Origin of the sequence: Glaciecola sp. KUL10, from assembly GCF_003203515.1 — a bacterium.
Lineage (GTDB): Bacteria > Pseudomonadota > Gammaproteobacteria > Enterobacterales > Alteromonadaceae > Glaciecola.
Genome location: NZ_BGNG01000012.1, coordinates 1 through 57671, shown reverse-complemented (window position 1 = coordinate 57671; position 57671 = coordinate 1). Strand labels below are relative to the sequence as shown.

Genomic DNA, 57671 nt, shown 5'->3' with positions numbered 1-57671 from the left:
CACAATTAATATTTTTTCGACAGGCGTGCGTTTTTCAAGCAGTAGCTTTAGAAAAATACGCGTAATATTGTAGGTTTTACCCGTGCCTGCACTTGCTTCGATAATTTGCTGCCCGTGCAAGGGCATGTGGCTAATATTTAGGGGTTTTACCTCAGTTTTGTTCACTTTACGCTCGGCTTGATAAGATGTTTGTTGTGCTTCATTACTCTGCATCTACGTCACTCATTATTTCTCTTTTAATCATTAACAACACGATTAAGAAAATGCCACGGGAAAATAGTCATAAAATACACGTGCTATCTGATCGATTTCACGCCTTGTCAACGCCACTCCACTTGGGAACATGTAAGATAAATATTCATTTTGTTCTGTTGATTCAATCAGGGTAGCTGTGATTTTTTCTGCGAGCTCTATTTTTACTTCGTCCTGTGCTCGCTCAGTCACAAAAGCTTTAGTCAAAGTTTTATTGACCAACGCTCCATGATGCGTATGGGCAACTATAGGCACTTTCATGCCTTGAATATAGGTTGATATTGTTTGTTCTATTTGATGATAACAACAGTCGTAGCTAAAGTTTTCATCATTTAAAGAGACAGTAATGACCTTAGCTTTCGGTTCTGTTTTGCGTTTTCCTGTAATGAACTTTTGATATTCACTGCGTAAGTTTACAATGTCGATGTATGAAAAATCACTCTGCCCATTACTAATGCAATCTTTACCCATTTGCAGCCTTTTTATAGCGTGCTGTAATACAAACTCAAGCACCATAGATGGTTTATACGGTCGAGTTAAAAAAACCTTACTATTTTGATATTCATCCACTGGCATCGCAGCATGAATGATTAGCTTATGTGAAGTTTTTTCGCATGCATGCTTGTTCTGTTCTAAATTTATCTCAAACTTGAAATCTTTGATTGTGTAACTTGTATTTACGCTCGTTATATCCTCTGGAATACACTGCTGAACTATTTGATAAAGGCGCTTATCAATTAATTGTCCGCGAGTTAACGCAGGCAGATCTCCTGTCTGAAATAGCCGCTCATAATTTTCTTCAAATGACTGAGGCTCCATTCCGACGGCAGACTCTAAAATAGACTTATTGATTTCATAGCGCGTCAACCCTGATATATCAAAAGGTTCGACATCTCCTTGGGCATCAACATAGTGCTCAAATGATAAATGCAGATGCTGATTCGCAAAGGCGGCAAGCGGGTCATCATAAAATCTAACCAGCTCCTCTACTGAAATGCGTAAGGGTAAATTAAACTCACAATCATCTAGTGGTTCATATTCAGCATTTTGATTAGCAACCTTTAGCCAAGCGTTAGCAAATGACGGGCGATTTGCCCAAACGGGTGAGTCGAGCGCAGACGCATTAAATGCTTTGTGGCTAAAAGGTTGGAGAGGATGTTGGTAAACTGGTCTGCAATCGAATGCTTGCGACAAGTAATCCATAAATTCGCGCAGCACTAAGCTCGGCTCTCTATCAGTATTGTTCTTTAAGCTTTTTCCTTGATAACTCAAATACAAATACTGACGTGCAGAAATGATAGCTTCTAAAAACATATAACGGTCTTCGTTTCTGCGTGAACGGTCGGTTTCCAGCTTGTTGTCTTGGGACATTAAATCAACACTTAAAGCTTGACTCGTGCGGGGAAATACACCGTCGTTCAAGCCCAAGATACAAACTACTTTAAAGGGAACACTGCGCATCGGTATCATTGAACAAAACGTTACTTGGCCCGTGTTAAATTGGTTAAGAGGATCGGGTTTAGACAAAACACTATTGATTGCTTCTCGGGCGACACTCAAGCTCACCACTTCATTATAAAGAGCCTTGTGCACGTTAGCGTTGATTTGCTCAATTGCACGTTTTATTGCAGCGACAGCTATTTGGTCATTATCATCATCAAACAGCTTATCTAAAATTTCAATTTGCATAAATTCAAGCCACTCAGGCATGCTTTTATCTAAAGTTAAACCATTATGTATATTTTGAAGACTCTCGATAAATAAGATGAGCTTTCCTAGTACCTGTATACTTTGGCCTTCTACGCAATCAAGCATCGCGAAGGGGAGTTCATTACCTTGTGAATCAGAAAACAGAGCTGATTTCAATAAACGCGCTAACCCCCAGTCCCACGTGTATATATCATCGGTATTTTCGGTATTAATAATTGTTGCTTTATGCCTGCCATCTCTTCCCCAATAGATATTTGCACTTGCTATCCACAACTCGCAGAGTGCAACCTCCTCTATATCTAAAGCGAAACGTTTTTGTACGCTTTCAATATGCAAATAATCAATCAACGACGTCACACTAAATCGACTATCGGGTAACTTCAGCATATCCATAAACATACTAACGAGCGGATTTGCATCAAGTGGAGAACGATCAGCAATTGAGCATACTAACTGTGGGTTATCAGAACGTTGATCGTCATGTACATCCCTAAACACACTCTTAACATAGGGTGCGTAATCTTCTACTGCCGGACACAATACGATAATGTCGTGCGCATAAATGCATGCTTGACTGTCATTCTTCATCATATGAAGTAATTGGTCATGTAAGACTTGAATCTCGCGTAAATGGCTATGGCAACTATGAATACTAACTGAGTTGTCTTCAGATAACGTTCCGGCTACTCCAGTTTTTGCATGCAGTAAATCTTGCTGAATCGCTTGTAAGAGATTTGTTGGTTGTGTGCTAAATTCATTCTCAAAGTCTTGAAAGAGCGCATTGTCAGTGAAATCAGGATAGTCTATTTGTTGGAGTTGCTTAAAAAGCACTCTACCTTGCGTTCCTAAGTTGGCCAGTAAGCTATTTGCTGAGTCCTCGTCTAATAAATTATTCATGCCTGCTTTAAGCATGTTGTGAAGCTTGGCTTTCTCTGATATCAAATCACCCCAAAATTCGACACAAGGATTAAGGTGAAAAAAGTAAATTTCGATTTCCTCGGCGATTTTGTTGAGTAAGCTTAGTTGCTGAGGACTGAGTGCATTTACAACAAAGATATAAAGTACTTTAGGCAAGTCATGAGTACCCGCAGTATACTGCTCAATAGCTTGTTCGATAATGCTCGCCGGGTGATTGGCATTTCCTTTTTGTGCAGCTTGATCAACTTGAAGCCTTTGCCATAATAGCTTTTGCCAGGGTTCTAAAACGTCTGCTATTGAGTTTTCATTGGTAAAAACACGCTGGTTTTGTTCCCATGCTTTAAACCAATGCGGTCGAAACTGCATATATTGCTCAAACACATCTGCGGTGTTTTGAGCGAGCAAAAAGCGAGCGCGTTTTGTGTCATTTGCTGATTGCCAGTATTGGTTTGCGGCTGCTGCATCTTGATGTTCAATAAAGCTCGGTGATTGTAATATTTGTTCGATTCGCCAGACTAAAATTTCGCGTTTATAAAGTGATTCCTTGGGCACGGCTTCATCACCCAGAATAAGGCGACAAATTGAGTATATGCCGCGAGAGACAAGTGGAAAGTCAATATTCATGGATACGCCAAGCTTTTTGGCAATCCCCATGTTGACATAGTGCTTCATACCCTGGCTATCAACCATTACTTGAATAGGCGTGAACAATGCTGAAACCGAGTCTGTTTTTTGATGTCTTATTAATTCAGCAATGACGGTAAGTAAGTGCTCTTGGCGGTTTGATGGCACGATATTGAACATTAATTAGCCTGTAGTGTTTTTCTTATTATTAAAATGTCACAGCGATCTTAAAATCTTGAAATAGTTTTGCAAGTTGTCCTCCATACTCAAGAGTTTTAAGTTAGACTGCAAGCTTAATTTCTGATAACAAGCACCTTTTAAAGGCAGACATACAAGCTATGAAGTTAATTGAAATTGATAAGGCTAGATATCGCAAGCATCTCAATGTTGTTATTGTGGTTTGTATTGTCGTATTTGCTTCTTCCAGTTTAGGTCTTTCTCAATTGTTAATTGCACTTTACCCCGATCCTTCAGGCAGTCATTTTCATTGGAATTTAACCGGCGTCATCGTGTCTGCTATTGCGATTGGTTTCACACTCAATAAATACCGTACACACCCGTTTATGAAAGAAGTGACTTATGTTTGGGAACTCAAACAAACACTTAATAAACTCACCCGTAAAATGCGTAAATTAAAAGAGGCGGCTGCAAAAGGTGACGTTAATGCAATGGTTGCAATTAACTATAGCTATGCAGGTTCAAGGCTTTTATGGGAATTAGATGACAATACGATCATTATGGACCAACTAGCTATTGATCAAGCAGAGCTTGATAGATTAGCCGTAAAGTTCAACGTAAGGCTCGATCACAATGACTATGAAGAAACTATTTTGAATGGGTTTTGAATTTTAAAATTGCATTGGGCCGCAATTACGTTATTGCGCCCACAGTCTTTTGCCTGATAGAGCGCTTTATCTGCTCTTGCTATCCATTGGGCGATCGTTTCGGATTCATTTAGCTGTGCTATACCGCCTGACGCAGTGATGACTTTGTCGTTAATATGCGGCCAATTAGACGCTTCAATATCTTTTAGTAAATTTTGAGAGATGGTTACGCCATTTAAAAGCTCTGTTTTTTCAAGAATGATTACAAATTCTTCGCCACCGTAACGAAAGGCTTCATCTTTACCTCGAATGCCCAGCTTCAATACATTTGCAAATGCGCTTAATACTTGATCACCCGTTACATGACCAAATTCATCGTTTATAGATTTAAAAAAATCAATGTCGATGACTAACAAACAGTATTCAATCGGCTGTTTTTTTCGAGTCTCTTCGATAACCTGTAATCGTTCATCGAGCGCTCTTCTATTGCCAAGTGAAGTTAATGAGTCAGTAAATGCACTATTTCTAAGTTGATGGTTTTTACGTTGCATTTTTACTGAAAATGCATAAGCGAAGGCATAGGTGAGAATAAGCGTGGCAATTGCAGTGCTCAAATGTATGGGAGCCAACACTGAATAGACGAAGACAATCACTACTGCCAATATAATACCAGCAACCAGTGCTGCAATATGAGCACTTAGCATATAAAAGATTGTGGCCAGAGTTGGATAAGCCCAAAACAATTGGTCCGCACCCTTTAGGTAAATCGTTCCCAACAGCGTCATCGCACTCAAAACTGAAAGCATCCAACGCGCAAAACTGGTTTTTTTCGTTAAAAAGACTTGAACAAATACGGTTAGTGTCACGAGGGTAGCGGTAATGTTAAGCAATGCTATTGGGTAGTCTTGCTGCATAAGCCTTAATATGCAAAAAGGTATTAGGCATGCGCTAATTGTGCCGCTTATCAGCAGTATAATTAAGGTATCAAACGAATAGTTGGTTTTCATGATGGATGCCCGAGCTTAGCTCTGTTGTTTTTATATCACATCGTTGTGTTTATCCGTTCTTAGCACGCTCCTTTAGGCTGTTTAAAAAACAACCAGCAACAGCAGGATAGCTCCAATTGTATTTCGATGCAAGGCATTGATACAAACACGAGAAGCAAATTTAACTACGCCTCAATTTTTGTCGCAAGTTTTCACCCAACATTAACAGTGCTGGCGTTAACAAAAGAGTTAAAATAGTTGCGAATGTTAACCCTCCTGCGATAGTGCTGGCTAAGGCGGTCCACCATTGAGCTGAAGGTGCGCCAACAGTAATATTTCTATCTACAATATCTATCGTCAATGCAAATACCATGGGAATCAAACCTAATATGGTGGTAACTGAAGTTAGCAGCACAGGTCTAATACGCTGAGCAGCCGTTCTTAATATTGCTTCTTTGATGGTTTGTGACCGAGACTTTAGATCGTTGAACGTATCAATTAACACGATATTGTTATTGACAACAATGCCTGCTAAAGCAATCACGCCAAGGCCGCTCATCACGACCCCGAAAGCCTCATTAGAAACCAGTAGTCCAAGGAGTACACCAGCAGTAGAAAATACGATTGCACTGAGCACGACAAACGCTTGATAGAAGCTATTAAACTGAGTGAGTAAAATAATTAACATGAAGAATATCGAGCCAATAAAGGCTGTACTTAAAAATACAATCGCTTGTTGGGTGTCCTCATCCTGTCCTTTGAAGTTCAAAAAGATACCTTGCGGCAATGGGTTTTCTGACAAGGCTTGTTTAACTTGCTTCACTAAGTCGTCTGCCAGCATGCCTTCTTTGATATTAGCTTTTATCGATAGGGAACGCGTGCCATCTGTGCGCTTGAGTACACCCACTTTTGCAGCGGGTTCTATTGTCACAAAGTTAGAAATAGGTACCGCTCCATTTGCAGATGGAATCCTCAGTTTATAAAGCTGTTCAATATTGCGATACTCAGGCGGGAACCTTAGTCTAATTTCAACTTCTTCTTCTGCGTCATCTGGCCTGTATTCGGCCAGCAAGGCGCCATTGGTAATTAGGGTAACAGTATTTCCAAGCAAGGTTACGTCGACGCCAAAAACAGCTGCTCGTTCTCGGTTGACAATGAGTCGCCATTCTATACTTGGCAAGGGGCGGCTATCTTCAATATCAACAAAGCCATCAATTGAACTCATTATCCCCAACATATGCTCAACACCTTCAACAATATTACTAGTGCCTTGCGAACTCACGTTCAGTTGGATAGGTTTACCAGTGGAAGGCCCTGAATCAGGTTCTCTAATTTGTATCTTGATACCTGGGATGTGTGCTGTTTTATCCCTGATTACTTTGCTTAGCTCTTTTGCAGTAGGGCGAACCTGCCAGTCAGTCAATTCTAACTGAATAATGCCAATTACATCTTCGGGAATGTCATCTTGAGATTGAGAACCTCCGCCTAAGGTGCGTGTGTACACAGATTTGAGGTGGTCTAAGTTCAACAAAGTGTGCTCAACCTCTGCCACTAATGCATCGCGTTCGTGTATTGAAAGGTCGCCTCTCGCTTGAACTTGTACCTGTAAAAATTCAGGTTCAACACTGGGGAAAAACTCCAAACCTTTTCCGAAAAATATATAAGAAGTGTAGGCAACAAACAACGCAGCAAGTGCCCCCATCGCCGTTTTTGCAGGGTGATTTAATACGGTATTTAACACGGATAAGTAATGCGCAACCCACCCAGAAATGTCCTCAAGATTGCCATCTTCTGCTGCCTTGATGGATTTTGATTCATTTGTTTGTTTGTTGGCTTTCCTTTTTACAATTAGGCTGCCTAAAACGGGAATAAATATAAGAGCCATTAGTAGTGAGGCTAGCAGCGTAATAATCACGGTTAAGGGCATGAATTTCATAAATTCACCAACTAAACCGGGCCATACCAATAGAGGAAAAAATACAGCAAGTGTTGTTGCTGTGGAAGCAATTATCGGCCATGCCATGCGTTTTGATGCGCTGGCGAATGCTGTTTTAGCCGACTCTCCTTCATCCAGCTTTCGGTCTGCGAGTTCAATCGTCACAATTGCACCATCAACCAGCATACCAACTACTAAGATTAGGCTAAATAAGACAACGATGTTAAGCGTCATACCAAAAAAGTAAATGACCACCATTGCCGCTAAAAACGAGCCTGGGATCGCAGCGCCGATTAACAGGCTAGGGCGAAAGCCTAAAACAGCAATGATCACAATCATCACTAGCACAATTGCACTGATCACATTGTTTTCAAGGTCGCCCAGCATCGTTTTGATTTGTTCAGATTTATCCTGCAAATAACGCACTTCTAAAGTACTTGGAAATTCTGCTTTTGCTTGTTCTACGATTGCGCGAACTTGAGCGATCGTCTCGATAATATTGGCACCTGTGCGCTTGGATACTTCAAGTGCTAATGCGTTTTCTCCTTGAATGCGCGCCAAGCTATTAGGGTCCTTGAAGCTTCTTCTAATTGACGCAACATCGTCAAAGGTTACGATGATATTACCGACCTTTTTTACAGGTAATGATGCTAGGTCTTGCAGGTTTTCAATAACGCCCGGCACTTTGAATACCATTCGTCCTGCTTGGTCATCAATGGCGCCCGCAGCAACGAGTCTATTGTTTGCGCTAACGAAGTTTAGGACTTCAGTAAATGATAAGTTATACGTCTCTAGCGCTTGCGGATCGATGAGTACTTCAAGTAACTCTTCTCTATCGCCGCCGATATCTACTTCAAGCACACCCGATAAAGATTCAATTTCTAATTTAAGTCTTTGCGCAATGTTTAAGAGTGTGCGCTCGGGAACGGGACCTGAGAGCACAACAGTGAGCACGGGAAACAAAGAAACGTTAACCTCGGTGACTCTTGGCTCGTCGCTACCTGGTGGAAGCTCAGCTTTTGCAAGGTCGACTTTTTCTCGTACATCTAATAAGGCTTTATCAGCATCAAATCCGGCGTCAAATTCCAACGTAACTGAGCCAAAGCCTTGTGCAGCCGTCGACCGCATTTCCTTTAAGCCTTCGATACTTTTGAGTTCTTTTTCCAATGGTCTTACAAGCAATCTTTCAGCATCTTGAGGTGCAATACCTTCATAATTCACTGAAGCATAGATGATGGGAATAGCGATATCAGGTTCAGCTTCTTTGGGGATATTTATGTAGGCGCCAAACCCAGCCACTACCAATACCAAAAACACTAAAGCAACAGAGCGTTGTCGTGCAAATGCGGCGTCAATTATTTGATTCATTGGCTATTTCGCAACTTGAGTATCGGATAAAATGGCTTTTACTTTTACGCCGGCTTTTACAAAACCTTGTCCAGACACAATCAATCTTAAGTCTTCGGGCAGCCCGACAACATACGCGCCTTTACTATCAGATTGCACAATGTCTACTGGGTAAAATTCGACTATGTCTTGTTCAGAAACGGCTCGCACACCAATTTCACCATTTCCACCTAAAACAAATAGGGAAGGGGTCAAATAATGCGTTGTTTTTTGTGAAGCTAAAAGTTTTACCGTGGCACTGACGCCAGCCCGAAGTGCTTGTTCACGATTATTCACAGCAACTTCAACTTTAAATGTCCTAGTTTGCGGATCGGCTTTTGGCGCAATATAGCGTACTTTCCCGACTACATTTTCGCCTGATGCTAGTTCAATTTGTGCATCCATACCAAGCATAAGGTCATTCACTTGTTGTTGGGCAACTTGGGCTTCAATAATCAATGTTTGGGTGTCGATCAGCGAAGCAATAGTATCCCCAGACTTAACAAAATCGCCAAGTTCAAGATTGATTGACTGAATAAACCCTGAAAAAGGCGCATTTACTTGTGTATGTGATATTGCAAGCTTTATTCGTGCAATCGAGGCCTTTGATGATTGTACACTTGCATAAGCTTGCTCTAGTGCGCTTTGAGCTTGGTATTGTTGCTTGGATAATTTATTTAGTCTTTCATATTCTAGTTCACGTGCAGCGAGCAAGGCATTTTGTTCGTCAAGTTGCGCTTGAAAATCTTGTAAATCAAGTCTAGCAATGGTTTGATCTATACTGACAAATGTTCCTTCTTTGATAGGGAGTTCTGTTACTTCTCCTTCAATTTGGGCCTTTAAGGATATTTCCCGATTAGCAACGGACTGTCCTTGGACATGAATAAAAAATGGCGTCAATTGCGCTCGTCGATTTTCAACTTTGACAGCAAATAGCTCATTACTGACTTCTTCGGCGCTGCTCGCAGTTGATGAATCGCCAAACACACCACTCAGCATCCAAACAAATAAGACAAATACGCAAGTAAATGCGATGATATAAGAGCGGTTCATATAGTTTTTGGGTACCTTAAAAAATGCTGTTCAACAAGGGGACATTAATTACTCACGAACATATGTTTGTATTCGTCATGAGCAAACTGGTCGGTCATGCCGCTGATATTATCCTGAATCAAACGACATCGGAAATAAAACTCTAACTCATCGCTAGTTTGAGCGGTAATTGCTTTTTGATATGCCTTAACGTGCTTGTTTGGCAGTTTTTTAAACATTCGACTAGCAATTAAAGGAGCACCTTTTTGTTTTTTCTGCACTGCTTCAAATTTGCTACGTGAAAGCTGCAATATTGGCTTGTAGCAGTCGAGTAAGCCACTGATTATTCGGTAACCTTGTAACTCCATTGCTTCTACTTCTTTGTGACAAAACGCATGTTTTATCGCCACTCTTTTAAATGATTCTGAGAGCGCATGAGCGTGTGATCGATCTTCTAATAAGGCTTGATTCAAACTGCCTTCGTAGCACCTTTCTAAATTGTCGATAAACCTAGAAGCAGAGTGCTTGACCAAGGGATGTATGCACTTTACACGCATGACAATGAAAAATTGACTGCTGGCAGAAATTGTATCATTGGAGATTGAATTGAGTGCTTGCTCGGTAAAATTATTCATATTGATTGAACCATCTGCAAGCCCAAATTCTCTACAAACATCATTGAATTCTTGGTTTAGCGCTTCGACGAGTTGAGTGACGCTTATAATATCTTTTTCTACTGCATCTTCTAAATCCGCTAAGCAGTAACTGATATCATCAGCTGCTTCCATGATGTAAGAAAGCGGGTGGCGATGCCCCTCATTAATGTATAAATGATCGCACAGTTCTGACACATAGGCTTTTTCACTAAAGTAATAACCTACTTTCTTTTTGAGATAACTGAGTTCATCATCCTTATCGGGTTTCACTGAAGTGCCGCAGCGAGTGTATTTCATCACCCCTGCAACTTGAGTATAGGTAAGATTGAGTTGCAATAGGCTGTGAATAATTCTGATAGCTTGTGCATTGCCTTCAAAGCCACAAATATCGTTTCGTAACGCGCTGTCTTCAAAATGATGTAATTCGTCGATATTGTTTTCAAACCAGTCGTTAATAGCCTGTTCGCCAAAGTGTCCAAAAGGCGGGTTGCCAATATCATGCATTAAACACGACATCTCTACGAGGCTTTCAATGTGTCTGTCATAGCCATATAAACCAGATTCACGAAGTTTATCTTGCTGTCGAAGCATCTTAAATATAGTTTGTACAATAAATCGACCCGTTTGTTGTACTTCCAAAGAGTGTGTCAGACGACTTCTAACTGCAGCATTGCGCTCAAGCGGAAAGACCTGAGTTTTTTGTTGAAGCCTTCTAACCGCAGCGCTGTTAATAATTCTTCCTCGGTCGCTTTCATAATCAAACGTAAGCGATTCAAGCGTTCTATCTTTAGTATTGAATTCTCGCTTACTGGTAATTTTTTTATCGAAAGACTGCATATACCTGTTTCTAATTAAATTTTTCTTAATCCTACAAGAATTAAATACCGAAACAAACCAGCAAAACAAAAGAAAGCCCCTAAGTTGGCTTTGTCCTAAAGCGTCTCAATTACAATAAAAAATAACTAAGATATTGAAAATTAAAACAAAAAGCATGTTTTTGTAAAATATTTGTAAAAAAACTGTTGACCAATATAACTGAAATCGTTTACATTTTTGTAAGCGCTTTCAGCAATCTTTTTATTTTGGGTTTTATGAAAGCGCTTTCATGCCAAAAGGTGCACACACAATTATTCGGGACATCAGTTGGCCACAAACTGAAACGAGGGAAACATGAAAAATACACGTCAAAACTTTAACAAAACCAAACTGGCGACTAGTTTATCGCTAGCGCTTGGTGCTGCCATGTTAGCGCCAACCGCAATGGCACAAACAAACGATGATTCAACTATTGAGGTCATTCAAGTTTCTGGGATTAGAGCAAGTATTCAAGAATCAATGGGCATCAAACGTGACTCACGTGGTGTAGTAGATGCTATTTCAGCAGAAGATATTGGTAAATTTCCAGATACAAATTTAGCTGAGTCACTGCAAAGAATAACAGGTGTTTCTATTGATAGAAGCAACGGAGAAGGCAGTAAAATTACAGTGCGTGGTCTTGGTCCTGGCTTCAACATGGTTACATTAAATGGACGAACCATGCCTGCAGCGTCTATTCCAGGTGGTGGTGGCACACCAAATTCGCGTGCGTTTGATTTTGCAGATCTAGCGTCTGAAAGCGTTCGCTCAGTTTCAGTTTTTAAGACGGGTAAAGCGAGTATTGCTTCAGGCGGTATTGGTGCGACAGTTGATATTCGTACTGCGCGACCTTTTGATGCAAATGAAACCGGTGTTGTTGCCTCAATAGGCGCAAAAGCATTACATGACACTACAAATCGAGTGGGTGATGATGTAACACCAGAGTTATCTGCATTCATTAACTTTTTAGATGAAGATCGTACATTTGGTGTCACATTTACCGGTTCGGTTCAAGAACGCAACAGTGGTTCTACTCGCGCATTTGTCAATCAGTGGCGTGTGAACCCATATGATGGCTCAATTCCTCAATCGCCAGATGTTGCAAATAACCCTGCTTCAGGACCCGCTGTTGTAGTAAACAACGCACCTGCTCTTGGCGCTTTATTTGCGATTCCCTCAGATCTTCGATATGCGCAATCAGATCATGAAAGAACGCGAACCAATGCCCAATTAACTGTTCAATTTGCTCCAAGTGATGACTTAGAAGCAACCTTAGACTATACATATTCGAAGCAAGATATCTTTCAAGCTCGGGCAGAACAATCGATTTGGATGGATGATTCATACTTCACTGAGTTAACATTTGATGATAATCCAAATGTTGCTGCGCCCGTGCTGATTCAACAAGAACGCCGTGATTTACTACCTCGTGATTTGGGCTTAGCGGTTCAAGAGCAAAACCAAATCAACGAAAACAAATCCATTGGTTTTAATGTTAAATATATAGCAAGCGATGATTTGTCGTTTGAGCTTGATGTGCATGATTCATCAGCTGAAGGGCGTCCAAATGCACCTTACGGTACTTGGGTTAATGCTGGGTTAGGCGCTAATATCTCAGCGGCACAAGGCGTTGACTTTAGAGGTGACTTCCCAATTATGACCGTGCAGTTTGACGATGAAGCTCGCGGTAATTTAAATCCGAATGGTGCGCTTGACCAAAACGATATTGGTACTTCAATCCTAGACATGAACTTTAATCAGCAAGAAACTGACATTACTCAAATTAGAGCTGAAGGTCGATACGAGCTAGAAGACGGTGGCATTAATTTTGGTATCGAATCGCGTTCAATGGAAAGCACATCATTACAGTCTTTGACACGTCAGACGATGGGTAACTGGGGGATAGAAAACCCGGGTGAATTACCCGCAGGCGTAACCGAACTCTTTAACTTTGCAAGTGCATTTGATGATTTTAATACATCAGGTATTTTTGCTCAGGGTATTACCGCGCGAGCTGCAGATATTGGTCGTTTTGCTGCGCAAGCCTATGGCTTTGCCTTTGAAGCTAATAATCCATTTGCTACTAACCGAACAATTAAAGAAGATATTACGGCGGCGTTCGTTGAATTAGACTGGCAAGGTGAGATAGGGGATATGCCATATAACCTACTTACAGGCTTCCGCTATGAAACAACAGACGTGACTTCTATCGCAAATATCTCGTTACCAAGCGGTATTGCATGGGAAGGTAACAATGACTTCAATGTTAGGTTCGGTGATCAGCTAGAAGATGTTTCAGTTGAAGCAGATTACGATCACTTCTTGCCGAGTTTAGACTTTGATATCGAGATCAAAGACAACTTGATTGCTCGTTTTTCTTACAGTAAAACTATCGCACGTGCTAGCTATAATAACCTAAGTGCCGCTGCATCTGTTGGTTCTCCGAGTGGCCCAACGTTAACAGCGGGTAATGCAACCGCGACGGCTAGTTCTGGTAACCCTGCATTAGTTCCGTTTGAGTCAGATAATTTTGATTTGTCACTAGAATATTACTTTGATGATACCAGTTATATTTCTGCTGGGTATTTCCAAAAGCGTGTTAAAAACTTTATCGGTAATGACCAAGTAATTGAAAATGTCTTTGGCCTACGTGATGCGACAGCTGGACCTCGTGCTCAAGCCGCACTTGCTGAATTAAATCGTTTAGGCATATCCGTGAATGATACAAACTTGTTCAACATGGTTGCTGCGATGGAAAATGGCATTGCATTTGATTCACTTTCGATTGAAGAATTTGAAGCTCGCTTTGATATTCTTCCGAACGCAGATGATCCTTTGCTAGAGTTTACCGTTGCAAAACCAGTTAACAACCAATCTGAAACAATTAAGGGTATCGAGATTGCTGCTCAGCATTTCTTTGCAGATACCGGCTTTGGTGTTCAGGCAAACTATACTGCTGTAGACAGTGGCGCTGAGTTTGATTTGGCTGCGGATCCTTCAGTGACTCAGTTTGCTTTAGTTGGGTTAAGTGATACTGCAAACCTTGTTTTGATGTACGAAAAAGAAGGTATTCAAGCGAGAATCGCATACAACTGGCGCGATAAATTCCTTGATACAGCGACTGCGTTTAGAAATGAACCAGGCTTTACTGAAGCAACGTCACAAATTGATTTCAACGTATCTTATGACGTTAATGAAGACCTAACTGTATTCTTCGAAGGTATAAACATCACCGAAGAAAACCAACGTCGCCATGGTCGTTCAGAGCGTTTATTATGGACGCTTGATCAGCTAGGTGCTCGATACGCTGTAGGTGCAAGATACCGTTTTTAAGAGGTTGTGTCCTAGTTGCCGCTTAGTTTATGTGTGAGCTGCGCGGCAACGCCCCTAAAGTAAAGCAGCGAGTGTGAACGTTGCTTTATAAAACAAAAAGCCTAGCTGAAAGCGTCAGTACTTGTTCCCGTATTGACGGTTTTACTGGGCTTTTTCTTTTATTTCTTTAATGCGTTTAGGGCTCTACACATCAGAATAAAGTGTTAGCATATCCAAATTAAATATAGGAGATTAGACTTGATTGAGCATGTCGTAATTGTGGGGGGTGGAACGGCTGGGTGGTTATCTGCTGGAATGATAGCCGCAAATAAGCATAAATACTCAAACTCAACACCCAAGATAACGCTTATTGAATCTCCTAATATTAAGACACTGGGGGTTGGAGAAGGAACTTGGCCTTCTATGCGTAACACTCTTCAGCAAATTGGTATCAACGAGCGTGAGTTTATTAAAAGCTGCAACGTCAGCCTTAAACAAGGGTCTCAATTTAAAGGTTGGCGTGATGGGAGTATTCAAGATAGCTATTATCATCCTTTTATCACGCCACCAGGTTATTACGAATGTGATTTACATACGCATTGGCAATCGCTAGCCCCTGAAATGCCTTTTGCAGACTTTGTGAGTGTACAAAGTTGTGTGTGTGATCATAAAAAAGCACCAAAACAATTCGCAACGCCAGATTATGCGGGGGTAACAAATTATGGGTATCATCTTGATGCGAGCAAATTTGCCGAATTACTTAAAGACCATTGTACCGATAAATTAAACGTCAACTATATTTGCGATGACGTTATCGGGGTTAATACTGACGACAATAACAATATTACTTCGCTAGTGCTGGCCAAGCATGATGAGCTTCATTTAGATCTTGTTATTGACTGCTCGGGCATGCATAGCTTGTTAATTGATAAGCATTATGGAGTAGAGTTTCAACGATGCGATGATGTTTTGTTCAATGACTCAGCGCTTGCGACTCACCTTCCTTATTCTGATGATAACGAGCAGATTGAATCTGCAACCGTGGCAACTGCTCAAGAGGCAGGGTGGACATGGGATATAGGTTTGCAAACTCGAAGAGGAGTAGGGTACACATACTCTAGTCGTCATAGCACTGACGAACAAGCTGAGCAGGTGCTAAGAGATTACATTCGAAAAACAAGTAACGATAGATTAGCCCAAAGTGTGGATGTTCGAAAAATCTCGTTTACGCCAGGGTATCGAAAGCAGTTTTGGGTGAAAAACTGTCTTGCAGTGGGGATGTCAGCGGGCTTTTTTGAACCGTTAGAGGCATCTGCCCTTGCTATGGTAGAGTTGTCGCTAACGATGTTAACCGAAGAATTTCCAGTTGATCATAATCACATGACAATGCTAAGTGAGCGTTTTAACAATAGATTTACTTACCGTTGGCAACGCGTCGTTGACTTTCTTAAGCTTCACTATTTGTTTAATACTCGTGATGAACCCTATTGGGTAGATGCAAGAGATGACCAAAGTACGCCAAACTCGCTTAAACAATTATTGCAAATCTGGCAATATCAAGCGCCAAATCGTCACGATTTAACTCAAAATGAGGAGGTGTTTCCGTCGGCGAGTTACCAATACGTGTTGTATGGCTTGGGTTTTATACCTAAAGTGAGCAAAACGCTAAGTTTAGCGCAACAACAACAAGCTCAACGTTTGTTTCAGCAAAACAGAGAAAATCAATCGCGGTTTATTCAAGCCTTGCCGGGTAATCGTGAATTAGTAACACACATTAAATCAAAGGTTGCGTAGTATGAATCAATATCAATCTAATCCTCAAAGTGTTAAGCGTGTCGTTATTGCCGGTGGTGGAACGGCAGGGTGGATGACCGCTGCGTGTTTATCAAAACTAATTGGTAAGAATATTGATGTCACACTGGTTGAATCTGACAATATAGCCACTGTGGGTGTGGGGGAAGCAACAATTCCACCGATTCGAACACTGCATAAACTGTTAGGTATTAACGAACAAGAATTTATCCGCGAAACAAACGCGACGTTTAAACTTGGGATTGAGTTTTCAAATTGGCGCGAGAATGAGCATAGTTACATTCATTCTTTTGGGATGACTGGCAAAGAGTGTTGGGCCGGTGAATTTCATCATTTTTGGCTGCGAGGCTTAGAAAAAGGAATTACTCATGATTTTGGCGATTACTGTTTTGAGTTACAAGCTGCAAAACAAAACAAGTTTGGTATTTCAAATCAGCAAGCGATAAATTTTGCATATCATTTAGATGCGACTGCCTATGCGAAATATTTGCGCAAGTTCAGTGAAGCACTGGGCGCTAAACGAGTCGAAGGCAAAATAAAGTATGTGCAAAAGCATCCACAAAACGGCTTTATTTCTGCTTTAGCCTTAGAAAGTGGCGCTATCATTGAAGGCGATTTATTTATTGACTGCACCGGGTTTAGAGGGCTGTTGATTGAACAGGCTCTGCATACTGGATATGACGATTGGTCACACTGGTTACCATGTAATACAGCAGTGACAGTACAAACCCAAAACACCAAACAACCAATACCCTATACAAAGTCTATTGCTCATGAGGCAGGTTGGCAATGGCGTATTCCGCTGCAACATCGCATGGGAAATGGTCTTGTGTTTTGCAATAGTTTTATGGATATTGATCAAGCGACAGAGAAATTAAGAACGTCTGTTACTGGTAAAATGATAAATGAACCTAGACAGATTAATTTTCTGACCGGTAGGCGTCGTAAAGGATGGAATAAAAACTGTGTAGCAATTGGTTTATCTTCAGGTTTTATCGAACCTCTTGAGTCAACGAGTATTCATTTGATCATGACCGCAGCGGTTCGTTTGATGAGGCTTTTCCCCTATTCGGGTATTACTCAATCGACTGTAGACGAATACAATAATAAGCTAGACAGTGAATTAAACAGCATTCGCGACTTTATTGTCATGCACTACAAAGTTACTAATCGCCAAGATACTGAGTTTTGGCGTCACTGCAATGCAATGGAAATCCCTGATACTCTGCGACATAAGCTTGATTTGTTTAAAGAAACAGGCCGTGTCTTTTTGGATGATGGCGATATTTTTCGTGTTGATTCTTGGACCCAAGTACTGATGGGGCAGGGAATGTACCCTCAACAATATCATCATATTGCAGCGGAAATGGATGACAATGAACTGGTTCGTTTTTTGAATGCAATTCGAACACAAGTGATGCAGTCGGTTGCACAACTTCCAAGCCATGCAGATTTTGTTAATCGCTATGCCAACGCGATTGATAAAGCGTCTTGATGACGGGCTTTAATATTAATGCGGAATGTTTAGCGCACTCCGCTTAGCTTTTAAAATAGTTGAATAGCCGGTTGTGATGATTCGTTTTGTTTTTCTCTAACTTCACCACTTGCACTATTCTTATTGGCTGATTCATACAATTCAACATTCGAATTCACTTTGTCATTTTGAATATGTGCTTCATTGCTCGAAAATTCATTGTGTGTATTTCGTTGCTCTTCCATCACATATGCATTTTCTAGTGTTTTCACATCGATTTTGTCGGGCAAGGCTTGATAGTTATGATTAAGTACACAAGATTCAATTGTGGTAAGATGCTCGTCTACTATTGAGTGAGCATTGGCAATCTGCTCTAGACGCTGACGAGTGATATCCTGAAATTGAACTGCACCAAAGCTCTCAACTACCGTTCCTTTTGTTGAAACATTTGCCACAGTCATTCTTTCTAGCATGCGTTCATTGAGCGCTTCAAGCGACGAGTATGTCTCAGACAATGAATGTAACTCTTCAGCAAATTTACTTAGCTTTTCATTCTCGACAGCGCTATTTGTTTGATCAAGTATGTGGGTCATTTGTTCTTGAACCATACTGATCGCTTTTTCAATACCCTCATCGATATGGTTTGCAGCCATTTCTGATTGCCCAGACAGGGTTCTTACTTCGTCTGCGACCACAGCAAACCCTCGGCCATGCTCCCCCGCTCGCGCAGCTTCTATCGCCGCATTGAGTGCCAGTAAATTAGTTTGAGCGGCGATGTTTTTGACCAAGCCTGTTAATTCTTTAAGCTGGTCAATTTCTTCTAGTACTTGTTTCACCCGTCCTGAATGGTCATTTTCGTCTGAGGAACGCGCTGCAATATAGTCCTGAAGTTCTTGAATTTGCTCTTTTGCATCAAAAGCTCGTTGATTATTTGACTGCGTTTATTAACGCATCGGCGATTTTATATTTTGGCAAAATTTTGTCTGCAGCATTTAATTCAATGAGTTCCCTTGGCATGCCAAAAACAACTGCGGTTTCTTCAGATTCAGCGATTGTTAATGCGCCATTTTTTTTAGCATCAGCCATAGCTTGTGCGCCATCATGTCCCATACCAGTCAATTGCACACACAGGACCTTTGATGCACCGTATATTTGCACTGCTGAATTAACTAAATGTTCAACGCTTGGGTGCCACAAATGCGATTCATCCGCTGGTGCAGAAATAGCTAGGCGTTTACCACTGCGGCTTACTACCTTGATATCTGCGTCTCCTCTTCCGATATATACGCTTCCTGGTAATAACTCTGTGGGAGAACTCACTTCGGTAACATTGATGTTGCACATTTTATTAAGCCTTTCAGCAAACACTTGAGTGAAGCGCGCAGGCATGTGTTGAGCGACAATGATCGGTATCGGAAAGTCTTGAGGCAGTGCGGTCAATATTTCTTGCAGTGTACCCGGGCCACCAGTCGAAACACCCATAACAATGGCATGAAACTGGCAGTTTTGACGTCTTGAAAACATCGTGACTGATTTTCTGTTTGTGCTTGCCTCTGCTCTTTCGCGTCGAACTCTGAGTTTCGACTGGAGAGGCGTGCTGCTGCGAATTTTCATTTCTGCTGCAGCACCTACTTTGCTAAGCAGTATTTCAGCAGATTGATCCATGTTTAATGAAACCGTTCCACCTGGCTTAGGCACGTAGTCAACTGCTCCTAGTTCCAAGGCTTCAAAAGTCACAAGTGCACCTTTTTCAGTAAGTGAGGACACCATCACTACTGGCTTTGGGCATTTATTCATGATGAGACTTAAACACGTTATCCCATCCATGACTGGCATATTGATGTCGAGTGTCACGACATCTGGATTGTATTCGGGGATTTTGTCTAACCCTTCTTGACCATTGCGCGCAACTTCAACTTCAAATCCACCTTCTTCGAGAATACGTCGAAGGTGCTTTCTCATTAATGCTGAGTCTTCAATTACCAGAACTTTTTTTGCCATTGGCATTATTGCTCCTTAGGCTGATTGTTTTTCGATTGCACTCACTTCTTTCTTCGATAGCAACTCATCGACTTCTAACACTTGAATGATGCGCTTATCGTTCTTCAGGTTAACCACTTTACCCATCACTCTATTTTGTTCTTCTGATAGGTTGGGCGAGTCTTCAATCTGCTCTTTTGGCAATCTGAGTACTTGCGCCACACTGTCAACTACAAAACCAGTCTTGGTACCCGCAATATTCAAAACCACGATACGTTGACGGTCATTGCCGTCCATCTTATCAATGCCGAAACGTGTTCTCATATCAATAACAGGTAATACAGTGCCTCTTAAATTGACTACACCCTCAATAAATTTCGGTGTTTTTGGCACTTTGTCCATTTGATCTGGGATACGGGTTATTTCTTGTACATGATCAATACTCACTGCATATTCTTGCTTACTCAGCAAGAAAACAACGAGCTGTTCAATACTATTGTCTTCGTCATCAATGACTTCTGATTGAGTATCTTGACCTTGCATTTGACTCTCCTTTAGCTCTTCATCAGACATCGCTTCTTTGACGACTTGATGCCCAAATACATTTTCAGAATTAATTATCGAAACTAGACGCTTGCCATTTTCAAGCCTACAAATTTTGTCAATATCATCGTCCATCCCCTTGTTAAGTATGTCAGGTACTTCTTGCAATACGTCATCAGTAACGCGCAACACCTCACGAACTTGGTCAACAATAAAGCCTGCGTATTCTTTTATGCCGGAAGGACGAGCGACACTCACAATGACCACTCTGTTTTGTTCACATAACGGCGCATTTTCTAGTCCGAACAAGTTTCTTAAACTGATCAAGGGAAGCAGCCTTCCTCTAAGTTCAATTAAGCCCATCACATGTGCATCCGTTTTGGGCATGCTTGCAATGTTGTCTGGAACTCGGACAATTTCTTCAACACCCATCAAATCAAATGCATATTCTTGCTCGTCGACTAGAAAACTAACCAGTTGATTGCTCGTGTCATCCTCATCTTTTTCTTCATTTTGTAAAACCTTAGTATTACTTTGAACGGCATCAGCAATTCGCTCAGACACCATTGACGCAAAGTTTTGTTTGATGATTTCATGCACGTTTAGCAATTGAGTTACTTGTTCTCCGTCTCCAGCTTTAATAACGCCATCAACAACTTCTTCATCAACACTGCTTTTTACTTTCGATGAACGATCTATTTCGGAATCATCGACGGTCTTTACTTGTAAAACTCTATCGACCACCAAGCCAACACGACCTGTTTGAGCTCCTGTATCCACCACCACTACACGTGATTGCTCGGTCAGGGCTTTATTTTCAAACTCTAATAGTTTGCGTAAATCAATAATGGGTAAAACACCGCCTCTTAGATTAGCCAATCCAATTAAAGTGTCGGGTGTGAGCGGCACCGCTACCGTGGTTGGTATGCGGATGATTTCCAACACTTGATCCATCGGAAAGCCAAATACTTCACTAGTAACTTGAAATGTAACGTATTGATTGTTTACCTGTTGGTCTAACGAATCGGTCGCTGTGGAATCAGTCATAATTCACTCCTAGCTGATAAGTTAAACGCTTACGCGCTTTGCAATTCATCTGCAATTGAAGCGATTTCTTCAATGGCAGCGGCAAGTTCTTCGGCACCCTGAGCTTGTTGCGATGAAGCAGTTGATGCTTCAGTAGCACTGTGAATGGCTTGTTCATTGGCAGCAGCAATTTGCTCCATGCCTTTCTTTGCTTGATCAACGGCTGTCACTACTTCATTTACGCCGTCCAAAATCTCGTTGCTATCATCTATTAATGACTTCATTTCAGCATCAACTTGCTCAAGGTCTGTCGTTGTTTTTTGTGCTCGTTGTGCTTCTTGCGCAGACGCATCGGCTACGTCGGCAAGATCCATACGCACTCTTACGGCTTGGTTTTGAATGTCTTTGACTAAATCTTTGATTTGTTCAACGTTTTCAGCTGCGTCATCGGCTAAGTTTTGAATATCATCTGACACCACCGCAAAGCCTTTTCCGAATTCGCCTGCTCGTGCAGCTTCCACCGCACCGTTGACTGCAAGCATCGCAGTTTTGATGGCCACAACACCACTTGCTTCGCTGACTTTATCAATCTCTCTTGATAACTGTTCGACAGTGTCGATGGCTTCTAAATTTTGTTTGCCAGTCTCAAGTGTTTGATTGATAGCAGTGATCATCTCATCAACCTTTACTTTGTTGTCAGTTAATAGCGATTGCATATTACTACCAACAGTTATCGCTTAGTTGGCTCGTTCTTGTGCCAATGAAGTACCTTGTTCGATTTGTGTGATGCCCGCTACCGCTTGTTCAACTGCTGAAGATGCTTGTTCGGCACCCAGTGAAATTTGACCGATGGCGGTCATGATTTCTGTGGATGAACGATTGATCTCTTCAACTGATGCTGATAACTCTTCAGCTGCCGCTGCGATTGATTCTGAACCTTTTTGTGCATCAATTGCTGCTACATTCATTTCTGATGCCGCTTTACCTAATACCGAAGCGCCTTCATAAAGTGACTGCATGTCAGCTTTCATTTTGACTAACTCTTCGGTAATCGCTTTTCCTTTTTCTGCTTCTTCAAGCGCAGTGTTTGCACTTTCATTAACAGTCTCGCTGAGTGTCGTAGATTTATTGCGAATACTTTCGATTTGAGTTGCAATGTCTGCTGCATTGCGTGCGGATGTTTCTGCTAATGTGCGCACCGTATCAGCAACTACTGCGAATCCTTTACCGTGTTTGCCAGCTCGGCCTGCTTCTATTGCTGCATTTAGAGCAAGTAGGTTAGTCTAATCTGCGATGCGCATGACCTGTTTAACAGCTTCATCTATTCTAAGCGCTTGTTCACCCAATTCGTTTACCATATTGATTAAAGAAAAAAGCCCTGTTTTCAAAAAGAAAACAGGGCTTTTGCATCTTAATTTAGCAAGTAATAGGTTTTAAGCTTGTGATTTCGCTTCAATTGCCTTTGCTTTACGCAAACGATAACGACTGACTACCGCATTCTTTATAGCTGAGAACGGTCTGCTAAAGTCTTGCAAAATCATGTACAAGCAAGGCACCAGAATTAATGTCACTAATGTTGCATATAAGACGGCAAAGCCTAATGCAACGGCCATGGGGATAACAAATGCAGCCTGAAGACTAGTTTCAAACATGATTGGTAAAACACCCGCAAACGTTGTGATTGATGTCAGGGTAATCGCTCTAAATCTTGCGCAGCCTGCTTCAATCACTGAGTCTCTGACGCTTAAACCTTGCGCTCGTCGTTGGTTCACAAAATCTGTCATGACCAAGCTATCGTTGATGACCACCCCTGCCGCTGCAATCAATCCAAATGTTGAAAACATACTGAGATCCATGTCAAAGGCAAAATGTCCAAAAACAGCACCCGTGAAGCTAAAGGGGATAACTGACATGATAATTAATGGCTGAGCATAGCTTTTTAAGGGGACGGCCAATAAAATGTACACCATAACCATACCTGCTATAAAGAACATCATTTGCTCATTTTGTTGAGCTTCTTGCTCTTTTATTCCGCCGCCAAGCTCAGTTTTGACAGTTGGGAATAGCTCTTTCATCTTAGGCAGTAAATTTTCATCTATGTTCTTACGCAATTCGCTTGGCTCAATCAGTTGCTCATCAATCGAACCCCAAACGTAGACACTTCTGTAGCCGCCTTCTCTGCGAATATAACTAATACCTGGTTCTTCAGACAACTCTACTACATCTCCCAGCATAACTTCCTGACCGGTAGGTGTTGTGATAACGGTATATTTTAGTTCAGCGAAACGTTCACGAGTCAGTTGTGGGTACCTGACCATTACGCGAACTTCCTCACCGTCTCTTAAGATACGTTGCGCCTCACCACCGTAAAAGCTTGCACCTACTTGACTCGCGATGGTTGTGAGGTCTAGCCCCAAATCATATGCAACTGGTTTTAGTGCCATTTGCACTTCTTTGCTCTCTGGGTCAATGGTGGAGCTGACATCAAACGCGCCGTTTTCATCTTGTAGAAGAGATATTAAATATCTTCCTGCTTCGTTCAAAGTTGCGATATCTGAGCCAAACAATAAATAACCAAACTCACCACCATCACCACCGCCATTTACGTCATCTACAACTCTAAATGACTTCATACCCGCGATATTTGGAATCGCTTCTCTCCAGCGGCGAGCTAGTTCGAATGTGTCCATAACACGCAGCTCTTCAGCTACTAGCGGTGCTAAGATTTCGCCTTCTGTGCGACCATTATTGAAGACTAGGATATCTTGTACCATTTTATGGCCGAACTCTTTTTCGATATCTTCATCAATTTGCATGATGACGCTTTCAATTGTTTGAAGTGCATTGATGGTTGTTTCATCTGAAACTGTTTCTGACATTTCAATGCGAACACTCGGGAAATCATGAGGCACTTTAGGGTCAGGGACAACGCGCACGTGATTGCCGCCAATTAAACCTAAAGACACGCAAAATAAAAGAACAAAAACACCTAATACGGGCCAACGCCATTCAGTACATTTGGTAACAAAGCGCTTATATGGGCCATGAATAAAGCCAAAGTAAGCTTTATTAAATCTATCTCTAAAACTATTTTCCTTAACAGGAGCAAATTTAGTATTGGCAATATGAGCGGGTAGTATTAGCTTTGATTCGATTAAGCTAAAAACCAAACACATTATTACTACTGCGGCAATGTTAAAGAAAAAGTCTCCCTGAGGTCCGCTGGCCATGGTAAACGGCGCAAAAACAGCAATGGTAGTAAGTACGCCAAATGTGGCCGGTGTCGCAACTTTTTTAGCGCCTCTAACAACGTTTTCAACGCCACCGCCATGCTTCTCGACCTCGGTGTAGGCTGATTCACCAATGACTATCGCATCATCTACTACGATCCCCAGTACCATGATAAATGCAAAAAGCGATAATATATTGATGGTGACCCCAAATACTGGCATCAACATCATTGCACCAAGGAAACAAATCGGTAAACCTATCATGACCCAAAACGCTAGTTTAAAACGCAAGAATAGCGCTAGCATCAAGAAGACAAGCACCGCTCCTTGAGTTAGATTTTTAAGCATCATATCGAGACGACCGTTGAGGTAGTAGGTCATGTCTACCAACACTTTAAGCTCTAGACCTTGAGGTAATTCTTTGTTTTTCTTTTCAATGTAAGCTTTTACTGAATCGGCTACGGGAATCATATTTTGTGAGCTTGTGGCTTTAACGCTCATATACATCGCGTTTTTACCGTTGTATTTGAAGTAGCGCTCACCTTCTGTGAAGCCGTCTTTGATTGTGGCTACATCTTTCAGTAATACACGCGAACCAGCACCGCCTATTTTAACAGGGATGTTTCTAAATTCCTCACCACTATAAAATTGATTTTCAACACGAACGGCAATCGTGCCTGATTCTGTGCGAATTTGACCCGCAGAGAAATTAGCAGAGTAGCGACGCACCGCATTAGAAATGTCATTAATAGTGAGATCATATTTTCTCAGCATTTCAGGGTTAATTTCGATTGCAATTTCATCGTCTGGTGAATTTAAGTTAAATAACTGGACGTTGCTTAATTGAAGGATTTCATCTTCAACTTGTTTTGCAATCGGCTTTAATTCCTCTAGAGGCAAGTCACCAACCAAAGACATTTCTAATACATCTTGTCTAAACTCAATTTGAGCAACGGTAACAGGCTCCATCGATGCAGGGAATGTAGCTATGCTGTCTATGCGAGACTTAACTTTGTCAAGCACATCATTTAACGGTTCATCAGGATAAATTTCCATTGTGATTCGACCGCCGCCGCGCCAAGAGCGCCCAACTGTCTTTTTTATCTCTGTGATGTCTTTTATTTGCTCTTCTATTTTTACAACAATGTTTTCTTCAATCTCTTTTGGTGAGGCACCAGGATAGTTGACGTATGCATTGATGTAATTAATTTCGATGTTCGGAAACATTTGACGCTGAATAGTGGCATAACTGACAGCGCCCATCACAATGATGAAAAACATCAATAAATTAGCGGCTACCGAGTTATTAGCAAAAAACGCAATGAGGCCTGTTTCTTTTGCTGTCGGATCTGGTGTCGGTGATTCAGTAATTTTTGTCATGACTCAGTCCTCTAGTAAGCGCGAGCGGCAAGTGAAACAGGTGCATCCATAATTTTCACAGGCATTCCATTTTGTGGATATTCAGGCAGTGTTTTAACCATGCGATCCTCAGCCTCAACACCACTGGAAATAAAGAAATGCTCGCCTTCTTCTCGAATGACCTCGACGTGATGTGCCACAAGTTTGTCCTCAGCATCCACTAACCAGATTTTACGTTTGTTAACTAATGATTGAGGTACTTTAAATACATTTTCTAGACGCTTTCCGACAAATGTGACTTCAACGTAAGAACCAAACTTAAGTGCAGGTTCTTCGCTGTTTAAGCTATATGGGTCATCAACACGTACAACTAAATGACTCATGCGCGTATTTTCATCAACGATTCCCAAATCACGTTGTAAATACGCTTTACGCTGAGTTTCAACCTGTCCGCGTGTAGTTACAACAGCCGGATTGTTGTCGATATCTTGAGGAAGAAATGGGCTATCAAAACCCGCAACAGGAAAGATGATTTCAGCGCTCTCTATGTTGTTTAATTTTGCGACTTGCATACCAACGTTAACAAACGTACCTGAGCCAATATTTCGAGATACGACTAAAGCATCGTAGGGAGCTTTGACTTGTGTGTTATCTAAGTCTTTTTTGGCCATGCGCAATGACGCTTGTGCGGATTTAAGCTGTGCCTGTGCACTTAATACCTGAGGCTTTCGTAAATAAAGGTCACTTACTTGATTTTGAGGTAAGTTACGTGACTCTCTTTTGGCAACTTTTTGGCGGGCTAGCTCTTCGATTAGGCTAGCTTCTGCAAGCGATACTTGTGCTTCAGCTTGAAGAACGGCAGCTTCATAGCGATCCTTTTCAATTTCAAACAAAACTTCGCCGCGCTCAACCAGCCCACCAGCGACAAAGTTGGTATTCCAATTTGTTACCATTCCCGACACTTGAGCAGCGAGCTCAGTCTCTTCAAGCGGCATCACTTCGCCAAAGCTTGTAATTTGAACGTCGTGGCTAATTGGAATCAAAGATTCGACGCTCACTGTGGGGCGAGTGTCGACGGCTTCTTTTTCTTCCGCTTCTACCTCCGCGCTTTCAATTGCTGCTTTCAAGCCAAAACCAACAATAATAATAAGTGCGAATACTGATCCTTTAATTAATTTACTTTTCATAGTGTAACTTCCTCAAGTTAGATGGCTCAATGTTACGCGCGAGATGTGACTAATGTATGTGACAAATGTAACGATTTATTTATTATCGACACATTTGCAAGGTTGATAACTCAAAGGTTTGAGTTTTGTTGGCTTGCAAAGACGTTTTGTATCTGAATTTTGTAAAAAAAACAACTTTTTTATTAGTGCTAGTGCGTACTTTGCTATTTACAAGCAAGATATTTTGTAGTTCTGAATATCAAAAGAGGGTAAGTGATCACCCAAAAAGCCAATATTCATCTACCAATACGCAAAAGAAACGCAAAAGAAACGCAAAAAAAACGGTATCGCGTTGGACACCGTTTTACTAAGTTTGCTGACTGCTTTAATACGTGAGCGGCTTATCTCGAAAACAAGCGTCTTCTGCCCCCAGACTTTCTGCGTCTTAAGTTGGAACGAAGCTCTGTTCGTTCGGATTCAAGCCATGACTCTCTATCAACATTTGCTTCGGCACCGCGCCTTTTTTCTTCTGCGCTTCGGAAGCTACAAAACGACTCATAAGCTTCTAAGTCTAATGATAGGTCTTGCAGAACGAGTTCGATCATTATTGCATCATCAAGATAGCCTAATCCTGGGATGTTATCGGGTACTAGATCGTGAGGTTCGCAAAAATAAGCGAGTGAAGTAACAATTTCAGTGCGCTCATCTGCAGGTGTTTGCCATTCTTCATCACCGATCGCGCTGATTAGTTTTTTCAGTGACGCCATGCGGGCAGAGACAAAGTCTGGTACATCGGCACTTTCCATTTCACTACACAACTCATTAGCTTTTTCGATGACTTCAGCTTCAGGTAGCGCTTTTGCTTTCTCTATTGCCGCATTCATAAGCTCTTTAAAGTGGGCCAAATCGCTGTCACTCAGCGTCAAACTAATTTCTATAGACATAGGATTCCTTGTTGTAATGTTGGTGTCGCTTGATGCCTGAGTATCGCCAAAGAACGAGAATTCGTTGATTGACCACAGCACCTTTTTATTTTTGAGTTTTTGTAGAATAGATTAGGCAGAATCGTAGGTAAAGCCCGATTTTGACTTATCGCTACTATTAATGCAGTATTTTTGTTGGTCAACACCACTAAAGTCATGAATTACAAGGAACTCATCGGGATATGACGGTCTTCGAAGAAAGTAAACAAGATGAAGCGAACGGTAAAGTAAAGTCCGAATCAGCGCTTAACGGCACCGAAACACGAAAGATAGTCACGCCCTATGCATTCACCGTTTCAAACACGCTGTTAGGTAGACCTCTCGCTAGCCCCAAACGAAGGGCATTGGCAATTTTAATCGACTTTGTGTTGATAGCATTAATAAGTACTACAAGTGCATTGCTGTTCGCTGCGTTTGTATCGATTATCTTTTTTCGTGCGGGTAGACATTCACAGCAAAATGGAGTCGGCAAAGCTTTTTTAGTCATGCTTAGGGGGCTAGGGGCGTTAATGCTATTTCTAGTAGTATATGCCTTTATTAGTGGCTACAACGATGAGGCCGATAATTTACTTTTGGATGGAAAGTTCTCTGAAACCACTATAGTAGATACTGCCCATTCTTTTTCAATTCAACAATGTGAGGGCGAGCTTGAGTGTGTTGAAACGCTTTTAGCATCTCATTTTGAGTATTATTCAGGCAGTGAGCTTGATACCGGTGAAAAAATCAAAGCATTAGATAAGCTACTTGCAAAAAGTCAGCTGGCAGAGGCTCAAATATCCGAGTTACGCGATAAGTACAGTGTTCTTTATGAATCTGGTGTAGTTGAAAAAAGCGAGTCAAACAGTACAGAGCAAGTCTTGATTGACACAGCACAGGCTGATGAAATCCGAAGTGAAGCTTTAGATGAAATGCAAAAAGCAATCACTGAGGCAGGATACGCAGAAACAAAACACGATGAAAATAAATCGCAGAGTATCTTTGAATTTTTTACGGAGTTAATCACTGATTTTGGTTTGGGCTTAGGGTGGGCAGCATTGTATTTTAGTGTCTTAACAGCGTGGTTCAACGGACAAACGATTGGTAAACGCCTTTTGGGAATTCAAGTGGTCAGGTTAGACGGTCGCGTGCCAAACCTTTGGGAGAGTTTTGGTCGTTATGGTGGTTATGGCGCAGGCCTGGCGACTGGCCTATCTGGGTTTTTACAACTGTATTGGGACCCAAATAGGCAGGCGATTCAAGATAAGATTTCTGAAACATTGGTGCTTCGCTTAAAATAGCTATTTGTTTCTAGCAGCTTGAGCCATCAAAGATTTCCTCTATTGGCATGTTAAAAAGCTTCGCAGCTTTAAATGCAAGCGGTAAACTGGGGTCAAATTTTCCTTTCTCGATCGCATTGATTGTCTGGCGTGTGACATCCAAGGCAGCCGCTAAGTCGGCTTGTGTCCAATCGCGCTCAGCGCGCAGTACTTTAAACTTATTCTTCATGAGTACCTCTTTGTTCCTAAAATCACACAAAGCAGATAGGTAGGCCCCATAACAAATAGGATGCTTGCATTATCCAACTCAAACGGCAGTAGTTTAATATCATCTAATATGCCGAATATCGCGGCGTAAACGACTGTGATACCTAGCGTTATTGCCATTGCATTTAGATGAATTTTTCTTTGTAGCTCATCCATTGCATCAAGTAACTTTTTGTTCGCTACGATCATTTTATAGGCTGTAAATAAATTCAAACCCAATGCGCAAATTGTCAGTGGCAGATTAAAATCCCACAAAAACTTGGGCGCAAACACCAAAAGGGCAAGTGAGATCATCCATGCACTGCTCCAAATTGCATTGCCTAAATTTGAGCGGCTCATTCGCTGGTGAATATTAGTATTGCTCATAGTATGGTTACCTTTTCTTTATGTTAAGTTTGCTTTACTTTTTTGAATGGTAATGCACACTAGTCATAAAGTAAAGTTTATTTTACTTTATGAGCTTTTTATATTCTTCAAAGCCTATTTTTGATTGATCAGCGACGTCGCCGATTCGCAGAACTGTTAGCCCTAGATAGTGATTGTTTACGAGCGCGTGATTAATATTTTGCCAACCTAAAGTGGTATGCACGCCATAGGCTAAAGCGTTTTCGCCTTTGACCTTGATATTTAATTTGTAAGCGCCCTCGCCAATCCATTTGACCAATGTTTTTGCTTTACTAAAAGCAGGTGCTTGTGGGGTGTCACTCATTTCTAAGGCTGTAAAATGAACGATGACTTCTCGAGTATTTAAAGCTTCAAAATTCTTAGCAAGACTTAAAATATTGTAGTAACCATTAACGTTTGCAGCGTCATAATGTGAAGGTGGGATCAAGCCAGCAGCTATTTCTGCTGAACGAGCATAACCATCTTTTTTCGCGATTAGCCAATGTATTCCAGGAATTTTATATGCGATGGGAATCGCTAAGAATGCCCCGTCGAAACTATCGTGTGCGGTATTGAGCATCGCTTCACCGTGTTTCACTAAAGACTGATGATACCAAGTTAGATAATCGCGAGCTTTGCCGGTTTTAAGGTGGGCCTTGTTGGAAAAAACTTTTTCGAAATCAACGGATATGTTTATTTGTTCAAAGTTTGAATAAGTGCTGTTCCAACTATCGTTTAAGGCTTCGATATGTTCATATTTATCTAGTAAAAACATACGAAAATCGTTTAATGCCAGTGCGTTAAATCCTTGTATGGCTCCTCTAGTCGGATAACCCGAACCAATATCATGGCTATTATAAGAAGGATAACGAAGTTCACCAGCTGGCCCCATCGAAATATTAAGCTCTTGGATCTTGTTAGCGTAATCAGCATATTTTGATTGAAATGCTTGCATGAACTCTTTGTATTGCTGATAAATCTTATTTTTTACTTCGGGCGTTTGCCAGAATGATAGCGTCTCGGATGAATAATTACCTTGCTCGCTTTTAAATTTTAAATCTTTAGCTGATGCGCCTTTAATTGAGTTCCAAATCCATGATGGAATCGGAATATTGCAATTATCTCCCACGTTTCCGCCGCACTGATGAAAAGACATGATGGGGATCCACTGAAGCTTGTGTTTGTTCAAAAGTGATAAAATTCTATCGTAATATTGCCAATCAAATATTTGATCATCTTTGGCCTCAACTTTACCCCACCAAATATCGACTGAGACGCCGTCGATGCCCATAGACTTAGCGACCTTTAGATATTCGTCAAACTGTTGCCATTGGTCAGGTGTTTTAAGATCTAAGGGAGCCATCACATTGAATGTCTTTTGATTTGCTTTGTTAGTCTTTTCTTGTGCGCCAGCTAAACTAACGAATAGAGATAGGCTTAATATCAACGCATTAATAGTGTTCAAATACTTTTTGAGTATGGCTCTGAGTAAAGACATCGTGTGTTTCCCTCAAATTGCTAATAATCTTATCGTCTCATCCCGTGAATCTAAGTCAAGTTTGATATTTGAAGAATAAACAGATTTAACCTTTTCGTTTTATAAGAAATTAAGGTTATGGTGCTGGAAGATATAACTCAAGAAATCGCCGGTCTTTTTGGTGTTGCTAGCATAACTAGTTGCCATTTCATTTTAGTGTTTACGTAAACTGTTATTCAGGAATGAATCATATACGCGTTACCAACGATAGAGTTTTGGAATACTAGGCTTTGCGTTTGAAGCTTAAGAAAAACAATTATTCCAAAACTCTAAATTCGTAAAACGAGTCAGGAAAGTTATAAGTGGTCCAAGTATGGTTGAGTTTTTGAAAATGGAGAATTTATCTATTGGCGGTTCCCCCGAACCTGATTAACAACAAGGGAAGTAAGCAACATTGATGACCTTAAAATAGTCAGATATTTGTAAAATGTTGGTTCACCTTTTTACAATTATTAGATACTTTCTAACAGTTTACCGAGTGTAAATCATTAAACTGCCTATTCACATATTTTGATTGATATAGGTAGTACAATGTTTAGATTTAATCGCACGTTAATAGCTGGGGCACTCGGTCTTTCAGCACTATTTTTGGTTGGTTGCGGAGGGAGTGGTAGCACATCGACTCCTCCTTTACCTGTTAGCCCCCCGCCTTCAGATAATCCATCTTTTACACCAATACCTGACGGTGCTTGGGTTCAAATAGGTTTCGGTCGCGCATTAAATGTTGCTGGTGACAATATAGAGGTGTATGACTACACGCGAGAAACATGTTTGGTAGCGCAAACAACGACTCAAGAGAGTCTCGCTAGTTTGATAACCGTTGAAGAATTGAAAGAAGACGAGTTTGAGGCGACAGAAGATAAAGGAAAGCTTGTATTTTCAAAAAGAAGTGAAATCCCCCCCTCGTGCAAAGACGATAGATTGATAACCGAAAACGGACCAGTGCAGACGCTTGAGCACATCATCCATAATTTCAATGACTATTATCCGTTTTTTGAAGCACGCGGGATTTTCGATTGGGAACAACGCACAACCACTGCTCGAGAATTGGTTAATGATCAAACAAGTGATGACGAGTTGCTTGAGATAATTATTAACTTATTACACGGATTAGATGATGGACACGTTACGCTTAGCGCAAGCAATGGATTTGAGTTCTCACCCGCTAGTTTAGAGGGCACAATTGATGGAATTCTTCAGGATGGTTTTACAAATCAATCTGAGATAAGCGATTTTAATAGTTATATAAGTGCACAGCTTCAAAGAATGTTTGAGATTAAAAAGAGTTATTTTGATGATGATAGCTTTAAGATGGCGGGTGGAGAAAATCAAGACACATTTCAATGGGCTACTATCGGAAATGGTGTAATCGGGTACATTGAAGTTCTGAGTATGGGAGGTATTTCAGATACTTCCGAAGAGGATGATCTTTCGGCAAGTGAAGATTTGATGGACAGAATCCTTACTGATCTAGCGCATACTGAGGCTTTAATTATAAATGTCATGATAAACGGAGGAGGTGATTTGGCGGTTGCCGACGCCATAGCGAATCGCTTTTCTCAAGAAAAGGTTACGGTTACCTCTTATCAAGCAACTGGTTATGATTACTCAAATTCTCCAGAGGTCAGCCAACGAATAGAGCGTGAGATGGAACCGACAGAGCGCGTTTCCTTTGCTCGCCCTGTCGCAACAATTGCCGGACCAAACACCTATAGTGCTGCCGAACACTTCCTTTTGTCGATGCGTGCACTCAACCACCCAGTTTGCTTTATTGGTGAGAAATCTAATGGAATTTTATCTGCAGTCTTGGATAAAAAGCTTCCTAATAACGATGTTCGGTTGGGCTTGTCTAACATGATAACCTTCGATCACACAGGCCAAATGTTTGAAGCGGTAGGCATTCCTGTTGATATTGAAGCGACTACTTTTGAGCTCGTGGATTCTAACTCGCAAAGAAATGTTGCGATGGATGCTGCAATTACTGCGCTTGGTTTTGGATACATGGTCGATCAAAGTGAGCCAGCACATGATTGTTCATTGACGGACGCTCGCTTACGATTTGAAACCACTGCCCCACAATGAATTGTGACGAATACATCGTGCGAAAAGTACTTTCACGCTCCACGTGTATAACGGCGTAAAATCACATCAGCTCATGATTTCTATCGGTAAGGCATGCAAAGGCAGTCTTGCCGATTTTTTTTTCAAATCATACTCTGTTTGATTTGAAGCATAACTGCTTTGACATTTTGCTCGATTAGAAAATTTAAAATGTAAATGAAACCTTTTTGTTTGTAGACGTTTTACATTTTCCAATACCGCCACCATCTAAACCGACTTCAGGCGCAGACAAGGTTAACCAGCAACTCATTGTAGAGCCTTTATCACCGATAAGAACTGCCTCAGCTTTGGATGAAATGGTTGTTGAATCTCTCAAAATGATAGACTCATCACTGGATTCACCAAGCTCCCAATCGGTGCCAGAGGATGTCGTTGAGCCTTGAACATACTTTCCAGTAAAACGCTCACCAGAAGGCATAGTCACCTTGAGTAAACCCTGGTGTTCGAACAAGGTTTGTTCATACTCGAACTGTACTGTGTTATTTCCACTGACCCCTTGAATCGTCCCAGTGGATGTGCATCCCGTAGTTAGCGCAAAGCCTGTTATAGTAACTAATAATTTATACATGTTCTTAAGCTTCCTGTTGTTCGACGTTGGACCTAACGTATATATGTATCGTTTGCTTTTCGAAAATTCTTTAAAAATTGTGCTGGATTATCGGCTTTGAATCCTCCCCATAATCATTTTTAGTTAATGTTTAATTGCCTCTTTCGCAACGCGATGAATTATTCTCATCTTACAAAATGATAACATTTTAAAACAAAATTATTCTCCAATTTGCAATAAACTATTTCTTGCTAAACCAGTTGGGAAGCGACTCGTAAGCATGAGTTGCCTTCGAGTAAAAGACCTCTGAAAGAACAAATCATTATGAGGATATTGCAATGAAAGAAGTCATAAGAAATAAGTCTGTAAAAGACAACCTCACCGTACTCGCCATGGCCATTTGTTGTCTCATTGTGAGCGTAGTGAGCTACCTTATTAACGTTTGAGGAGAATAGATATGACACGGATTACTGTTTTTGTTTGCCTATTAATTTTATTGGTTTTTACATGGTTCGAGCGTCCACAGCTTATGAGTAAGCTCTTGCTATCTGTGAATAATTCGCTCGCAGGTCTTTCTTCAAAAACGATAGAAACGCCTTTAGGAAAAATTCATTATTTGGAAGGAGGAAGGAGTGATGAGCATGCGGAAACCATTGTGCTGCTACATGGTATCTTTGCAAGAAAAGAGCACTGGGTTGACTTAGCACGTCAACTAACGCCTTTCTATCGAGTCATTGCTTTAGACCTCCCAGGGTTTGGCAATAATGAACAACTCGGTTTTGAGTCTTACTTTTTACCACACCAAAAACATAATTTAAGCAAGGTATTAAAATCATTGAATGTTAAAAGAGCGCATGTTGGTGCAAATTCAATGGGTGCCGCTGTTGCAGGTTTACTCGCCACTTCTAACCCGGATTTGGTGCAGTCAATTGCGTTTATAGGAAGTCCTCTTGGTGTAAAAAGTAGCACCAAAAGCGAAATGGAATTAGCCATTGAAGATGGCGTTATTCCGTTGTTAGTCCAATCTGAAGAAGAATTCATTGAAAGAAATGCTTGGTTATTTCCAGTAACGCCATACATGCCATCACCGATCTTAAAAACGTGGATGTCTGAAGAACTATCAACGATTAGTCAAAATATGCAGATTTGGTATGCCGCGAATAATTTAACTGAGGCGCATAGCTTACAGTATTTAGCATCAAAACTTGAGATGCCGTCGCTAATTTTGTGGTGTAAACAAGATAGAATATTTCATGTGAGTGGCGCAGGCGTGCTACATGACGAATTACCAAATTCACAACTTGAAATTTTGGACGGCTGCGGCCACCTTCCAATGTTAGACAAGGCCGAACAGGTTGCAGAGTTATATCTAAACTTTCTAATGAAACCTAAAGCAATTGATACTCAAGCAACACATTAAGTGTCAATATAGGGTGCTAAGTTGGCTGTACTATTCGTTGAATATCCTAAGTCAATTTTTTCAAACTGAATTTTTTTCTTACAACTTGCTTCAAATTTCATTCAATTTCTTACAGTTAAGATGTGTGAGATTGATTACTCTTGGAGGCCATTTAAAAATGCGAAGGACAAACCACATGACTCAATTAAAAGGCATAAAATACGTTTCAATAGGGATTCTAGCGAACATCTTATTTAGCAGTTACGCATCCGCTATAGTTATAAGGCACGACAAACCAGAAAAACACTATATTGCGGATTTTCAAGATTTCCCAGCATTGGCAACGTTCTACAACATTGGAGTTCATGGGACACTAATTGCGCCAGACTGGATCTTGACCGCAACGCATGCTGTTTTTTGTTTGGACCAAGGGCAAACTATAAAGGTCGGAAATCAACTTGCCGAAGTGCAAGCAACTTATAACTATCCCACCTATGAATTTGGCGGAGAGAACGACTTGTCACTCGTGAAGCTTAAAGAGCCAATCACGACTATTGAGCCTGCGCAACTGTATCGCGCCACGGATGAAACTAACAAGGATGTTTGGTTCATTGGTAGTGGTGGAACAGGGACTGGTTTAACTGGGCAAACCGTTAGTAATGTCGAAAATAATGGTGTTTTACGCAAAGCGCAGAATAAAGTCATTGCTTCAAATGAATCTGACCTTCAGTTTGTATTTGAGAAAGGTGATGCAGGTTTAGAGTATGAGGGAGTTTCTGGAAATGGTGATAGTGGTGGTCCGGCTTACATTAAACAAGGTGGGGACTATTTTATTTTAGGTGTCAGTTCTAGGACTGGTTCAGATGATAAATACGCTGGAGAATATGGAGTAACAGAGCTATACACGAGAGTTTCTGCTCACATAAATTGGATTGAACAAGTCATCTCATCAGACGAATCGGAAAGGGCTAAAATAAGTTCGATAGGTCCGTTCTTGCATCCGGGAATGGCTCAAGAACATATGATGGATACTTGTAAGTCTATAAGTGTTACTCAAAAACGTCCAAATTAAAATTCTCTATAAACTCCAAGTTTTAACTTCTTAAACATTATTTTAAGAGTGGGTCGCACTAAGTGGCCCAAATGATCATTAGAGTTACAAATTTTAACCTTTCACTCTGGGAAAACACTTTAAGAGTGGAATACCCATTGATAAAAAACACGATGCTTTGGTTCTGATCCTAAGCTATATGCAAAGTATCATGATGAAGAGTGGGGAGTTCCAGTTCAAAACGATCAGCATCTCTTTGAAATGCTGATTTTAGAAGGAGCCCATGCTGGACTCTCTTGGGAGACTATCCTAAGTGTGACTTCACTCTTACAATTGGGTAACACTTTTCCTACACTTCATAACAGTATCTGTTAAGGCTCGAAATTAGAATTATATACGTTAATGAAATCGAGGAAACATAGATGCAAAAGTTTACAACAACATTAATGTTAGTCATTGGGCTATGTGGCTGTGGTGGCTCTAGTTCGAATAATTCGGTACCAAACCCTGTTCCAAGTACTCCGGATTTTACTCAGTTGCGTGAGGTCATTCAGGAAGACCTTACCAATAACAATGCTGCGGCAGTATCAATAGCTATTTACAAGGATGGTGAGATTGTATTTGCAGAAGCGTTTGGGGAAAAAGTTAAAGGGCAGGGCGTTCCAGCAACTCCGAACACCCTATTCCAATTAGGCTCAACAACTAAGATGTTTACTGCTGTAGCGACATTGCAATTAGTTGAGCAGGGTCTCATTTCATTGGATGATAAGCTTGTTAGTGCCATGCCTGAGATTCAATATCCCGGTGAGCATGCACTTGATTGGCAAAATATTGAAATTAGGCATTTGTTAACCCACCAGAGTGGATTAAGAGATAATGAGGTTCAAATCGACCAACCATTGTTGGATGTAATGCTGTCTATTTATCCAAACGCATTCTCACCAATGAATCCACCAAATTTGTTCTTTAACTATAGCAACCCTAATTGGTCTTATCTTGGTGCTTTGATAGAAGACTTCACGCATCAAGATTATGCTGATTACATGCGACAAAACGTATTCGAAAAACTAGGTATGCCAAGAACAACCATCGGTCGTTCTGGCGCAATTATAGACGGAGACTACGCACTAGGTTATCAAGAACAGCCAAATGGGAACAATTCATATATAAGTGACATCAGTCAAATTCCTATAACCATTGTAGGTCATCCTGCAGGGTCCGAAACTTGGTCTACGCCATCTGAGCAACTAAAGATGGCGGAGTTTTTGTTAAACGGAAATGAAAACATCTTGGAAGATACTCTGCGAACAGAAATAACAAAAGCACACGTGCATCAAGAATTTGCCGGACTGCCTCAGCATTATGGATACGGTGTTTTTGTGGATGATGGCTTTATTCATAATGAACAATGGTATCCGATAAAAGTATGGGAGCATGGAGGAAACACGAATTCTTACACAAGCTTATTCTTTATATTACCGGAGCAAAATGTTGCCGTTTCACTCATGAGTAGCGGAGCATTCAATGATTTTAAGTCGTCTATGGTAGCTGCACTTAATGCTGTCAGTACAGTACCAAGTCCAATGGAAGAGCCTGTGCTGGCAAGTCTTCCAGAACAGTACTCTAAACATGAAGGCACTTATTCTACGGGAGAGTTAACCATCATTGTGACAAAAGAAGAAAGTAATCTAGTATTAACTATCCCAGAATTTGAGGCGACTAATACACCTTATGAACGTCGATTAACTCCCGTTGGTGACGCAACGTTTATGGCGGTGCTTAATGGAGAGGCCATTCCAATCACGTTTTTCCCAACTGATGAAAGCACAGAATCTGTTTACATACGCAGTCGACAAAATGTCGCAATCAAAGATGGGTACTAAAATTTGAGCAGTACAACATTGCACTGCATGATTTTGATGCTTTATCAAGCGCCCATAGCCTGATCAATTCTAATGGACAAGGGCTGAGATCAATTTCTTGTGTTGAGGACGATGGCTGGCCCTGACTGTCTTTGACTCTATTTCTGATCGGCATTGGCCGGTCACGTAGAGAAGCTTCTTAAAAAGATTGGTCTTTACTTCGTGGATACTTCAGTAGTTTCGGATTTTTAGAGAAGAACTTTGTGTTTTTGTGAATTTTGGATTTGTGTTTATTGTGCCAGAAACCATTTCAGGGCTAACTGTTTTTTGTGTTGGTTTTTCTGAGCAAGCTAACAATAGATTACAAATTCCAAACATATTTTCTCCAGTATGCTGTTTATATTGCATTTCAGTTTCTCAGAGAAGATCTAAATGAAAAATCTATTTATCGTATTTTTGAATCCTGTTTTGTTGGCAGTATGTGCTTCACAAACATTAGTCAAGAAGCTCTAGTCTGAAAGTGGTTTATTAATGAAAATTTTAATTGTAGACAACGAACAACTTGCTATGAAAAACCTCCTCTCTCTAGTTCAGGAGTATTATCCTAACTGCGAGGTTATTACTTCTGATTCACCATCAAAAGCAGTCGATATGTTTTTTAGCGAACACCCTGATGTCATTTTTCTGGACATAGTAATGCCTGAAATAAATGGTATAGAACTGGCAAAAATATTCTCAGGTAAATCTGTGATTGTTTTTGTTACCGAACATGCTGGCTTTGCCGTTGATGCTTTTAATCTTGGGGCCACAGACTATATGCTCAAACCTCTTAAAAAAAGTCGCTTTTCTGACTCTGTTACCAAGATAAACAACCGTCTCGGTCATGGTCAGTCAGGCAAGGAACTTAGTTCTATTAAGCGTGCACTTTACAGCATAAATCAACATATTAATAAAGCTACGAACGCGATAATTCCTATCAAAGAAGTCGGCAAAATCCGCATAATTAGTATTGAAGACATTGAATATTTGTCAGGAAGTGGGAACTATGTCGAGATATTCTTGAAAAACGGACAAATGGTATTGCATCGGGAAAGCATGTCCAAAATGGAAGAAAAACTGAATGAACAAGACTTTATTCGAATTCATCGCTCTTCAATAGTGCGTTTTAGTGCAATTTCTGAACTGATGACCAGCAAGCGCGGAGATTATACAGTTAGACTGAAAAACGGCGCCGAGTTATCTGTTTCAAGACTGTGCAAAGCCGAAGTACTCAGCTATTTTCGATAAGCCACAATATTCGAGCCCAAACAACCGACGTACTTGAATCGCTCTGGAAATTAAATATGTAAGCGATCAACGTTACCCGGAAGAATTTTAGTTCCAAGTGGATAGACTAGCAACACTGAGCAACGACACCAGTCCCAGAGCCATCGGTTGTCAGCTAATTTCTACACTTGACCTGTTGGAGCCTTATAACCTCGAAAGATTTAGTTCAATGGCAAAATTACATCATACCCCAGAAGTCTACTAACATGTTGTTTACACAGTTCTCAAGTAAGAGTTCGAGCACGCATTGAAAAAGACTGAACTAGTATCAGTTTCATATAGAATTAGCTGTCCCCCTGTTATGTTTATGCCATGAGTAAGGGGAATAAAAGTAGACTTGAGTAAGAGTCCATTATCAAGTTTGATGCTGCTAACACAACCATGGTGAGCCACGAGGCGTTATTCAATATTGTATCAATTCATTATTTTGAATGCCTTGCAAATGGACTCTGAATTCACTTATAGCCAAACTCACTAGGGGAGGTTGTACCTGACGGCCTTCATCTGTTTATTCTTTCTTAAAGTCATCGGCTAAACAATGAAACGAAACCAACTGGAGACTTGGTGAATAAGGCGTTGTATCGATGCAAACTGAAACAAAGGATGCTCGTGCATAAAACCGAGGTATTCTATAATTTTTTAGACTGGCGCAGTTTCTTAAAAAACAAAATATGGAAGATATTGTGGTATGCGCTGCGATCAGCTGCGAACAAAACTATCGACAATCGTAGGTCATTGTGTGACTTACTTCAATTACAGTGATAGGTGTCATCACTGCATAGGCTTCAATCAATCGTTACGATAAAACGCAAGTATGATAAAAAACATAGCACTATTGTTGTACTCCATTTGCCGATTAACTTCTGAGCAACGGTAATTTATTTTATGGAATTTAATTTGTTGTGGCTATCAGGTGAGGAGCTTTTATGATTAAAATAAAATCGAAAGATGGAGCATCCATTGCCCCATCTTTCTAGTGGGACAGCACGTTGTGTCTAGGGAGACATTGTGCTATGCAGGATTACAAAACCTGCCTATATAATGTACGTCTTCGATGAACTGAATGAAACCTAAATGTTACGACGTGAATGATTCGTGACGTGAATTACAGGTTAATTTCCCATCGTCTTTTTCCAAGACAAACATCCCGCATCAGATTGGTCGTAATTGAATTATCAACGGTTTGCAATGATGATGTAGTGAACATGCAAATTATTTAATACTTACTTAGCAACTCAGCTAAAACGGTAGAGCGAAAAAAAAGCCGATGAACAAAGTTCATCGGCTTTTTGTGATTTACTTCTACACTTGAAATCCTTTTCAACTAAAATTGCAACTTATACAGAAACAGCTTAAAAAGAGTACGTTGCGTTAAAGTAAAACATACGGCCGAAAACATCATAATAACGAGGATCGAACCCTTCTTGGTGTCCGCTGTTCTCACCGAAGGCACGAGGAGGTGCCTTATCAAACACGTTGTTAATACCCAGGGTAACATCCAGATTTTTTACCAACTCATCGAAGTTATATGTTGTCAGATAGTCAACGGTTGTATAGGAAGGAATATCCAATTGTACGCCTCCATCATAGACTTGACTTAGATCAGATGCCAGACGAATGCTTGAGTCTCCACCAGGGAAGTTTTCATCAGTCCAACCGCTTTGATAGTTTATGTTTACAGAGTGAGCAAAATTACCGTGTTCGAGTGTGTTGACAATACGAATTCTATTCCTGAAAACTACACTATCGTCAGGGCCTTTCTGACCAAGACTGGTATCAAAAATTGCCGCAACATCTCCTGTACCAGTGCCGGTGCGCAGGTAATCGTTTTCAATCATGTAAGTACCAGAAATATTGGTAGTTAGTTCAGTAAAACCAAACTCATTAGAGAATGACACACTGTAATCAATACCCTCAATATTGGCTTCACCAACGTTAGCACTGGCCGAAATCATCGTTAGTACTTGCTCTCCAGTACCAGGATTAACCGTTGTAGTAAACAAATCACGAAACTGTTGAGGGTTGCCAAATATTTGACCTTCGGTTGCCGGCAATACTTGGTTGCTTAGTTCAATGTTGAAATAGTCCATACTGAATTCAAAAGCATCACCACCGTATACAACGCCAAATGAAAATTGTTGTGATTCTTCTGGTTGCAACGCCTGATTACCTTGGCTAACTACTGAATATTGTGACTGCGGATCCAAACAGAACTGTGCTAATGGATCGCTACCTGTAAATGGACAATCATAAACGTTACCGGTGACACCAAACGGAGTTCTTGGTCTTGCTACTTGCAACATAGTCGGTGCCTTGAAGCCAGTACCTGCAGAAGCTCTAATCAACCACTCTTCAGTTGGTCGGTAAGCCAAACTTAATTTGAACGTTGTATCGTCCATTTCAATACCGCGTGCCCCAGTGTTTCTGGTTGGGTCGTTAACACCGTCACCATCTAGGTCACCCCAAAGTGTGTCAGCGGCATCGATATCACTAATGTCGTCGTAACGCAAAGAGCCAGTGATTTCTAAGATATCAGTAATTGGTGCAACCATTTCTAAGAAGGCACCGTATGACGTCCGCTCAAGTTCAAATTCTGGAAGTGGACGCGTGAACAAGATTGTTGCTTGTCTATATGCGTCTGATGCAGTTTGTTCAAAAGTCATCTTACGATAGTCAAAGCCACCACCTAGGTATACTTCACCACCCGGCAACTCGAATACTGGCGCTGAAAATGAACCTTCAAACATAGTTAAGCCAGTATCTGTTTTTTGCCGCAGACCGCTGTACATTGTTGCTTGAACCGCAGCACGCTCTTCATCGGTCAGGTCCTCAGGGGCAGCAAATACGTTAACGGCACCTGATGATACCAATGGCACAAAATCAGTAGTAATGGGGTATCCCGTTAGAATATTATCGCTGCGCTCATTGTCTGCATGAGTAATTGAAATATCGTAAGATACTTCGCCGAATTCACCACGTACACCAAAGTTAGCCCAGAGAGAATCGGTAGCATATTCATTTGTACGATTACCACCAGGAAGTACACGCCAAGCAGCCGCTACATCCGAAATGTTGTCAATGATTTGCTGTGGTGTGAAGCCAAGTACGTTACTGGGTAAGTTTGGAAGTACCTCGCTTTGTACCAATGCTGAATCAATAGGGAGCAGGAAGTTACCAGTCGGATAGGGTGCAATTCGTGTAATGGTATCAAAGTTCGAGAAGTTAATCGTCCCGTATGCCTCCGCAGAATCGCCTAATTCTACAGTACCGTTCAAAATGATGTTGTCACGGACAAACTCAGGCAAAATTTCTAGAGTCGATGTAAAATCAAATAAGCACCTTTCAATCTGTGATGTCGCTGTAGCGCTATTTGAAGGAGCGCTATTAGGACCGCATTGGCCGTTGGCAAACCTATATGGATTGAATGTTGCCGTCAGGCGGTCGGGTGTTCCATCTCCATTGCTGTCTAGCCCATCAGGATGCCAGAAACGGACTCTAGCATTTCCAGGAATCGCGTTTGGTGAAGCAGCGAGGAACATCAGATCGACACCGTTGTGATTGAATGGAATGAAACCAGTTTTGGCAAAGTCGCGGTCTGCGCTTCGCAGTTGTGTTTGATCTTCACGAGAAGCAGACAAAGAAATATTAAAACCATCTCTGCTTAAATCACCAAAACCCGTGGTGACACTGAAACTAAAATTTTCACCGCCGGTATCCTGAGGTTTGTCGTAACGAACTTGAACCGTCGTTTCTTGCACGTCTTTTCTAAGGATGAAGTTGATCACACCGGCGATTGCGTCAGCACCGTAAAGTGCAGAAGCACCATCGGTCAGAATCTCGATGCGCTCTATAGCTGCAAGCGGTATGGTATTTACATCAATTGAACTTCCAGAACCCGAGGCGGCAAGACGGCGACCGTTCAATAGTACCAGTGTGTATTCGCTTCCAATACCTCGAAGTGAGGCAGTTGCTATACCACCACCACCGCCACCAACACTTTGTGAAGGAGCAGTGAAACCTTGCATGGAAGGCAATTGTTGAATTAAATCTGGGACAGATGTAACGCCTGATCTAACAATGTCTGCCTGTGTGAGCGTTGTAACCGGTAACGCTCCTTCGATATCAGTTCTTTTAATACTAGAGCCTGTAACAGAGATGCGTTCAACAATCTCATCTGTTACTGTTTCCTGAGCTATTGCTTGTCCAGCAATAGTCATGCTTCCTATAGTTGACATAAGGGCAAATTTAACTGCCGTTGTTATTTTATTATGGACGTGCATTTTAAACCTCTTTTTATTTTGGAAATGTATTCCTGATACATTGCATGTATACATGATGCTTGTACCCTCAAAGAGGTTATCGGATAAGTTCCCCGAGAAAAATGTGGATTCCACGAAAAGGTGGAAACATGGTTTTAAGTGATTGAAAAAATACTGTTAGGCAGCGGAAGACGCTTCAGGGTATCAAACATTATAGATGATTTTACTCGAGAGATGGTGGGCCAATTAAAAGCCGTTTCAATTAATGGTGCGATGGAAGCGCGTTTTCTCGACCAAATGATTGAGCTAAGTGGCAAGGCTAACTCAGTTGTTTTTGACAATCGCACTGATTACTCCAGTAAATCTATGTTCTCTTAGAGCAAGCAAAGCGACTTGAAGCTGAGTTGTATTCAACCGGGCAAACCAATACAAAACGCATTTATTGAAAGTTTAAATGACAAATTTAGAAATGAATGCTTAAACCAGTATTGGTTCATGACCCTGGACGAAGCGAGTTACGAAATAGAGATATCGCGAGAACACTACAACAATATTCGATCTCATAGTTCGCTTAGTTTTATGTCGCCAGTTGAGTTTGCGAAACAGCCAGCATAATATAAATATAACATCAGTGGATTGGTACTAATCTCGGGGGATTGGTCAATGTTTGAAAAGTAAACCTGAAGTTGAAAATAGGTTTTACTTATCAATTTCGTTCTCGCTAAACTGAAAAACTATCGGCTCTTTTGAACAAACCGATAGATTAAATCTAATTTGGGTATCACCTTATTATATGCAAGAAACTAGAAACCGTCTTTAATAGCTACAAGTTCTCTATTTCGTATAAATACAGATTCACCACCCTCTTCGATTTGGATGAAAGTCAAATCGCTGATTTCTCCACCAATATTTGCAAAAAAAGTATCATCACCATAGTGCTCAAGTTTGGGTTCATAAGGTATGTTACCGGCTTCCAATTCTGGGATGAAAATCAATAAGTCGTTACCGTCTTTACTAATGATAAATGTGAAGTTATTGCTAGAGTATGTCCCCACGTGCCTATCATATTGAGTAGAATCACTCTGAATAACCGGAAGCGCTTGTGATTCGGGAAGCGTGGTCACCGAACCAAGCGCAGCTAACAGTGTTGGCTCAAAATTATTAAATGCGCCACTGCTCATGATAGAAATAGCGATATCAAGCTCAGGAAATACATAAAATACATTAGTATAGGAGAATGTGTTACCACCATGATTCCAATTTTTAAGGGGATACCAATCATTTCCAAGTTGAAAACCATCATTTACATAGATACCGTACCCATAATTGAAAGGCAAGCCAGCAAAATCCTCACTTACTTGAGCGGATGTAATTTGTGCTCTAAGAGGATCGCTCAAGAGACTTGGGTCACCATTAAGAAGAAAATCTGCCATCTTTAACTGCTGACTAGGTGTTGACCATGTTTCAGTGCCTGCTGCATGTCCAATTGTAGATTTTGGCATTTGGCTAATTTGTGTATTAAATGAACCTCCTTGGTTTGGGTCTAACACTTGAAATCCTAATGCATAATCTCCATCCGAAACAGCATCTTCACGTCCAATAAAACTTCTATTCATCTCCAATTTAGCAAAAATATTCTGATGAACGTAATCATCATATTTTTCTTGAGTTAATTGCTCAATAATTGCTCCAAGATACGACCAATTTGGATTGCTATAATTATGAAAGAAACCTGGAGGATTTAGTTGGAGAAAATCTCGTGGATATTCCGTTTGCATATGATTTACCAAATCTCCTTCATCTTGCATTGATGAATCACGCAAACCGCTCTGGTGAGTAAGTAAATGTTCTATTTCTATTTCCTGCCAGTCAAGTGCTTGATCACTTGGATATTGAATCTGAGGCACAACGTTAGTTAGCTTATCATCTAGCGCGATTAGATCTTGCTGGATGAGTTGCAGAACAGCAACAGCAGTAAACATTTTTGTTGTTGAGCCCAGTTGGAAAAGAGTATTTGATGTTACTGGCTCACCTTGGCCCTTTATCTTTTCGCCAAAAGCTTCTGCAAATACGATTTCGCCTTCCTTATATATTGCAACTGAAACAGCGGCAGCATCATTTCCAGATAAGTCTTGCTCAATCACAGATGTTAGTTGTGCAAACGGATTAGGCTCTGGTTCTGGATTTGGACTCGTCACATCATCAGAACTCGAACCGCCGCAAGCAGAGAGTAAAATTGAGAGGGAAAGAAGTATTACTAGCTTATTCATTTGAATCACCTGATATCATTAATATTAATGTATTATAATCGAAGGTATCGGCAATTCTGTTTATAACTGTATAAAGTCTGTATTAGATATGTAAGCTTTTTGCGTTGTGGATATCTTTTATCGGTATTTAATAAACATAAAATATGAATTTATCAGATAAGAACATTACTTAAGGCTCTAACCTTGTGTGGTATGAAAAAAACTTGCGATAAAACCTAGTCCTAGGGGTACACTAAACATTTTAAGAAAGAAAAGAAACTTTGGACAAGTAAGCTAGGAAATAACGATCGACTACTAGGATTCACATAGCTGGCCAAAAATAATAGGCTACTAAGATAACAAAGCCCCGCTAATCTGCTATTTAAAATCCAAGTGCGACAATTTGGCGAGGCGTTATATTAAATTAAAAATTTTTTTAGCTACGCTACCTTTTAATTACCTTAGTTCAAATGTGACGAGCGAGAACAGGAATGGTTAGCCTTACCACAGCGCCAAGTTCATTTAGCTGCATGTCACCCTGTGATAAGAATGAATTTATAGTTTTATGTTCTTCCCGAGGTAAAAATGACACTTTAAAACTGTGCCAATCGATAACTCTTTTTACAATAGCCAAGCCTAGCCCAAAATTTTCACCATTTCTCTTTCTACTAGAGTCTAATCTAACAAAAGCGTCAAAAACTTTTTTCATATCGTGTTCAGCGACCCCCCTCCCGTCATCACAGATGTAACAAACGACATTGGTTTGACCTTTAGAGTTCGACTTTTCTTTAACCAGAAGAACCATAACCGCTCTATCAGCATAAGAGATTGCGTTGGTAATTAAGTTGAGATATACCCTATACATCCATGCGTTATCAAAAGACGAATTTATTTCTTGCTCACTTGACACTAAACATAGCCTAACCCCTTTTTTTTCGCAATAGGCTGTAAATCGTTTACGACAGTTTGCAGAAAGCCTATCATATTGGTTAGTCGAAAGACCAACTGCATTCCTTGTCGCTCCATACTCGCATAATCGAGAAATGCTTTTAACATACCCTCGATATTCTCGACATCTTTCTCCATCCGCATTAAATATTCGTTCTTCCTTTCTACATCTGGTTCATCTAAGCATGCGTCCAAAGCAAAACGGAAACAAGCAACTGGTGTTCTCAAATCATGAGAAAGGCTGTTAGCAAGTAGTCTATTTTCTTCAATCAAATGTTCAATTTGAGACGCCATTTTATTAAAACTTTCTTCTAATACATTAATCTGAGAGAGTTTTGCTGGTACGACTCGTGCAGACAAATTTCCTTTACCAAATTTATTAGCTGCACTTGTTAGTTTTTTTAGTCGCTTTATTAGTGGATACATCCAGAGAACCACCGCGACGCTGACTCCAAAATATAATAAAAGTGTCAAAGTTAACTCGAGTGAACGATTGCCCTCGGTGTTTCTAGCTGCAGTGAGTTTAAGTAAATACTCAGGGTGCTTTGGAATTGGCTTTAAGTAATACAATCCATGCTCTGAAGCAAGCTGAAGACCCAAAGTGTCAAGCTCATCAAACACATCCTTTTCAAAGGCAAAATCTTCCCTGCGTTCTAACACTAAATTTACGTTGAATTGTACGCTAAGGGTTTTAACCCTTGTTATTAGTGTATCTGCCGATGCATTACCTAAATGATTCACAAAACCATTTAATAAAACCTGGTGAGGGTGGTTTTCTTCAGATTCTACACTTTCCGAATTGTAAACGAATTCATCTATCAACCATCCAAAGCCAAACAAAGAAAGAGTTACGGTCATGACAATGTGAAGAATTAATTTATTCATAATTCAATTACAAATAGTTAGTCGTCAACAACTCGGCTACCAAGCATCAGGAACAAACAAATAGCCTTTCCCCCAGACTGTTTTAATTCGCTCCTCACCTCTATCGTTTTCATTAAAGTGCTTTCTTAGTGTCGATATCATTACATCGAATCGGCGATCTAACCCGTCATACTCACGGGATTTAAGCTCTTGAAATACTTTCTCTCTGCTAACTACCTCGCCAGCATTCTCAGCCAAAAGACAAAGGAAATCAAATAGACCACTAGTCAAACTAATACTTTCGCCATCGAAAATAACTCTTTTTGAAGACTTGTGAATTTTTAAGGCCCCAAAAATAAGCTCATTCTGGGCTGTTGCGCTATTTAGATTGGTTATACGTAATGCTGATTTCAATCTAGCTAGTAAAACTCTTGGTTTAACTGGTTTTGCTAAATAATCATTTGCTCCAATTTCTAACCCAATTACTTCATCAATCTCCTCTGCTCTAGCGGTGAGCATGATAACTGGGATTTGGCTAATTCTTCTGATCTCCTTACATACTTCTAATCCATTTAAACCAGGCAGCATTAGATCCAAAAGTACCAAGTCAAATTTCTTGTCAATCAACGTTGGCAGTACTTCATCACCATTAATGATATGAGTAACAGAAAAACCTTCATTTTCTAAGAATTCTTTAACCCATTGGGCCAAAGCAACATCATCTTCTACCAATAAGAGCTCACCATAACTAGACATGTTTACACCTCACTTTGATATTGGTATTTAAAACAAACGCCAACGACGACGTTGACGTGATTCTTGAAAAACCCATGTTACCGATATTGTTTCGGTCATTAAAACTTCTTTGCTTTCAATATCTACTATTGAGTATTTGTTACTTTCAAATAATACGAAAGAACCCTCATAATTACCCTGTAACCTTTTTGACCAACAATAAATTGGTCTTTTATCTGTTTGGGAAAACAAACAAATATTTCTAGGTCTATCGAGCTGCCAATACAGCGTTAAATTTCCATAGCATTGCTTTCCTTTTGACATTGTAATACAGCTCTTAGGTTTGAGGTTGAATTCGATGTTATCATGACTTTTTGACCAAGCTTGTCCATGCAAGATAGCGTTAGAAATCAAAAGTAGTAGACAACGATACGACAACAAAGCTCTACCAAACATACATGATACCTACACCAAAGTTTGTTTGTTTATTACTACCATAAATTGGACTTTCAGCGAATGAATCAGAATAGTGTTTTGTTGACAATGAAGCTACAAAAACCCAACTTTCGCTTAAAGGGTATTGAGCTGAAAGGTCAAAAGAATAACGATGACCAAATCCGGCCCTGTAAGCAGGCCTCGAAGGCGTAGCCTCATATTCCAATACACCCGCTTGATAATCAACTACCTCTTTTGAGAATAGTGTAAGCCCGAGTCCAGTTTGTAATTCCCAATTATAAAGTTGGTAGGCTTGAGCTATGTATGCGTCAACAATATATCCACCATGTGAAAACCTGAAAGGATCAGCTGCAAAGTCTACCCACCATGCTTGATTCTGATAATACTTGGTGAAACGTAGGCCTTGATTTAGCTCACCGCTTCTATCCCTTATTCCTTTCAATTCAGAAGACGGCTTACTTCTATATATATTTCCTTTATTTTCAGATATGTTTTCTAGATATGATTGACCTAGTAAAACATCAATTTGAATATCACTCTCGTTGTAAATACGATAACCAAAAGTTGAGTTGCTGCTAACATGATTAGCTTGGTTGCTAGTTTCAAGGAAGAAAGCGCCATAATATGCATCTATCCCAATAAACAAATCTAGATAATCTACAATATCGCTCTGGTTGGGATCACTATAAAGTTGAGTCTTAACAAACGCATCAAATCTCAAGTATAAAGTGAACTCAAATAAATCGGTTTCTTTACTTGAGTTCACTTTTTCCCGTTTAGAGTCAGGGGTCTTGGGCTTCGCATCTGACGCTAGAATGCTAGGCGACAGTAATAGAAATCCTAAAACTAACAAAGGAGTTAATAGTGAACGCAAATAACCACTATCTAAAAGCATAAGAACCCTTTAATGATCCAAATTTTAAATAAATAACAAACCTACTCGTGCTAGGCTACTATTTAGTAGGACAAAAATATACATTTCCACTCAATGTGACATTAGTTTGTACTGAAGAGCCCCCCCAATCCGAGTGGTAACCCCCAGTTTGTCCAGCTCGTTGTGTCAAGAGTAATACTACATTTCCACCCATTTTATGGGCTTGGTTTTTGATATCGTGCCTTGCACCAGTCTCCAAATTTTTGTTTGATGTAAATTCACCAGTAAGGAAATCGCCTTGATTTCCCGTTACATCCCCCAAATACTCACACTCTGGTCCTGGTTCAACAGTGGTAAGTCTCACAAGCTTTGCTTCTGGGTCCAACGGCTTTGATGCACAAGCTACTAGGCTTAGCGCTGAAATTGCTATTAATATTTTTTTCATGTTACTACCTCTTTATAAAACACACTCTAAAGGTACTACTTGGTCGGTTTTTATTCTGTATGTATTTTGTAAAAAATTGTCAGGACTACTACTTTATCATGAATTCTGTAACTGCAATTTAATCAATTACTTTAGAGGTTTCAGTAAATTGTGGGGAGCTCATATAGGTCACAGTAAGCTAACTATCAAAACAAACATTGTTTTACATGTAGTGCACTAAAAGAGGCACAATAGCCACGGTGCATCTTTTTTCGTCAAAGCCATTTCTAATACTGGATAAGTTAAATCAAAAAAATCAGTTTGCATGATGGAAAAAAGCGAACTTATCCGAGTACTGTATCTTTAAAAATAGAATTTAAATATAAAAATGAACAACCCATTAACGCTTCCTTTTAAAGGACCAATACCAGTGCTTTGGTTGCCCTAAGATTATTTGTTCAAATCTTCTGTAGATTTCTTTCGTAGCCATATGATGGGCTTTTTTTCCAGAACCTACTGGCTTTTCTAAAACAGTGTCTAAGTAGATTTTGTACTTTCCACTTTTTTGTATAACGCCGTAAGCAATCATCAATGGAGCCTTCCCATAAGCAGATAACATGGCGGCTTCATATGGAGCTCCAGTCGCCTTTCCAAAAAAAGAGAGTGCCGTATCCTTTTTGTAATGATCAGAATAAAGGATAACTATCCCTTGCTCTTTGATTGCGGCGATTAACTTGAAAATACTACTGACCTGATTTTTATCATAACAATTAATGCCCACTTTTTCATAAGCCCTTTGGGTAGAAAGGAACGTAGGTGCTTTAGAGACGATAGTTGGACGTTTTGTTAACTTCTCTAAAGCAAATGGAACAGCGTCATAACAGCCCATATGCATTGTAGCTATGATTAGCCCAGTGTTAGAATCTAAATTTTTTTGAGCAGCTTGGCTTATCTCGTATTCAAACTCAATTTCGTCTAACAAAAGAGTTTCTATCACACCGAAGACGATATTTTGATGGGAAATAAATGCTAATTCTGTAGCCTCATCATAACTTAAATTAGGAAGTACATGAGAGATATTAAGAATAGCTCGTCGTCTTGTTGCATTCGAAAACCCTAAGATAAAACGTGCAGTAAAAAATGCAAATGACTTTCTTGATTTCCGACTAAATTGTTTTAATACAAATTGTAAACAATTAATGCAAATATTCCTCCCGTGCTGTGTCGCGGCGTTACCTTGTTTCATTTATTAGCACCAACTTTTGAAAACTCCCTAATATTCTTGTGTAATGAGCACACAGCCTCACTTGGCTTGCTGCAATATTAAACTTTTTTGCGATTTCAACGCGCAAGATGATATTGCACATGTAAGCTACTCCGTCGAATTAAGCTTGATGAGCGTCTATTTGTATCGGTACTTTGAACGTTTATTCTCACTATGCTGAGTAACATTTTATTTAGTGACTCCAAACGACTACCTATTTGATTTATATGTATGGACAGAAACCCAAAAAACTGATTGCTTTAATTTGTTGTTTTTAAATAAAGGCTAACTGTGAGCAAAGCTTGAATCCTCCAGCTTCTAACGAATTGATCAATAAATTAGAAATGTTGAGAGCTTGCGAATCGAATTAACCTTTTAGATCCAGTCGACCAGACTTTATCGCTTAAATCGAAGTTAAAATGTTTGAAATTTGTAATTTATTGTAAAGTTGAGGTGCATGCGTTTATCTGCGTCTGTTTAGATTCGTATTTTAATTTTAGTTTAAGAGTGAGTCTCAATATTTAGCCTTTGTTGGTATGCGCTGCATTACGTTGCAATTCGATTTATTACAATTATTAATTACTTTCTTACAGTTAATAAATGTTAAATCATTAAAATTTCAAACATGGTTTTTATACATTTTTAGGTTTTAACATGATTTTTTTAAATCGTATTTTACCTTCTTCTTTGGTTGCTCTTTCAGCATTCTTCACTTCTGAGAGTGGAGGTAATGGCAGTTCGACAAACCGTCCAGAATCTGTTGCTCCACCAATGGATAACCCAACTTTCACGAAGATAACTGATGGTGTAATCGGATATGTTGAAATCCTCAGTATGGGTGGAATCAGTGATGAGTCATACGAAGATGACGCTGCTGCAAGCGAAGCTTTAATGGACAGAAGAGTTCTTGCTGACTTAGCACACACTGATGCAAGAATGCGTTTCGAAGTCAGTGCGCCTTAAACACAATAGTCGTTCAATTATCTCAGGGCGTTAAACTTAAAGTAAAACCCCTCATTCAACGAGATCAGAGTAGATAGTCTTGATTAAGGGTAGGGCGAATTACCCCACCTCTCAGACCATTGTCTCCGCAAATAAGATCAAAGGTTGAATCTTTAATTCGAGCACAGTGAAATTTCAGTTAAAAACTATAAAAAAGTGAAACATGGTGTCACACATTCCTTTTCTTCAGTGTCTATTGAGACATTTAAAAGGAATTGAACATTAATTATTACGAACTAAATAAAGAGAGAATAAATTATGACAAAATTACTAAATAGTGTTTCAAACTCACTAAAAATTACCATTACCACTTTATTATTTAGCTTGATTTTTTTCTTTTCATCAATTGCAAATTCGTATGAAGAAAAGGGTAAAAGATTTGAAGTGGAGGTTATTGGTAAAGGGAGCCCATTGATATTAATCCCTGGTTTCAACTCAGACAGTCGAGTTTGGGGTGGAATTTCAGAGACGCTATCTCAATCGTTTGAGATTCATAAAATCAGTATTGCCGGCTTTGGGCGTGTTCCAGCAGTTGAATCCCCATCTTTGGAATCAACAAAAAATCAATTAATTCAATATATTGAAGAACGAAAGCTAGACCAACCTATAATTATTGGGCACAGTTTAGGGGGGTTCTTAGGGCTTTGGATGGAAAGTAATAAACCTGCGCTTGTAGGTGGAGTAATATCAATTGATGGGCTACCTTTCATTGGTCCCGTTTTCAGCAGGGACCCTATGGTATCAGTAGACACACTTAGACCTCATGCAATACAATTTAGAGACTTCTATAGTGGGTTGGACGCACAAGGAATAGAAAACGCTGCGAAGCAAAGCATTCACCTTCAAGCTTCTTCTCAGGAAGATCAAAGGCGTATTATAGAAATGGCTAAAACGTCAGATCCGAAAACGGCTGCAGATGCTATATTTACGTTGATGTCAACTGACTTAAGAGATTCATTAGCCAAATCTGATAGTAAAATTCTATTACTGGGAGCGTCTGGTGGTTTTAGTGACGAAGCCTCACACAGAATGATGGCTCAACGGTATCAAAGTCACTTGTCAAAAGCGCCAGATGCTACACTTTTGATGAATACAACATCCAAGCATTTTATTATGTATGACGATAAACCGTGGTTAATTGAACAAATAACATCGTTTTTAACTACTCTGGATTAAACTGTACTAGCTCAGACTTGCTCTGACAGTTACCCAATTTTTTATCGGTGACTGTCAGCTTAGATTTGACCAATTATTTTTTGCAATTTTCTGTCTGTTTTTTTTCGCATACCCCAAAGAATGTGCGTTGAACATATACTTAGAATACAAGCCAAGCTCCTAATTCTTTTGTTGTTGCTATAAAACAATATTAAATTAGTTACGGATTTTAGAAGCTAAGCGAATGTATCCGAGACGCAAACTTTATCTTTTCCTGTGTTTTTAGCGTTATACATTGCTAAATCAGCTTTATGTACACTTGACTCGACGCAACCCTCGCGATGTATTGCTATCCCGAAAGAAGCAGTGACTGATATTGGTGTACCTACCTCATCAAAGGCTATTTTGTGAAGTGACTTCCTCAGTCTCTCCGCGGTATCTATGCAATGTGTAAAGCTGTCCCCTTCCACATAAATCCCAAACTCTTCCCCGCCTAAACGCGCTACCATGTCCCCTTTCCTTACATTTTTCTCGAGTTGATTCCCAACAAATTTGATTACTAAATCTCCGGTACCATGACCATACGTGTCATTCACTAGTTTAAAATTGTCTATGTCGCAAATTATCAAGGCTCTACATTTTACATTATTATTCATATCACTAACTCTTTTGTAGAAATACCTTCGGTTAAACAGCCCTGTCAGCGGGTCTGTTATTGCCATTTTCCTATTTACCTCAATCGTATCGGACAAAATTACGAAAATCACCAAGCAGAATTTGAGAAACAACAAAATTGAAAAAAGTGTAAGTCCATTTTGTTTATATTGCTCAAGTTCTGAACTTAAAAAGGAAATGAGGTTAATAATTGGAAGTATTGATAGCGAACAGAAGAAGAAAGTTATTACTCTCTTATTTCTCTTACTCCTATCTTGATTCCTTAATATTATTCGAGAGCACTTATAATAGACATAAAGGTAAGCAAAAAAGCATTATGACCAATTGTGCAGTTGGGTTGAATGTGATAACACAAAAGAGTCCGACACCAGTAGCTTGCAATAGTAAAAAAAGTAAATGAAGTTAGTGTTTTTAATTAGGTTTTGCTTTTCTGAGTACTCGTATTTTCGAAATGCAACATGAAAATTTCCTAGTGCCAAGGCAATAAAGCAAAACTGTAGCATAAAAGAAAAGAGTACTGACAAGACAGGAGTTAGTATGGCTGATACAAAAACTGCAGATTGGAAGACAAATGAAAATACAAAATGTGTTGAATAATTACGTTCTTTGTCATCACTCTTTGGAATAATCAAGATTAAAATAGATATTGTTGTAAAGCAAACAACCGCAAGATGAAGAATCAGGTATATATGTATTGCGGTAACATTTTCCAAAATTTATTTCCGGTAATGAACCATCCGATGTTCTGACATTTCATTGGTCTTAAAAATATCGACTCATCAAAAATAACCTTTAGTATTGGTGACCTAATACAAACAAAGTTATTTTTTCATTAAAGGTAGTTTGCTTAGGCAGTACTGCTATTATTTCTTATTAACTCAACTATTAAGTAACGTACATAAGTACTTAATAAACATATAACATCAAGATTACAAAAGCTGACAATTGATATCAATTTCTCAACACTATTAAACAAGAATCACCGCAACAAAAGGGGGAACATGCTCGTCAGGTTTTTGTATTGTTCAAAACAATAACAAATCAAAGCCAATCTCGTTAGCAATTTTGTCGTTAACAAATCTGGAGAATTTATGATATCCGAACAGCCCAACACCTCAAGCCGAAGAAAATTTGTAAGAACCATTACTGGAGGGGTCATTTTTGCTGCTCTACCAATCAGTGGTTGTAAATTTTTGTCAGCTGGCGTTCCTGACTCAGCGATAGCGGCATGGTCACCGGATGATAATATTGATAACACCTCGGACCCTCGAGTTCGTGCACTATCTTGGGCAATCCTTGCACCTAATCCACACAACAGACAGCCTTGGTTAATAGAGTTACAGGGGGAACATGATGTTGTGGTAAGAATTGATAGTCAACGATTACTTATACATACGGACCCATTTAGCAGACAAATACTTATTGGGACAGGAGCAATGCTTGGCCTGATGGATATTGCGGCGAAACAATTTGGGTTTAATACAGAGACGATTTGGTTTGAAGAAGGGAGGTTTGATAGAAACTCAATAGATAGTAAGCCTGTCGCGAGAGTGAGGTTTACACGTTCAAATGAAAAACCCAACAACGACCTCTTTAGCTATATAACAAGAAGAAGAACTGTAAGGAGCAATTATGATATCAACTCCCCTCCATCAAAGATTTTAGAATCTGCGCTCTTAAGTTTAGATACTAATACTATTAATAATCGTATTATCGTTAAACAGCCACACATTCATTTATTCGATAGTGTCAAGCGTATAGCAAAAGAAGCATGGAAAATTGAATTAACAACACCAGAAACGTATTTAGAAAACGCTCAACTTTTGCGTGTCGGTTCGATGGAAATTGCAAAGCATCGAGACGGAATTTCTATAACATCACCACTTTTAGTGGCGTTCGAGCGTTTTGGTTTGTTTGACCGCGATAGATTTCCGCCATTAGAATCAAATATAATAAAAACTCAGCTAAAGGCGTTTAATGAGACAATTGATGCGACTCCTAGTTTTTTTGTTATGACAAGCTTTGATAATACTAGAATCACTCAGCTTATGGCAGGTAAAACGTATGTTAGGGCGCATTTAATGGCGACAAAGTATGGCTTTGTAATGCACCCTATTTCACAAGCTTTACAAGAGTTTCCAGAAATGTCTCAACTCTATTCTGATATAAAACAAATACTGATTTCGGAAACATTTTCTTCCGAATCAACAGTTCAAATGCTCTGCCGGATAGGAAAACCCGCAAATGGACAAGCTTTTCCAAAACCTTCACCACGACGAGGTTTAGAGGCTTATTACGTTTAATAAATTGAAATAGCCTTATGACTGCGTCTTGTAAAAGTAGTGTTATTTTACATTTTGAAAATCCTATGCAATATGGCAACTCAAGGCACTAACTAGAATAGTTGTAGGGGCATAATTAATTTCGTCACAGAGCAAGAGAGTATGGTGTGAATACCTAGCTTTTGTTTGCTGGTTGTTCCTATATAGTGTCTTAAAATCAGGGCGTTCGAATTGATAACATCATCACTATTTACAAAATAGTTCTCACCTGATAGCGTTCTTTTCAAATTGGGGCGCCACCATGAAATAGCTCAAATCCAGCGGCTGGTTCAAAGTGATAAAGCTTTCTTGCGTTAGAGTTGTGTATTAGGTTTTTTTGAGTCAATCATTATACATACAAAAACCTAGTTAAAAGATATTAAGTTTAATTCTTGATAGCTATAGGTTATAAAATGGGGGCATCTATTAATTTGCCTCGAAGAGAAATTAATAGATGCAGCACCTGGAACATGTATTCTAACAGGGAAACTCTTGTAATATTTTCAGTTACTTACTACGTGAGTGGAAGCCATTATTTTTAAAGACTCCCCCCAATTTCGTAGTGATATTTTCTTAACACTCATTATATAAGCGTAAAATTAAAGAGTGTTTTACTCGTGATCACCTGTTC

Annotated in this window: 40 protein-coding genes and 3 pseudogenes (1 of these 43 running past the window's edge); 15 read left to right on the top strand and 28 right to left on the bottom strand. The window is 40.1% G+C overall.

Going from position 1 to position 57671, the window contains the following annotated elements; genetic code table 11:
* Nucleotides 1-213: the 5' end (the start) of a UvrD-helicase domain-containing protein gene (locus KUL10_RS16280; protein ID WP_110430011.1), read on the bottom strand. The gene continues 3873 nt to the left of window position 1, outside the view; 213 of the gene's 4086 nt are visible here — the first part of the coding sequence; the start codon lies at nucleotides 211-213; its stop codon lies beyond the left edge, outside the window.
* 42 nt (nucleotides 214-255) lie between these two features.
* Nucleotides 256-3684: an exodeoxyribonuclease V subunit gamma gene (gene recC, locus KUL10_RS16275; protein WP_110430010.1), complete on the bottom strand. Its 3429-nt coding sequence runs from the start codon at nucleotides 3682-3684 to the stop codon at nucleotides 256-258.
* A gap of 158 nt (nucleotides 3685-3842) precedes the next feature.
* On the opposite strand from recC, the gene KUL10_RS16270 reads away from it, so the two are divergent.
* Nucleotides 3843-4349: a DUF3087 domain-containing protein gene (locus KUL10_RS16270; RefSeq protein WP_110430009.1), complete on the top strand. Its 507-nt coding sequence runs from the start codon at nucleotides 3843-3845 to the stop codon at nucleotides 4347-4349.
* On the opposite strand, the gene KUL10_RS16265 is transcribed toward KUL10_RS16270, so the two are convergent.
* From KUL10_RS16265 to dgt, 4 genes are all read right to left on the bottom strand, one after another.
* Nucleotides 4319-5335 carry a GGDEF domain-containing protein gene (locus tag KUL10_RS16265; protein ID WP_110430008.1) on the bottom strand — a complete coding sequence of 339 codons (1017 nt, stop codon included), beginning with the start codon at nucleotides 5333-5335 and terminating at the stop codon, nucleotides 4319-4321. The two genes, KUL10_RS16270 and KUL10_RS16265, sit on opposite strands and share 31 nt — an antisense overlap.
* A 160-nt stretch (nucleotides 5336-5495) precedes the next feature.
* A complete protein-coding gene (locus KUL10_RS16260) occupies nucleotides 5496-8618 on the bottom strand; it encodes an efflux RND transporter permease subunit (RefSeq protein WP_110430007.1) in 3123 nt (1040 codons plus the stop codon).
* A gap of 3 nt (nucleotides 8619-8621) precedes the next feature.
* A complete protein-coding gene (locus KUL10_RS16255) occupies nucleotides 8622-9689 on the bottom strand; it encodes an efflux RND transporter periplasmic adaptor subunit (RefSeq protein WP_110430006.1) in 1068 nt (355 codons plus the stop codon).
* A gap of 44 nt (nucleotides 9690-9733) precedes the next feature.
* On the bottom strand, nucleotides 9734-11161 hold the full coding sequence (gene dgt, locus KUL10_RS16250; RefSeq protein WP_110430005.1) for a dGTPase: 1428 nt from the start codon (nucleotides 11159-11161) through the stop codon (nucleotides 9734-9736).
* Between the two features lie 333 nt (nucleotides 11162-11494).
* Between dgt and KUL10_RS16245 the strand changes: the two genes are divergently transcribed.
* The 3 genes from KUL10_RS16245 to KUL10_RS16235 all read left to right on the top strand — a co-directional run bounded on the left by KUL10_RS16245 (nucleotide 11495) and on the right by KUL10_RS16235 (nucleotide 17798).
* Nucleotides 11495-14512, top strand: coding sequence for a TonB-dependent receptor (locus KUL10_RS16245; RefSeq protein ID WP_110430004.1), 3018 nt, complete (start codon nucleotides 11495-11497; stop codon nucleotides 14510-14512).
* Nucleotides 14513-14749: 237 nt separating this feature from the next.
* Nucleotides 14750-16285, top strand: coding sequence for a tryptophan halogenase family protein (locus KUL10_RS16240; protein ID WP_255417700.1), 1536 nt, complete (start codon nucleotides 14750-14752; stop codon nucleotides 16283-16285).
* 1 nt (nucleotide 16286) lies between these two features.
* On the top strand, nucleotides 16287-17798 hold the full coding sequence (locus KUL10_RS16235; RefSeq protein ID WP_110430003.1) for a tryptophan halogenase family protein: 1512 nt from the start codon (nucleotides 16287-16289) through the stop codon (nucleotides 17796-17798).
* A gap of 50 nt (nucleotides 17799-17848) precedes the next feature.
* Here the strand turns inward: KUL10_RS16235 and KUL10_RS18900 are convergent, their stop codons facing one another.
* From KUL10_RS18900 to KUL10_RS16195, 8 genes and pseudogenes are all read right to left on the bottom strand, one after another.
* On the bottom strand, nucleotides 17849-18655 hold the full coding sequence (locus KUL10_RS18900) for a methyl-accepting chemotaxis protein (RefSeq protein WP_373415195.1): 807 nt from the start codon (nucleotides 18653-18655) through the stop codon (nucleotides 17849-17851).
* A gap of 49 nt (nucleotides 18656-18704) precedes the next feature.
* Nucleotides 18705-19778, bottom strand: coding sequence for a chemotaxis-specific protein-glutamate methyltransferase CheB (gene cheB, locus KUL10_RS16225; RefSeq protein ID WP_110430060.1), 1074 nt, complete (start codon nucleotides 19776-19778; stop codon nucleotides 18705-18707).
* A 15-nt stretch (nucleotides 19779-19793) separates the two neighbouring features.
* Nucleotides 19794-21347, bottom strand: a complete 1554-nt coding sequence (locus KUL10_RS16220) for a chemotaxis protein CheW (RefSeq protein ID WP_110430001.1) — start codon at nucleotides 21345-21347, stop codon at nucleotides 19794-19796.
* Nucleotides 21348-21376: 29 nt separating this feature from the next.
* Nucleotides 21377-22042 carry a methyl-accepting chemotaxis protein gene (locus KUL10_RS16215; RefSeq protein WP_110430000.1) on the bottom strand — a complete coding sequence of 222 codons (666 nt, stop codon included), beginning with the start codon at nucleotides 22040-22042 and terminating at the stop codon, nucleotides 21377-21379.
* Nucleotides 22043-22063: 21 nt separating this feature from the next.
* Nucleotides 22064-22597: pseudogene (locus KUL10_RS16210) on the bottom strand (methyl-accepting chemotaxis protein); the annotation flags it as partial.
* Nucleotides 22598-22759: 162 nt separating this feature from the next.
* The gene (locus tag KUL10_RS16205) at nucleotides 22760-25936 is read right to left on the bottom strand and encodes an efflux RND transporter permease subunit (protein ID WP_110429998.1); all 3177 of its coding nucleotides are present in this window, start codon (nucleotides 25934-25936) and stop codon (nucleotides 22760-22762) included.
* 11 nt (nucleotides 25937-25947) lie between these two features.
* Nucleotides 25948-27102, bottom strand: coding sequence for an efflux RND transporter periplasmic adaptor subunit (locus tag KUL10_RS16200; protein ID WP_110429997.1), 1155 nt, complete (start codon nucleotides 27100-27102; stop codon nucleotides 25948-25950).
* A 380-nt stretch (nucleotides 27103-27482) separates the two neighbouring features.
* Entirely contained in the window at nucleotides 27483-28025 is a 543-nt protein-coding gene (locus tag KUL10_RS16195; RefSeq protein WP_110429996.1) for a YkvA family protein, read from the bottom strand.
* Between the two features lie 221 nt (nucleotides 28026-28246).
* On the opposite strand from KUL10_RS16195, the gene KUL10_RS18895 reads away from it, so the two are divergent.
* Nucleotides 28247-29341: an RDD family protein gene (locus KUL10_RS18895; protein WP_233499865.1), complete on the top strand. Its 1095-nt coding sequence runs from the start codon at nucleotides 28247-28249 to the stop codon at nucleotides 29339-29341.
* A 10-nt stretch (nucleotides 29342-29351) separates the two neighbouring features.
* Here the strand turns inward: KUL10_RS18895 and KUL10_RS16185 are convergent, their stop codons facing one another.
* The 3 genes from KUL10_RS16185 to KUL10_RS16175 all read right to left on the bottom strand — a co-directional run bounded on the left by KUL10_RS16185 (nucleotide 29352) and on the right by KUL10_RS16175 (nucleotide 31469).
* Nucleotides 29352-29549, bottom strand: coding sequence for a helix-turn-helix transcriptional regulator (locus KUL10_RS16185; protein WP_110429995.1), 198 nt, complete (start codon nucleotides 29547-29549; stop codon nucleotides 29352-29354).
* Nucleotides 29546-29953, bottom strand: coding sequence for a hypothetical protein (locus tag KUL10_RS16180; RefSeq protein ID WP_110429994.1), 408 nt, complete (start codon nucleotides 29951-29953; stop codon nucleotides 29546-29548). Before KUL10_RS16180 ends, KUL10_RS16185 begins: the two co-directional genes overlap by 4 nt.
* A gap of 82 nt (nucleotides 29954-30035) precedes the next feature.
* On the bottom strand, nucleotides 30036-31469 hold the full coding sequence (locus KUL10_RS16175) for a family 14 glycosylhydrolase (protein WP_110429993.1): 1434 nt from the start codon (nucleotides 31467-31469) through the stop codon (nucleotides 30036-30038).
* Nucleotides 31470-32039: 570 nt separating this feature from the next.
* On the opposite strand from KUL10_RS16175, the gene KUL10_RS16170 reads away from it, so the two are divergent.
* Nucleotides 32040-33590: a S41 family peptidase gene (locus KUL10_RS16170; protein ID WP_110429992.1), complete on the top strand. Its 1551-nt coding sequence runs from the start codon at nucleotides 32040-32042 to the stop codon at nucleotides 33588-33590.
* A gap of 184 nt (nucleotides 33591-33774) precedes the next feature.
* Here KUL10_RS16170 and KUL10_RS16165 read toward each other — a convergent pair whose 3' ends face one another.
* Nucleotides 33775-34197, bottom strand: coding sequence for a hypothetical protein (locus KUL10_RS16165; protein ID WP_110429991.1), 423 nt, complete (start codon nucleotides 34195-34197; stop codon nucleotides 33775-33777).
* Nucleotides 34198-34633: 436 nt separating this feature from the next.
* Between KUL10_RS16165 and KUL10_RS16160 the strand changes: the two genes are divergently transcribed.
* From KUL10_RS16160 to KUL10_RS16140, 5 genes and pseudogenes are all read left to right on the top strand, one after another.
* The gene (locus KUL10_RS16160) at nucleotides 34634-35596 is read left to right on the top strand and encodes an alpha/beta fold hydrolase (RefSeq protein WP_110429990.1); all 963 of its coding nucleotides are present in this window, start codon (nucleotides 34634-34636) and stop codon (nucleotides 35594-35596) included.
* A gap of 175 nt (nucleotides 35597-35771) precedes the next feature.
* Nucleotides 35772-36647 (top strand): trypsin-like serine protease, encoded by an 876-nt coding sequence (locus KUL10_RS16155; RefSeq protein WP_110429989.1) that lies wholly within the window; start codon nucleotides 35772-35774, stop codon nucleotides 36645-36647.
* Nucleotides 36648-36821: 174 nt separating this feature from the next.
* Nucleotides 36822-36938 (top strand): annotated as a pseudogene (locus KUL10_RS16150) (DNA-3-methyladenine glycosylase I); the annotation flags it as partial.
* A 110-nt stretch (nucleotides 36939-37048) separates the two neighbouring features.
* Entirely contained in the window at nucleotides 37049-38509 is a 1461-nt protein-coding gene (locus KUL10_RS16145) for a serine hydrolase (RefSeq protein WP_110429988.1), read from the top strand.
* A 510-nt stretch (nucleotides 38510-39019) separates the two neighbouring features.
* Nucleotides 39020-39775 (top strand): LytTR family DNA-binding domain-containing protein, encoded by a 756-nt coding sequence (locus tag KUL10_RS16140; protein ID WP_110429987.1) that lies wholly within the window; start codon nucleotides 39020-39022, stop codon nucleotides 39773-39775.
* A gap of 1391 nt (nucleotides 39776-41166) precedes the next feature.
* Here KUL10_RS16140 and KUL10_RS16135 read toward each other — a convergent pair.
* Nucleotides 41167-44031: a TonB-dependent receptor domain-containing protein gene (locus KUL10_RS16135; protein ID WP_233499864.1), complete on the bottom strand. Its 2865-nt coding sequence runs from the start codon at nucleotides 44029-44031 to the stop codon at nucleotides 41167-41169.
* Nucleotides 44032-44250: 219 nt separating this feature from the next.
* Between KUL10_RS16135 and KUL10_RS18890 the strand changes: the two are divergent.
* A pseudogene (locus tag KUL10_RS18890) lies at nucleotides 44251-44688 on the top strand (integrase core domain-containing protein); the annotation flags it as partial.
* Nucleotides 44689-44876: 188 nt separating this feature from the next.
* Here KUL10_RS18890 and KUL10_RS16120 read toward each other — a convergent pair.
* The 8 genes from KUL10_RS16120 to KUL10_RS16090 all read right to left on the bottom strand — a co-directional run bounded on the left by KUL10_RS16120 (nucleotide 44877) and on the right by KUL10_RS16090 (nucleotide 51869).
* The gene (locus KUL10_RS16120; RefSeq protein WP_110429983.1) at nucleotides 44877-46343 is read right to left on the bottom strand and encodes a serine hydrolase; all 1467 of its coding nucleotides are present in this window, start codon (nucleotides 46341-46343) and stop codon (nucleotides 44877-44879) included.
* A gap of 445 nt (nucleotides 46344-46788) precedes the next feature.
* Nucleotides 46789-47232, bottom strand: a complete 444-nt coding sequence (locus KUL10_RS18885) for a sensor histidine kinase KdpD (RefSeq protein WP_233499863.1) — start codon at nucleotides 47230-47232, stop codon at nucleotides 46789-46791.
* Nucleotides 47232-48155, bottom strand: coding sequence for a histidine kinase dimerization/phospho-acceptor domain-containing protein (locus tag KUL10_RS16115; protein ID WP_233499862.1), 924 nt, complete (start codon nucleotides 48153-48155; stop codon nucleotides 47232-47234). Before KUL10_RS16115 ends, KUL10_RS18885 begins: the two co-directional genes overlap by 1 nt.
* Before the next feature lie 36 nt (nucleotides 48156-48191).
* A complete protein-coding gene (locus KUL10_RS16110; protein ID WP_110429982.1) occupies nucleotides 48192-48890 on the bottom strand; it encodes a response regulator in 699 nt (232 codons plus the stop codon).
* Nucleotides 48891-48917: 27 nt separating this feature from the next.
* Nucleotides 48918-49325 carry a DUF3019 domain-containing protein gene (locus tag KUL10_RS16105; RefSeq protein ID WP_110429981.1) on the bottom strand — a complete coding sequence of 136 codons (408 nt, stop codon included), beginning with the start codon at nucleotides 49323-49325 and terminating at the stop codon, nucleotides 48918-48920.
* Nucleotides 49315-50220 carry a MipA/OmpV family protein gene (locus KUL10_RS16100; protein WP_110429980.1) on the bottom strand — a complete coding sequence of 302 codons (906 nt, stop codon included), beginning with the start codon at nucleotides 50218-50220 and terminating at the stop codon, nucleotides 49315-49317. Before KUL10_RS16100 ends, KUL10_RS16105 begins: the two co-directional genes overlap by 11 nt.
* A 58-nt stretch (nucleotides 50221-50278) precedes the next feature.
* Nucleotides 50279-50644, bottom strand: coding sequence for a DUF4156 domain-containing protein (locus KUL10_RS16095; protein WP_110429979.1), 366 nt, complete (start codon nucleotides 50642-50644; stop codon nucleotides 50279-50281).
* A 379-nt stretch (nucleotides 50645-51023) separates the two neighbouring features.
* Nucleotides 51024-51869 (bottom strand): lipid A biosynthesis acyltransferase, encoded by an 846-nt coding sequence (locus KUL10_RS16090; RefSeq protein WP_110429978.1) that lies wholly within the window; start codon nucleotides 51867-51869, stop codon nucleotides 51024-51026.
* 672 nt (nucleotides 51870-52541) lie between these two features.
* Here KUL10_RS16090 and KUL10_RS16085 point away from each other — a divergent pair.
* Nucleotides 52542-52850, top strand: coding sequence for a hypothetical protein (locus KUL10_RS16085; RefSeq protein ID WP_110429977.1), 309 nt, complete (start codon nucleotides 52542-52544; stop codon nucleotides 52848-52850).
* Between the two features lie 297 nt (nucleotides 52851-53147).
* A complete protein-coding gene (locus KUL10_RS16080; protein ID WP_110429976.1) occupies nucleotides 53148-54065 on the top strand; it encodes an alpha/beta fold hydrolase in 918 nt (305 codons plus the stop codon).
* Nucleotides 54066-54280: 215 nt separating this feature from the next.
* On the opposite strand, the gene KUL10_RS16075 is transcribed toward KUL10_RS16080, so the two are convergent.
* Nucleotides 54281-54766 (bottom strand): GGDEF domain-containing protein, encoded by a 486-nt coding sequence (locus KUL10_RS16075; RefSeq protein WP_158525413.1) that lies wholly within the window; start codon nucleotides 54764-54766, stop codon nucleotides 54281-54283.
* A 1044-nt stretch (nucleotides 54767-55810) separates the two neighbouring features.
* Between KUL10_RS16075 and KUL10_RS16065 the strand changes: the two genes are divergently transcribed.
* Nucleotides 55811-57022, top strand: a complete 1212-nt coding sequence (locus KUL10_RS16065) for a twin-arginine translocation pathway signal protein (protein WP_110429973.1) — start codon at nucleotides 55811-55813, stop codon at nucleotides 57020-57022.
* The last annotated feature ends 649 nt before the right edge of the window (nucleotides 57023-57671 follow it).

Coding starts and splice junctions, on each gene's coding strand:
- recC (WP_110430010.1), bottom strand. CDS start 3,684: ATGTTCAATATCGTGCCATCAAACCGCCAAGAGCACTTACTTACCGTC.
- KUL10_RS16270 (WP_110430009.1), top strand. CDS start 3,843: ATGAAGTTAATTGAAATTGATAAGGCTAGATATCGCAAGCATCTCAAT.
- KUL10_RS16265 (WP_110430008.1), bottom strand. CDS start 5,335: ATGAAAACCAACTATTCGTTTGATACCTTAATTATACTGCTGATAAGC.
- KUL10_RS16260 (WP_110430007.1), bottom strand. CDS start 8,618: ATGAATCAAATAATTGACGCCGCATTTGCACGACAACGCTCTGTTGCT.
- KUL10_RS16255 (WP_110430006.1), bottom strand. CDS start 9,689: ATGAACCGCTCTTATATCATCGCATTTACTTGCGTATTTGTCTTATTT.
- dgt (WP_110430005.1), bottom strand. CDS start 11,161: ATGCAGTCTTTCGATAAAAAAATTACCAGTAAGCGAGAATTCAATACT.
- KUL10_RS16245 (WP_110430004.1), top strand. CDS start 11,495: ATGAAAAATACACGTCAAAACTTTAACAAAACCAAACTGGCGACTAGT.
- KUL10_RS16235 (WP_110430003.1), top strand. CDS start 16,287: ATGAATCAATATCAATCTAATCCTCAAAGTGTTAAGCGTGTCGTTATT.
- cheB (WP_110430060.1), bottom strand. CDS start 19,778: ATGGCAAAAAAAGTTCTGGTAATTGAAGACTCAGCATTAATGAGAAAG.
- KUL10_RS16220 (WP_110430001.1), bottom strand. CDS start 21,347: ATGACTGATTCCACAGCGACCGATTCGTTAGACCAACAGGTAAACAAT.
- KUL10_RS16215 (WP_110430000.1), bottom strand. CDS start 22,042: ATGCAATCGCTATTAACTGACAACAAAGTAAAGGTTGATGAGATGATC.
- KUL10_RS16205 (WP_110429998.1), bottom strand. CDS start 25,936: ATGACAAAAATTACTGAATCACCGACACCAGATCCGACAGCAAAAGAA.
- KUL10_RS16200 (WP_110429997.1), bottom strand. CDS start 27,102: ATGAAAAGTAAATTAATTAAAGGATCAGTATTCGCACTTATTATTATT.
- KUL10_RS16195 (WP_110429996.1), bottom strand. CDS start 28,025: ATGTCTATAGAAATTAGTTTGACGCTGAGTGACAGCGATTTGGCCCAC.
- KUL10_RS18895 (WP_233499865.1), top strand. CDS start 28,247: ATGACGGTCTTCGAAGAAAGTAAACAAGATGAAGCGAACGGTAAAGTA.
- KUL10_RS16185 (WP_110429995.1), bottom strand. CDS start 29,549: ATGAAGAATAAGTTTAAAGTACTGCGCGCTGAGCGCGATTGGACACAA.
- KUL10_RS16180 (WP_110429994.1), bottom strand. CDS start 29,953: ATGAGCAATACTAATATTCACCAGCGAATGAGCCGCTCAAATTTAGGC.
- KUL10_RS16175 (WP_110429993.1), bottom strand. CDS start 31,469: ATGTCTTTACTCAGAGCCATACTCAAAAAGTATTTGAACACTATTAAT.
- KUL10_RS16170 (WP_110429992.1), top strand. CDS start 32,040: ATGTTTAGATTTAATCGCACGTTAATAGCTGGGGCACTCGGTCTTTCA.
- KUL10_RS16165 (WP_110429991.1), bottom strand. CDS start 34,197: ATGTATAAATTATTAGTTACTATAACAGGCTTTGCGCTAACTACGGGA.
- KUL10_RS16160 (WP_110429990.1), top strand. CDS start 34,634: ATGACACGGATTACTGTTTTTGTTTGCCTATTAATTTTATTGGTTTTT.
- KUL10_RS16155 (WP_110429989.1), top strand. CDS start 35,772: ATGACTCAATTAAAAGGCATAAAATACGTTTCAATAGGGATTCTAGCG.
- KUL10_RS16145 (WP_110429988.1), top strand. CDS start 37,049: ATGCAAAAGTTTACAACAACATTAATGTTAGTCATTGGGCTATGTGGC.
- KUL10_RS16140 (WP_110429987.1), top strand. CDS start 39,020: ATGAAAATTTTAATTGTAGACAACGAACAACTTGCTATGAAAAACCTC.
- KUL10_RS16135 (WP_233499864.1), bottom strand. CDS start 44,031: ATGACTATTGCTGGACAAGCAATAGCTCAGGAAACAGTAACAGATGAG.
- KUL10_RS16120 (WP_110429983.1), bottom strand. CDS start 46,343: ATGAATAAGCTAGTAATACTTCTTTCCCTCTCAATTTTACTCTCTGCT.
- KUL10_RS16115 (WP_233499862.1), bottom strand. CDS start 48,155: ATGAATAAATTAATTCTTCACATTGTCATGACCGTAACTCTTTCTTTG.
- KUL10_RS16110 (WP_110429982.1), bottom strand. CDS start 48,890: ATGTCTAGTTATGGTGAGCTCTTATTGGTAGAAGATGATGTTGCTTTG.
- KUL10_RS16105 (WP_110429981.1), bottom strand. CDS start 49,325: ATGTTTGGTAGAGCTTTGTTGTCGTATCGTTGTCTACTACTTTTGATT.
- KUL10_RS16100 (WP_110429980.1), bottom strand. CDS start 50,220: ATGCTTTTAGATAGTGGTTATTTGCGTTCACTATTAACTCCTTTGTTA.
- KUL10_RS16095 (WP_110429979.1), bottom strand. CDS start 50,644: ATGAAAAAAATATTAATAGCAATTTCAGCGCTAAGCCTAGTAGCTTGT.
- KUL10_RS16090 (WP_110429978.1), bottom strand. CDS start 51,869: ATGAAACAAGGTAACGCCGCGACACAGCACGGGAGGAATATTTGCATT.
- KUL10_RS16085 (WP_110429977.1), top strand. CDS start 52,542: ATGATTTTTTTAAATCGTATTTTACCTTCTTCTTTGGTTGCTCTTTCA.
- KUL10_RS16080 (WP_110429976.1), top strand. CDS start 53,148: ATGACAAAATTACTAAATAGTGTTTCAAACTCACTAAAAATTACCATT.
- KUL10_RS16075 (WP_158525413.1), bottom strand. CDS start 54,766: ATGGCAATAACAGACCCGCTGACAGGGCTGTTTAACCGAAGGTATTTC.
- KUL10_RS16065 (WP_110429973.1), top strand. CDS start 55,811: ATGATATCCGAACAGCCCAACACCTCAAGCCGAAGAAAATTTGTAAGA.